At 69.9% G+C, this 56,498-nt stretch carries 50 protein-coding genes and 2 pseudogenes (2 of these 52 only partly in view); 25 read left to right on the forward strand and 27 right to left on the reverse strand.

Features of this window, described 5'->3' with window-relative positions; genetic code table 11:
* Both O5O46_RS19990 and O5O46_RS19995 read left to right on the forward strand, forming a co-directional pair.
* Nucleotides 1–509 carry the 3' portion of a PE-PGRS family protein gene (locus O5O46_RS19990; RefSeq protein WP_269856867.1) on the forward strand. It extends 283 nt beyond the left edge of the window, so 509 of the gene's 792 nt are visible here — the last part of the coding sequence; the start codon falls outside the window, past its left edge; it ends in the stop codon at nucleotides 507–509.
* Nucleotides 510–725: 216 nt separating this feature from the next.
* Nucleotides 726–1,334 carry a sigma-70 family RNA polymerase sigma factor gene (locus O5O46_RS19995; protein ID WP_269856868.1) on the forward strand — a complete coding sequence of 203 codons (609 nt, stop codon included), beginning with the start codon at nucleotides 726–728 and terminating at the stop codon, nucleotides 1,332–1,334.
* 36 nt (nucleotides 1,335–1,370) lie between these two features.
* Here the strand turns inward: O5O46_RS19995 and O5O46_RS20000 are convergent, their stop codons facing one another.
* Nucleotides 1,371–1,913, reverse strand: coding sequence for an RNA 2'-phosphotransferase (locus O5O46_RS20000; protein ID WP_269856869.1), 543 nt, complete (start codon nucleotides 1,911–1,913; stop codon nucleotides 1,371–1,373).
* 38 nt (nucleotides 1,914–1,951) lie between these two features.
* Entirely contained in the window at nucleotides 1,952–2,833 is an 882-nt protein-coding gene (locus O5O46_RS20005) for a hypothetical protein (protein WP_269856870.1), read from the reverse strand.
* A 189-nt stretch (nucleotides 2,834–3,022) separates the two neighbouring features.
* On the opposite strand from O5O46_RS20005, the gene O5O46_RS20010 reads away from it, so the two are divergent.
* Nucleotides 3,023–3,316, forward strand: coding sequence for a dsRBD fold-containing protein (locus O5O46_RS20010; protein ID WP_269856871.1), 294 nt, complete (start codon nucleotides 3,023–3,025; stop codon nucleotides 3,314–3,316).
* A 19-nt stretch (nucleotides 3,317–3,335) separates the two neighbouring features.
* On the opposite strand, the gene lpdA is transcribed toward O5O46_RS20010, so the two are convergent.
* A complete protein-coding gene (lpdA, locus tag O5O46_RS20015) occupies nucleotides 3,336–4,736 on the reverse strand; it encodes a dihydrolipoyl dehydrogenase (protein WP_269856872.1) in 1,401 nt (466 codons plus the stop codon).
* 173 nt (nucleotides 4,737–4,909) lie between these two features.
* Between lpdA and O5O46_RS20020 the strand changes: the two genes are divergently transcribed.
* Nucleotides 4,910–5,332, forward strand: a complete 423-nt coding sequence (locus tag O5O46_RS20020; protein WP_269856873.1) for a hypothetical protein — start codon at nucleotides 4,910–4,912, stop codon at nucleotides 5,330–5,332.
* A 75-nt stretch (nucleotides 5,333–5,407) separates the two neighbouring features.
* Here the strand turns inward: O5O46_RS20020 and O5O46_RS20025 are convergent, their stop codons facing one another.
* From O5O46_RS20025 to accD, 3 genes are all read right to left on the reverse strand, one after another.
* Nucleotides 5,408–6,787 carry an acetyl-CoA carboxylase biotin carboxylase subunit gene (locus O5O46_RS20025; RefSeq protein WP_269856874.1) on the reverse strand — a complete coding sequence of 460 codons (1,380 nt, stop codon included), beginning with the start codon at nucleotides 6,785–6,787 and terminating at the stop codon, nucleotides 5,408–5,410.
* Nucleotides 6,788–6,868: 81 nt separating this feature from the next.
* Complete coding sequence (accB, locus tag O5O46_RS20030; protein WP_269856875.1) at nucleotides 6,869–7,435, reverse strand: acetyl-CoA carboxylase biotin carboxyl carrier protein; 567 nt, start codon at nucleotides 7,433–7,435, stop codon at nucleotides 6,869–6,871.
* 19 nt (nucleotides 7,436–7,454) lie between these two features.
* Nucleotides 7,455–9,155 (reverse strand): acetyl-CoA carboxylase, carboxyltransferase subunit beta, encoded by a 1,701-nt coding sequence (gene accD, locus O5O46_RS20035; RefSeq protein WP_269856876.1) that lies wholly within the window; start codon nucleotides 9,153–9,155, stop codon nucleotides 7,455–7,457.
* 466 nt (nucleotides 9,156–9,621) lie between these two features.
* Here accD and O5O46_RS20040 point away from each other — a divergent pair, with 466 nt between their 5' ends.
* The 3 genes from O5O46_RS20040 (at nucleotide 9,622) to O5O46_RS20050 (ending at nucleotide 12,186) form a co-directional block, all read left to right on the forward strand.
* Entirely contained in the window at nucleotides 9,622–10,833 is a 1,212-nt protein-coding gene (locus O5O46_RS20040; RefSeq protein ID WP_269856877.1) for a cytochrome P450, read from the forward strand.
* Between the two features lie 41 nt (nucleotides 10,834–10,874).
* Complete coding sequence (locus O5O46_RS20045; RefSeq protein ID WP_269856878.1) at nucleotides 10,875–11,417, forward strand: cupin domain-containing protein; 543 nt, start codon at nucleotides 10,875–10,877, stop codon at nucleotides 11,415–11,417.
* 103 nt (nucleotides 11,418–11,520) lie between these two features.
* Nucleotides 11,521–12,186: a nucleotidyltransferase domain-containing protein gene (locus O5O46_RS20050; protein WP_269856879.1), complete on the forward strand. Its 666-nt coding sequence runs from the start codon at nucleotides 11,521–11,523 to the stop codon at nucleotides 12,184–12,186.
* On the opposite strand, the gene O5O46_RS20055 is transcribed toward O5O46_RS20050, so the two are convergent.
* Nucleotides 12,183–12,599: an SRPBCC family protein gene (locus O5O46_RS20055; protein ID WP_269856880.1), complete on the reverse strand. Its 417-nt coding sequence runs from the start codon at nucleotides 12,597–12,599 to the stop codon at nucleotides 12,183–12,185. The genes O5O46_RS20050 and O5O46_RS20055 overlap by 4 nt on opposite strands.
* Nucleotides 12,596–12,907, reverse strand: a complete 312-nt coding sequence (locus tag O5O46_RS20060) for an ArsR/SmtB family transcription factor (RefSeq protein ID WP_269856881.1) — start codon at nucleotides 12,905–12,907, stop codon at nucleotides 12,596–12,598. The genes O5O46_RS20055 and O5O46_RS20060 overlap by 4 nt, the downstream gene beginning before the upstream one ends.
* A gap of 86 nt (nucleotides 12,908–12,993) precedes the next feature.
* Between O5O46_RS20060 and O5O46_RS20065 the strand changes: the two genes are divergently transcribed.
* Nucleotides 12,994–13,359 (forward strand): arsenate reductase family protein, encoded by a 366-nt coding sequence (locus O5O46_RS20065; protein ID WP_269856882.1) that lies wholly within the window; start codon nucleotides 12,994–12,996, stop codon nucleotides 13,357–13,359.
* A 1-nt stretch (nucleotide 13,360) separates the two neighbouring features.
* Here the strand turns inward: O5O46_RS20065 and O5O46_RS20070 are convergent, their stop codons facing one another.
* Nucleotides 13,361–13,576 carry a hypothetical protein gene (locus O5O46_RS20070; protein ID WP_269856883.1) on the reverse strand — a complete coding sequence of 72 codons (216 nt, stop codon included), beginning with the start codon at nucleotides 13,574–13,576 and terminating at the stop codon, nucleotides 13,361–13,363.
* A gap of 363 nt (nucleotides 13,577–13,939) precedes the next feature.
* Nucleotides 13,940–15,154: an alpha-hydroxy acid oxidase gene (locus tag O5O46_RS20075; protein WP_269856884.1), complete on the reverse strand. Its 1,215-nt coding sequence runs from the start codon at nucleotides 15,152–15,154 to the stop codon at nucleotides 13,940–13,942.
* A gap of 166 nt (nucleotides 15,155–15,320) precedes the next feature.
* Between O5O46_RS20075 and O5O46_RS20080 the strand changes: the two genes are divergently transcribed.
* Entirely contained in the window at nucleotides 15,321–16,373 is a 1,053-nt protein-coding gene (locus O5O46_RS20080) for an alpha/beta hydrolase (RefSeq protein ID WP_269856885.1), read from the forward strand.
* Nucleotides 16,374–17,117: 744 nt separating this feature from the next.
* Here O5O46_RS20080 and O5O46_RS20085 read toward each other — a convergent pair.
* Nucleotides 17,118–17,456, reverse strand: coding sequence for a histone-like nucleoid-structuring protein Lsr2 (locus O5O46_RS20085; protein WP_269856886.1), 339 nt, complete (start codon nucleotides 17,454–17,456; stop codon nucleotides 17,118–17,120).
* 133 nt (nucleotides 17,457–17,589) lie between these two features.
* Complete coding sequence (locus O5O46_RS20090) at nucleotides 17,590–17,892, reverse strand: hypothetical protein (RefSeq protein ID WP_269856887.1); 303 nt, start codon at nucleotides 17,890–17,892, stop codon at nucleotides 17,590–17,592.
* A gap of 136 nt (nucleotides 17,893–18,028) precedes the next feature.
* Between O5O46_RS20090 and O5O46_RS20095 the strand changes: the two genes are divergently transcribed.
* The 4 genes from O5O46_RS20095 (at nucleotide 18,029) to amaB (ending at nucleotide 23,258) form a co-directional block, all read left to right on the forward strand.
* Nucleotides 18,029–18,361, forward strand: coding sequence for an aldehyde dehydrogenase family protein (locus tag O5O46_RS20095; protein WP_269856888.1), 333 nt, complete (start codon nucleotides 18,029–18,031; stop codon nucleotides 18,359–18,361).
* Nucleotides 18,362–18,539: 178 nt separating this feature from the next.
* Nucleotides 18,540–20,423, forward strand: coding sequence for a transketolase (locus O5O46_RS20100; RefSeq protein WP_269856889.1), 1,884 nt, complete (start codon nucleotides 18,540–18,542; stop codon nucleotides 20,421–20,423).
* 69 nt (nucleotides 20,424–20,492) lie between these two features.
* Nucleotides 20,493–21,674, forward strand: a complete 1,182-nt coding sequence (locus tag O5O46_RS20105; RefSeq protein WP_269856890.1) for an NAD(P)/FAD-dependent oxidoreductase — start codon at nucleotides 20,493–20,495, stop codon at nucleotides 21,672–21,674.
* 39 nt (nucleotides 21,675–21,713) lie between these two features.
* Nucleotides 21,714–23,258, forward strand: a complete 1,545-nt coding sequence (gene amaB, locus O5O46_RS20110) for an L-piperidine-6-carboxylate dehydrogenase (RefSeq protein WP_443072574.1) — start codon at nucleotides 21,714–21,716, stop codon at nucleotides 23,256–23,258.
* Between the two features lie 34 nt (nucleotides 23,259–23,292).
* Here the strand turns inward: amaB and O5O46_RS20115 are convergent, their stop codons facing one another.
* Entirely contained in the window at nucleotides 23,293–23,688 is a 396-nt protein-coding gene (locus O5O46_RS20115; RefSeq protein WP_269856891.1) for a hypothetical protein, read from the reverse strand.
* Nucleotides 23,689–24,185: 497 nt separating this feature from the next.
* Between O5O46_RS20115 and O5O46_RS20120 the strand changes: the two genes are divergently transcribed.
* Nucleotides 24,186–25,289 (forward strand): sugar ABC transporter substrate-binding protein, encoded by a 1,104-nt coding sequence (locus tag O5O46_RS20120; protein ID WP_269856892.1) that lies wholly within the window; start codon nucleotides 24,186–24,188, stop codon nucleotides 25,287–25,289.
* 477 nt (nucleotides 25,290–25,766) lie between these two features.
* Here the strand turns inward: O5O46_RS20120 and O5O46_RS20125 are convergent, their stop codons facing one another.
* The 3 genes from O5O46_RS20125 to O5O46_RS20135 all read right to left on the reverse strand — a co-directional run bounded on the left by O5O46_RS20125 (nucleotide 25,767) and on the right by O5O46_RS20135 (nucleotide 27,636).
* Nucleotides 25,767–26,138: an SH3 domain-containing protein gene (locus O5O46_RS20125; protein ID WP_269856893.1), complete on the reverse strand. Its 372-nt coding sequence runs from the start codon at nucleotides 26,136–26,138 to the stop codon at nucleotides 25,767–25,769.
* 171 nt (nucleotides 26,139–26,309) lie between these two features.
* Nucleotides 26,310–27,083 (reverse strand): SDR family NAD(P)-dependent oxidoreductase, encoded by a 774-nt coding sequence (locus O5O46_RS20130; protein WP_269856894.1) that lies wholly within the window; start codon nucleotides 27,081–27,083, stop codon nucleotides 26,310–26,312.
* Nucleotides 27,076–27,636, reverse strand: coding sequence for a cupin domain-containing protein (locus O5O46_RS20135; protein WP_269856895.1), 561 nt, complete (start codon nucleotides 27,634–27,636; stop codon nucleotides 27,076–27,078). Before O5O46_RS20135 ends, O5O46_RS20130 begins: the two co-directional genes overlap by 8 nt.
* 381 nt (nucleotides 27,637–28,017) lie before the next feature.
* On the opposite strand from O5O46_RS20135, the gene O5O46_RS20140 reads away from it, so the two are divergent.
* The 7 genes from O5O46_RS20140 (at nucleotide 28,018) to O5O46_RS20170 (ending at nucleotide 39,734) form a co-directional block, all read left to right on the forward strand.
* A complete protein-coding gene (locus tag O5O46_RS20140) occupies nucleotides 28,018–28,344 on the forward strand; it encodes a plasmid stabilization protein (protein WP_269856896.1) in 327 nt (108 codons plus the stop codon).
* A 484-nt stretch (nucleotides 28,345–28,828) separates the two neighbouring features.
* On the forward strand, nucleotides 28,829–31,945 hold the full coding sequence (locus O5O46_RS20145) for an FAD-binding and (Fe-S)-binding domain-containing protein (protein WP_269856897.1): 3,117 nt from the start codon (nucleotides 28,829–28,831) through the stop codon (nucleotides 31,943–31,945).
* Nucleotides 31,946–32,070: 125 nt separating this feature from the next.
* A complete protein-coding gene (locus tag O5O46_RS20150; protein WP_269856937.1) occupies nucleotides 32,071–33,888 on the forward strand; it encodes a thiamine pyrophosphate-requiring protein in 1,818 nt (605 codons plus the stop codon).
* Nucleotides 33,885–35,009, forward strand: coding sequence for an enolase C-terminal domain-like protein (locus O5O46_RS20155; protein WP_269856898.1), 1,125 nt, complete (start codon nucleotides 33,885–33,887; stop codon nucleotides 35,007–35,009). The genes O5O46_RS20150 and O5O46_RS20155 overlap by 4 nt, the downstream gene beginning before the upstream one ends.
* 12 nt (nucleotides 35,010–35,021) lie before the next feature.
* Nucleotides 35,022–36,800, forward strand: coding sequence for a glycoside hydrolase family 15 protein (locus O5O46_RS20160; protein WP_269856899.1), 1,779 nt, complete (start codon nucleotides 35,022–35,024; stop codon nucleotides 36,798–36,800).
* Nucleotides 36,801–36,846: 46 nt separating this feature from the next.
* The gene (locus O5O46_RS20165) at nucleotides 36,847–37,860 is read left to right on the forward strand and encodes an SDR family oxidoreductase (RefSeq protein WP_269856900.1); all 1,014 of its coding nucleotides are present in this window, start codon (nucleotides 36,847–36,849) and stop codon (nucleotides 37,858–37,860) included.
* 509 nt (nucleotides 37,861–38,369) lie between these two features.
* Nucleotides 38,370–39,734 carry a multicopper oxidase family protein gene (locus O5O46_RS20170; RefSeq protein ID WP_269856901.1) on the forward strand — a complete coding sequence of 455 codons (1,365 nt, stop codon included), beginning with the start codon at nucleotides 38,370–38,372 and terminating at the stop codon, nucleotides 39,732–39,734.
* A 190-nt stretch (nucleotides 39,735–39,924) separates the two neighbouring features.
* On the opposite strand, the gene nrfD is transcribed toward O5O46_RS20170, so the two are convergent.
* From nrfD to O5O46_RS20190, 4 genes and pseudogenes are all read right to left on the reverse strand, one after another.
* Nucleotides 39,925–40,857: an NrfD/PsrC family molybdoenzyme membrane anchor subunit gene (gene nrfD / locus O5O46_RS20175; protein WP_269856902.1), complete on the reverse strand. Its 933-nt coding sequence runs from the start codon at nucleotides 40,855–40,857 to the stop codon at nucleotides 39,925–39,927.
* 149 nt (nucleotides 40,858–41,006) lie between these two features.
* Nucleotides 41,007–41,912 (reverse strand): 4Fe-4S dicluster domain-containing protein, encoded by a 906-nt coding sequence (locus O5O46_RS20180; protein WP_269856903.1) that lies wholly within the window; start codon nucleotides 41,910–41,912, stop codon nucleotides 41,007–41,009.
* Nucleotides 41,909–45,212, reverse strand: a pseudogene (gene fdh / locus O5O46_RS20185) (formate dehydrogenase). Before fdh ends, O5O46_RS20180 begins: the two are co-directional and overlap by 4 nt.
* Before the next feature lie 208 nt (nucleotides 45,213–45,420).
* Nucleotides 45,421–46,886 (reverse strand): annotated as a pseudogene (locus O5O46_RS20190) (aminotransferase class I/II-fold pyridoxal phosphate-dependent enzyme).
* Nucleotides 46,887–47,213: 327 nt separating this feature from the next.
* On the opposite strand from O5O46_RS20190, the gene O5O46_RS20195 reads away from it, so the two are divergent.
* Nucleotides 47,214–47,645: a hypothetical protein gene (locus O5O46_RS20195; protein ID WP_269856904.1), complete on the forward strand. Its 432-nt coding sequence runs from the start codon at nucleotides 47,214–47,216 to the stop codon at nucleotides 47,643–47,645.
* Nucleotides 47,646–47,775: 130 nt separating this feature from the next.
* Here the strand turns inward: O5O46_RS20195 and O5O46_RS20200 are convergent, their stop codons facing one another.
* Nucleotides 47,776–48,183, reverse strand: a complete 408-nt coding sequence (locus tag O5O46_RS20200) for a nuclear transport factor 2 family protein (RefSeq protein ID WP_269856905.1) — start codon at nucleotides 48,181–48,183, stop codon at nucleotides 47,776–47,778.
* Between the two features lie 550 nt (nucleotides 48,184–48,733).
* Here O5O46_RS20200 and O5O46_RS20205 point away from each other — a divergent pair.
* Nucleotides 48,734–49,516 (forward strand): alpha/beta fold hydrolase, encoded by a 783-nt coding sequence (locus O5O46_RS20205; RefSeq protein ID WP_269856906.1) that lies wholly within the window; start codon nucleotides 48,734–48,736, stop codon nucleotides 49,514–49,516.
* A 359-nt stretch (nucleotides 49,517–49,875) separates the two neighbouring features.
* Here O5O46_RS20205 and O5O46_RS20210 read toward each other — a convergent pair whose 3' ends face one another.
* From O5O46_RS20210 to O5O46_RS20235, 6 genes are all read right to left on the reverse strand, one after another.
* Nucleotides 49,876–50,220 carry an STAS domain-containing protein gene (locus O5O46_RS20210; protein ID WP_269856938.1) on the reverse strand — a complete coding sequence of 115 codons (345 nt, stop codon included), beginning with the start codon at nucleotides 50,218–50,220 and terminating at the stop codon, nucleotides 49,876–49,878.
* Nucleotides 50,221–50,446: 226 nt separating this feature from the next.
* On the reverse strand, nucleotides 50,447–50,881 hold the full coding sequence (locus O5O46_RS20215) for a CBS domain-containing protein (RefSeq protein ID WP_269856907.1): 435 nt from the start codon (nucleotides 50,879–50,881) through the stop codon (nucleotides 50,447–50,449).
* Nucleotides 50,882–51,196: 315 nt separating this feature from the next.
* Nucleotides 51,197–52,519 carry a UDP-glucose dehydrogenase family protein gene (locus O5O46_RS20220; protein ID WP_269856908.1) on the reverse strand — a complete coding sequence of 441 codons (1,323 nt, stop codon included), beginning with the start codon at nucleotides 52,517–52,519 and terminating at the stop codon, nucleotides 51,197–51,199.
* Between the two features lie 205 nt (nucleotides 52,520–52,724).
* Nucleotides 52,725–53,099 (reverse strand): DUF3147 family protein, encoded by a 375-nt coding sequence (locus O5O46_RS20225; RefSeq protein WP_269856909.1) that lies wholly within the window; start codon nucleotides 53,097–53,099, stop codon nucleotides 52,725–52,727.
* Between the two features lie 80 nt (nucleotides 53,100–53,179).
* Nucleotides 53,180–53,524, reverse strand: a complete 345-nt coding sequence (locus O5O46_RS20230) for a DUF3147 family protein (protein ID WP_269856910.1) — start codon at nucleotides 53,522–53,524, stop codon at nucleotides 53,180–53,182.
* A 207-nt stretch (nucleotides 53,525–53,731) separates the two neighbouring features.
* A complete protein-coding gene (locus O5O46_RS20235; protein ID WP_269856911.1) occupies nucleotides 53,732–53,887 on the reverse strand; it encodes a DUF6131 family protein in 156 nt (51 codons plus the stop codon).
* Nucleotides 53,888–54,219: 332 nt separating this feature from the next.
* Here O5O46_RS20235 and O5O46_RS20240 point away from each other — a divergent pair, with 332 nt between their 5' ends.
* Together O5O46_RS20240 and O5O46_RS20245 are read left to right on the forward strand one after the other, a co-directional pair.
* The gene (locus O5O46_RS20240) at nucleotides 54,220–55,179 is read left to right on the forward strand and encodes an NAD-dependent epimerase/dehydratase family protein (RefSeq protein WP_269856912.1); all 960 of its coding nucleotides are present in this window, start codon (nucleotides 54,220–54,222) and stop codon (nucleotides 55,177–55,179) included.
* 63 nt (nucleotides 55,180–55,242) lie between these two features.
* Nucleotides 55,243–56,498, forward strand: the 5' portion of a protein-coding gene (locus O5O46_RS20245) for a carbamoyltransferase family protein (protein ID WP_269856913.1). 418 nt of this gene lie beyond the right edge of the window; only the first 1,256 of its 1,674 coding nucleotides appear in the window; it begins with the start codon at nucleotides 55,243–55,245; its stop codon lies beyond the right edge, outside the window.

Below are 56,498 nucleotides of genomic sequence, written 5' to 3' on the forward strand. Positions count from 1 at the left end.
AGTGGGCGGCCCGCCTGTTGTGCGACGCGACGGGAACGTCGCGCGCCCAACTGTCGCAGACGGCGGCCGTGGAGCTACTGCGGCGGGCCGGGCTCAGCTCGGCCGTCGCCCACCAGCCGCCGCCCGCCGCCATGCGGTCCATGCCCGGAATGGACATGTCGGGCATGGACATGGGGCACATGCGCGCCGCCTCCGGTGCCATGGGTCAGATGCCGATGGCGCACTCCGGCCATGGGGCGCTGGCTATGTTCCTGGCCCACCTGTTGGCCGCGGTGGTGTGCGGTCTGTGGTTGTGGCGCGGTGAGACCGCCGCGTTCCGGATCGGCCGCGGTCTCGCGGCGGTCCTGTTCACCCCGCTGCTGCTGGTTCTGACCACGCTGGGTTGGAACGGCGGCCCTCGGCCCGCGCGCGGCGCGACGGCCATGGCACCCGAGCGGTGTCCGAGCGGGGTGCTGTTGCGGTACGCCGTCTCCCGGCGGGGTCCGCCGGGGCTTCAGCTCCGCGGCTGAACCGCTCGTCCCGGTACCGCCTCGGCGCGGTGATCGGTGACGGGCGGAGTACCGGCGTGCCCACGCGCCCTGACGGCGACGTGGTGTGTGCGTCGGCTCTTGCCCCCGCGGTCCTCGTGCGCGCCCCTCGGTAACGGCGTGCCAGGAGTGCCGTGTTCCAACGGGGACGCGCCATTGCCCTGGTCCGGCCCCGTCGTCACCGAAGGACACTTTGCGATGATTCCTGCCCAGATCGAACCGGCCCGCCGAGCGCGGACCGCCACGGACGACGAACAGGTGACCGGTTGGGCGCTGGCCGCGCGGGGTGGCGACCTCGAAGCGGTGGAACGCTTCGTACGGGCCACCCATCGGGACGTCTGGCGGTTCGTCGCCCACCTCAGCGGCGATGTGCACGGTGCGGACGATCTGACCCAGGAGACCTATCTACGGGCGTTGACCAGCCTGCCGAGGTTCGCCGGGCGGTCGTGTGCCCGCACCTGGCTGCTGTCGATCGCCCGGCGGGTGGTCATCGACCGCTACCGTTCGGCCGCCGCCCGCCCCCGTACCGTCGACGCCGCGGACTGGCAGGCCGCGGCGGAACGGGCGCAGCCGTGTTGCCTGCCGGGATTCGATGAGGGGGTCGCGCTGCACGAACTGCTGGAGGGGCTCGACGCGGTCCGTCGGGAGGCGTTCGTGCTCACCCAGCTGGTCGGCCTGCCGTACGCGGACGCGGCGGCGGTGGTCGGCTGCCCGGTGGGCACGGTGCGGTCGCGGGTGGCCCGTGCCCGCCAGGATCTGGCCGCCTGGCTCACGGCCGCCGAGCACGGCGCGGTCACCGCGGCCTAGCGCGGGGCGTGCCCGCCGTCGCGGCGGGGGCACGCCCTACCCCGGGATGCGGAGGAACTCCGCCGGGACGTGGTCGACCAGCCACACCCCGTTGGCGCTGCGCCGGAACTCGAATCCGGCGCGGTGCATCGCGCCCGCGTCGACCGACAGCACCACCGGCTTGCCGCGCCGGGCGCCGACCCGGGTCGCCGTCTCACGGTCCGCCGACAGGTGCACCGCGTGGCGGCCCATCGGCAGCAGCCCCTCGGCTCGGATCGCGGCGACGTACCGACCGACCGTGCCGTGGTAGAGGTACGCGGGCGGCTGCACGACCGGCAGTGCGAGGTCGACCTCGACGGTGTGGCCCTGGTTGGCCCGGATCCGGTCGCCGTCGATGGCGTAGCGCCGCTTGTCGTTGGACGCGACGACGTGCTCCAACTCCTGGCGAGTGAACGGGAATCCATGGGCGGTGGCCGCGGTGATCAGCGTGTCGATGCCCACCCAGCCGTTCGGGTCGAGCGTGATCCCGATCCGTTCCGGTTGGTGCCGTAGGTGCTTCGCCAGGTACTTCGAGATGCGTACGGTTCGTCTGTCGTCCATCGTGTTCCGACGATATCCCCGGGCCCCGCCACCGTGCGTCACTCCAGGCCGAGGGGATCGACCGAGGCGGGCGTCAGCAGGCCGCGGAGGGTCTGGTAGTAGGCGTAGGCGGACCAGGCGAACGGCACGTAGCCGAGGTAGCCGGGCATCGGCATCCGGAACAGGTGGACGTGGGACAGGAACGCCGGGAGCCGGTAGACCCAGTGCGCCCCCACCGTCCAGTAGTTCCACATCTCCCAGAAGAACCCGCACATCAGGCCGCCGAGGGCCAGCGCCAGCAGCGGCTGCCAGCGGCCTCGGGCGAGTTGGCCCCACAGGCTGGGAAAGCCCAGCCGGGTGTTGACCGGGTCCAGGACGAGCAGCGGGCACAGCCAGATCAGGAAGAACAACTGCCGGGGGAAGACCAGCACCGCGGTGAGCAGCAGCACGCCGAACACGCTGACACCGTAGAGCAGTGCGGGAGTGCGCCTCAGCGGCCGCCAGCGGCCGGGGCGGTCCACCAACCGTGTGGAGCGCAGCAGTTCGGCGGACTCGAACAGGGCGGGCAGCGCGGTGCTGAAGCAGAGCGAGTACAGCAGGACGCGCACCGGCTCGCTGTGCGGGATGGGCTCGACGTAGTACCAGTTGTGCAGGGCGGTGTTGAACCACTCGTGCATCCACCAGAACGGCACCGAGTAGCCGAACAGCAAGCAGAACTGTGCGGCGCTCCGGGTCAGGATCGAGGTACCGGTGCGCAGTCTGACCACGCCGTCGACGGTGAGGGCGTAGCCCAGCCACAGGCCGAAGAAGAAGATCTCGGTCCAGGCGTTGACCACCGTCCAGAACAGCGCCCAGCACCCGGCCACCAGCACCAGACCGACGACCAGCTGGACCGGCAACCCCACGTCGACCCGGCCCGGAGTGCCTCCTTCGGTCCTCATCACCGCGCCTCTCGTTCCCGGGCGATACCCGACCACTGCCCACAGTGACGACTGTCGCACCTAATGCGAGCATCGCGCAGTCCACCCGTATCGTCCACTTCCGCGCGGGCACGCCGAGGGGAATGATCGGTATCGAAGGGATTTCTCTGACACCAGCGACACCACGAGGGGGGCCAGGAGGCCGGAGCCATGACACGCCACGAGACGGAGTGGAGCACCCACGTGTACGTCGTCGAAGAGGGCGACACCACCAGGGCCAGGGCGACCCTGGACACCACGACCGCCCAGTTCACCGGCGACGGTGAGGCCCGCAAGAACCCACGGGACCCGCAGGTGCACGAGATCGGCGACGAACTGGCGGCGGGGCGGGCACTCGCCGACCTGTCCCGCAAGCTGCTGCGCGAGGCGGCGCAGGAGATAGACGAGAACGAGGACATGGAGCCCCGGGAGACCGAACCCGCCCCGGCCAGGCTGTGGCAGTGATCCGGCTCCCGGGCGCCCGCTACATGTTGATCATGTGACCGGCCAGCCCGTGCACCGCCTCCTTCACGGCCTCGCCCAGGGTCGGGTGGGCGTGCACATTGCGGGCCACCTCGTGGACGGTCAGATCCCACTGCTGGGCCAGGGTCAACTCGGGGAGCAGCTCGGTGACTTCGGGGCCGATCAGATGGGCGCCGAGCAGTTCGCCGTGGCGTGCGTCGCTGAGGATCTTGACGAATCCGGCCGGGTCGCCCAGGCCGTGGGCCTTGCCGTTCGCGGTGAAGGGGAACTTCTGCACCTGGACGTCGAAGCCGCGCTCCCGGGCCTGCGCCTCGGTCCAGCCGAAGCTGGCGATCTGCGGCTGGCAGTAGGTGGCGCGCGGAATCATCACGTAGTCGAGTTCCATCGTCTCCGCGTCCGCGATGGTCTCCGCGGCGACGATGCCCATCGCCTCGGCGGCGTGCGCCAGCATCAGGTTGGCGGTGACATCGCCGATGGCGAAGATGTGCGGCACGCTGGTGCGGCAGCGGCCGTCCACGTCGATGGCGCCGCGCTCGGTCAGCCGCACACCGGTGTTCTCCAGGCCGTAGCCGGTGACCCGCGGCTGGAACCCGATCGCCTGCAGCACCTTGTCGGTCTCCAGCACCTGGCGCTGGCCGCCGGTGGAGACGTGCACCAGCACCCGCTCCCCCGAGTCGTCGATCGACTCGACCCGGGTCGAGGTGAGCACGTTCACACCCAACTTGCGGTAGCGGCGGGCGAGTTCGGCCGAGACCTCCTCGTCCTCCAGCGGCACGACCCGGTCCAGGAACTCCACCAGCGTCACCTGCACCCCGTAGTTGTGCAGTACGTACGCGAACTCCACGCCGATGGCACCGGCGCCCGCGATGACGATGCTGCGCGGCAGTTCGGCGCTGAGGATCTGCTCCTCGTACGTCACCACGCGCTCGCTGAGCGAGGTGCCGGGCAGCAGCTTGGTGGTCGCGCCTGAGGCGATGATGCAGTGGTCGAAACCGACGGTGTGGGTGGCGCCGTCCGCGGTCCTGACGCTCAGTGTGTTGGCGTCGGTGAACGTACCGGTGCCGGTGTACTCGGTGATGTCGTTCTTCTTCATCAGGTAGTGGACGCCCTTGACCCGTCCGTCCGCCACCCGTCGGCTACGGGCGTACGCCTCGCCGTAGTCGAAGCTGACCTTGCCGTCCACCCGGATGCCGAAGGTCTTGGCCTCCTGGGTGAAGAGGTGGGCCAACTCGGCGTTGCGCAGCAGCGCCTTCGAGGGGATGCACCCCACGTTGAGGCAGACCCCGCCCCAGTAGCGCTCCTCCACCACTGCCACGGTGAGCCCGAGCTGGGCGCAGCGAACCGCCGCGGTGTATCCGCCGGGACCGGCACCCAGTACGACGACGTCGAAGTGTCCACTCATGACGCCACGATAGGCCGCGCGCCGCCCGCGCAGACACCGCCACACGACGTTGTGCGGACGATCACGCGCCGTCGGGCGTCGGTCTGTTGGCGTAGTCCAGCGCGACGCACGGCCGCCGGGTGGTGATGCTGAACGGGTATCGAGTACACAGCACGTGTTGGGAGGATCACGTGATGCGTCAACGTGCCGCCGTCGCCTGCCGTTGGACCAGCCGCTCACTGCTCGCCAGCAGCTTCCTCGTGGGCGGGATCAGCGCGCTGCGCAACCCCGGGCACCTACCGCAGGCCGTGGAACGTCTGGGGGTGCCACGTGGGCGGATGGCCACCAACGCGACCGCGTCGGCGATGCTCGCGGGGGCGGTGGCGTTGGCCACCGGGGCGGCCCCGGTGGCGGCCACCGTCGTCCTCGGTATCTGCCTGACCGGTGCCACGGCGGCCGTCCACCCGTTCTGGACCGAGGACGACGAGGGCCGGCGCGCCGCCCACCGCAACGCGTTCTTGACCAACGTCAGTCTGTTGGGCGCGCTCGGCGTCACCGCCGTGGACGCCCTCCAGCACCGCAGACGCCCAGGGTCCAGCTCCCGGAGTTCTCCCTAGCCGTACTCAGAGCGCTGCGCCCCTCGCTCGGCGGTCGGCCTTCCGGGGGCCGCCGCCGGGAGGAGGGAAAGGCTCCTAGCCGCACTCCAGAGCGGAGCGGCCTCGCTCGGCGGCAGCCATCTGGGACACGATCGAGGTCGTGTGGCTGCCCTCCCGGAAGCTGCTGTCCGCCAGCACCTTGCGCAGGAACTCGGAGGTGGTGCACACCCCCGGGCCGTCGACCACCATCTCGCCGAGCGCCCGGTCCATCCGCACCAGCGCCCGCTCCCGGTCGGGGGCCCAGACGACGACCTTCGCCAGCAGCGAGTCGTAGTCGGCGGGCACCCGCCAGCCGGTGAAGGCATGCGAGTCCACCCTGGTGAACGGACCACCTGGCGGGCGGTAGTCGGTCAACGTACCGGCGGTGGGCGCGAAGTCGCGCTCGGGATCCTCGGTGTTGACCCGGCACTCGATGGCGGCGCCGTTGCGGCTCACGTCCTGCTGGGTGAGCGAGAGCGGAAGCCCCGCGGCCACCTTGATCTGCTCCTGCACCAGATCGATGCCGGTGACCTGCTCGGTGACCGGATGCTCCACCTGTATACGGCAGTTGATCTCCATGAAGGTGAAGCGGCCGTCGTCGTCCACCAGGAACTCGAAGGTCCCGGCGCCGGTGTAGCCGAGTGCGCGTACACCCTGCACCGCCATCTCGTTCATGCGCTCGGTGAGTTCGGCGGGCAGGTTGGGTGCCGGGGTCTCCTCCAGCAGCTTCTGGTGGCGCCGTTGCACCGAGCAGTCGCGCTCGCCCAGATGGATCGCGTTGCTCCGGCCGTCGGCGATGACCTGCACCTCGACATGGCGTGCGGTCGCTATGTACCGCTCCAGATAGACCCGTCCGTCGCCGAACAGCGCCACCGCGTCAGCATGCGTCTTGCGGTACGCGGGGACCAGGTCGTCGGGGTCATGGACGACGGTCATGCCCCGGCCGCCGCCCCCGGCCACCGCCTTGATGATCAGCGGGAACCCGATGTCCTCCGCGACCCGTTGGGCGGTGGCCTCGTCCAGCACCGCGCCGTCGCTGCCGGGCAGGGTCGGCAGTCCGGCGCGCGCCATCATGCGGCGCGCCTCCGCCTTGTCCCCCAACTGCCGCATCAGCCCGGCCGGCGGCCCGATGAAGGTCACCCCGTACGCCGTGCAGATCTCCGCGAAGTCCGGGTCCTCGGAGAGGAACCCGTACCCGGGGTGGATCGCGTCGGCGCCCACCCGCAGGGCGGCGGACATCACCGCCGCCGGGTTGAGGTAGCTTCGGCGCGCCGGGGCCGGGCCGATCTGTACGGCGTCGTCGGCCAGCCGCAGCGCCTCGGACTCGCGGTCCGCGGTGGAGTGCACCACCACGCTGCGGATGCCCAACTCCCGGCAGGCACGCACCACCCGCACGGCTATCTCACCACGGTTGGCGATCAATACGGTCCTGAACATGGTGCTCCCTCCGCAGGCGGCGGGCCGCCTTGTCGTGCCGTGTGCTTGGTAGCCGCGTCCGTCACGTCGGTGCGGCGGGCGTCACTCGGACTCGTCGACCGGTTCCAGCGCGATCAGGGGCTGGCCGTACTCCACCGGTTGGCCGTCGTCTACCAGCACGGCGACCACCCGGCCGGAGCGTTCGGCCTGGACGGGGTTCATCAGCTTCATGGCCTCCACGATGCCGATGTCCTGCCCCTGTTCCACCAGGTCACCGACGCTGACGAAGGGCGGTGCACCGGGTTCCGGGGCGTGGTAGAAGTTGCCGACCATCGGCGCGGTGACGTGGTGGTGCTGATCGCCGCCGGTTTCGCCGGGCGCGGCCGGTTCCTCCGCCGCGGCCGTTGGGCGGGCGGGCGCCGCGAGGGCCTCGCTGGGCGCGGGGCGGTCCTGCGGCCACTCCAGCTCCACCAGCGCCTCGCCGTACTGGATACGGACCCGCCTCAAAGGGGCTTGCACCATCGTGGCCAGCCGGGACGCGGTCTCCGCCAGCCGCTCGACCGAATGGGCGGGGCCGTTCCTGGCCAGCCCCTCCGGGCCGTAGCCAGCCTTGCCCAACCCGTCGTGGCCGCTGTGGCGTGCTTCGAGCCGTGGCACGGAATCTGTCATGACCATCCTTCCTCAGAGATCATCCGGCTGGGGCTCCGATGCCCCGGAACCGCTGCCTGCGGTCCCGGATGAGTTGTTCGCCGCCCTTGCCCGACAGTTCGTCCAGGCAGTGTGAGACGGCCCGCCGCAGTAGGTCGGCGGCCTGTGCGTGGTCGGTGTGGGCGCCACCTTCCGGCTCCGGTACCACTCCGTCCACGAGCTGGTGTTCCATCAGTGACCGGGCGTCGAGGCGCAGCGCCTCCGCGGCGGCCGGGGCGGCTCCGCGGTCGTGCCACAGGATCGCCGCGCAGCCTTCCGGGCTGATCACCGAGTAGAGGGCGTTCTCGCAGATCAGCACCCGGTCGGCGACCGAGAGGGCGAGCGCTCCGCCGCTGCCGCCCTCGCCGGTGACCACCGCGACCAGCGGCACCGGCAGCGAGGCCATCAGCCGCAGGTTCTCGGCGATCGCCACCGCCTGGCCGTTCTCCTCGGCCTCGATGCCGGGATGGGCGCCCGGGGTGTCGATCAACGCCAGCACCGGAAGCCCGAGTTTGGCGGCGAGCCGCATCACCCGGGCGGCCTTGCGGTAGCCGTCCGGTGTGGCCATGCCGAAGGAGTGGTCGGCCAACTCCTTCGTGCTGTGGCCCTTCTGGTTGCCGACGATGGCGACGGGTCGGCCGTCGAGGGTTCCGAGGCCGCAGATGATCGCCCGGGAGTCGCCGCTCAGCCGGTCGCCGTGCAGTTCGAAGAAGCCGTCGCCGTCCAGGATGTGGCTGAGGTAGTCCCGGGTGGTGGGCCGATCGATGTTCCGGGCCATCTGAACGACGTCCCATGCCTCGCGCCGGGTCAGTCGCGCGGGATCGGTGACGATCAGCGGCTCGCCATCCACCGCCGGGATCTCGCCGCCACGACCACTGTACGAACGCAGCAGGGTTGCCAGCACCTCGCGCTGCCGTGAGCGGGGCACCACGGCGTCGACAAGGCCGTGGGCGAGCAGGAACTCCGCGGTCTGAAAGCCGTCCGGCAGCTTCTGGCGGATGGTCTGCTCGATCACCCGTGGCCCGGCGAAGCCGAGCCTGGCGCCCGGTTCGGCGATCACGATGTCGGTGAGCGTGGCGAAGGATGCCGCGACACCGCCGTAGGTGGGGTCGGTGATCAGGCTGACGGTCAGGATCCCGGCCTCGTCCAGGGCGGCGAGTGCCTGCGCGGTCTTGGCCATCTGGAGCAGGGAGTACACGCCCTCCTGCATCCGCGCCCCGCCGGAGGCAGTGACCAGAACCAGCGGAATCCGGTGTTCCAGTGCGTGTTCGGCCGCCGCGGTGATCGCCTCGCCCTCGGCGCTGCCCATGCTGCCGCCCATGAACCGGAAGTCCATCGCCGCCACCACTACCGGGCAGCCGTCGATCCGGCCCTGCCCGACGAGTACGGCCGAGGGGATGCCGATCTGTTCCCTGGCCTGTTCCAGGCGCTGCGCGTAGGGCTTTGAGTCGGTGAAGCCCAGCGGGTCGTCCGTGGTACGCCCCGGCCGTACGCAGCGAGCGTCTTCCCGGCCCAGCAGCCACTCCAGGCGCTCGGCGGCGGTCAGCGGCGCGTGCCAGCCGCAGTCCGGGCAGGTGTTGGCCGAACGGGCGAAGCGGCGGCCGTACAGGATGGTTCGGCACTGGCCGCAGCTCGTCCAGTCAACTCCCGTGGGGGCCGGGGGTTGTTGGGTGGTGGTGGCTTTCGGTTCGGTAGGGAGCATCGCGATCTCCGGGGTTGCGGCCCGCGGTCGATCCGCGGGCCGGCGGACGCGATCGGCGACCTGGGACGTCGCCGATCGGCTTGGCGAGCGAGCGTGCGCCGTGCCACTCCCGGTACGGGGGGCTCGGCCCACCACGACCGCTGTCCTGGATATCGTTGTCATCGATCATGATGCGTCGGGCCCCGGTGTGCGGCAACCGGAGTACCCCGGGCGTGTCCCACCGGAGCACGTCGCACGGTTGTGCGCATGCGGCACCCGGCAACCTGCCGTAGTGTGACGGGAGATATGGCGCCTGAAACGGTGCCAGGGGCGGCGTTTCCCCTGGCCCGGCCGGGGCCGCACCGTGTCGACGTATCCACCCCCCTTCCTGACACGCCCTTCGGGTGTCCATCGCGGACGCCGCGAAGCACCCCCGCGACCAGGCGGACCAGCACACCAGTCCGCGCCGCCAGCCCGGAGGCATCCCATGAGCAGCCAGCCGACGGACCCGCCCGCAGCACGCTTCTGGAACGTGGAGGATGTGCCGGGCCTCGACTTCGACCCGTTCATGGAGCAGGCGCTGGCGCAGGACACGCTGGGCCGGGTCCGGCTGCCGCACGGCGAGGGAGAGGCCTGGCTGGCGGCGAAGTACGAGGACGTCAAGTTCGCCACCTGCGATCCCCGGCTGAGCAGGCAGGCCCTGGTCGGACGGGACGTCACCCGGTTGGCCCCGCACTTCATCCCACTGGACGACGCGGTGGGGTTCGCCGATCCACCGGAGCACACCAGGCTGCGCAAGACGGTGTCGAAGGTGTTCACCACCCGGCGCATCGCCCAACTGCGCCCGCGCGCCGAGGAGATCGCGAACCGGCTGCTGGACGGGATGGAGCGCTCCGGGCCGCCCGCCGATCTGATGGAGCACCTGAACACGCCCTTCTCGCTCGCCGGAATGAGCGAGCTGATGGGCGTGCCCGAGGAGGACTGGCCGAAGATGGCCGACTGGACCCGCGAGGTGATCTCCGCGGGCATCGGGCGGGACATCAGTGAACGGGCCAAGAAGGAGATCGGCGAGTACTTCGACGCCCTGGCCACCAAGCGGCGTGAGTCCCCCAGGGACGACCTGCTCAGCCATATGGCGAAGGCCGAGCGCGAGGGCGAGCTGAGCCGCGGGGAACTGGTCGCCTTCGCCGTGCTGATGCAGATCAGCGGGATGAACTCGGTGCGGTTCAACAGCGCCAACATGGTCTACCTGCTGCTCACCCATCCGGAGCAGCACGCCCGGCTGCGCGGTGAGCCGGAGTTGCTGCCGCAGGCCATCGAGGAACTGCTGCGCTTCATCCCGCACCGCAACGCGGTGGGCATGGCCCGGGTGGCGACCGAGGACATCCAACACGGCAGGGTGACGATCCGCCGCGGTGAGCCGGTGTACGCCTCGTACCTGGCGGCCAACCGGGACCCGGAGCGGTTCGCCGACCCGCACACGCTCGACTTCGACCGCGACTTCAATCCGCACCTGGCGTTCGGCAACGGCCCGCACTACTGCGTGGGGGCGTCGCTGGCCCGGATGGAGTCCGAGGTGATGCTCCGCGCGCTGCTGGACCGCTTGCCCGGTCTGCGGCTCGCGGTCCCCCCGGAAGAGATCCGGTGGCGGCGCGGTGAGCTGATCCGCGGCCCACAGGCGCTTCCGGTGACCTGGTGAGGTTTCCGTCCCGCGACCCGCTGAAGTGAAGTGAGGACACGATGAGCACGCTCACACTGAACGCGTTGGAGGGGTTGGTGGTGCCGCCGGGCGAGGGCCGGACGCTGGTGACGACCGCGCAGGAGGTCACCTTCAAGGTCACCGGTGAACGCAGCATGGCTGGCTCGCTGTTCGAGGTCGTCATTCCCCCGGGGTTCGACGTGGGTGCCCATGTGCACGCCAAGAGCGAGGAGTTGTTCTACGTGGTCGAAGGCGAGCTTGATCTGCTGGCCTTCGAGCCCAAGGTGCGCACCCGGGACAGCTGGCGGACCTGGGAGTCCGCATCCGGCATGCGGCCGGTGCGGGCCACCCCGGGAACGGTGGCCCATGTGCCGCCGGGGTGCCCGCACGCGTTCGCCAATCCGACGGACAAGGAGGCCCGGATGCTGTTCCAGGCCTCGCCGCCGCCCGCGCACGAACGCTACTTCGAGGAACTGCTGGAGATCCTGTCGTGCGACGGTCCACCGGACATGGCGGCCATCGCGGAACTGCGCGCCACCTACGACATCCACCAGCTGACGCCGCTGCGGACCCGGCACGGTTGAGCTTCGGAGAGGGTGGGGCAGGAAGTGCGGCCCGCGGCGCAACCGTTCAGGCGCCCGGGCCGTCTTACTCCTCCTGCCCGTCATCGACCCTCAACGGAGCACCATGCACGTCCTGTTGTCCGGCACCGTCGGTTCCACCGCGTACGGCCTTGCCCACGAGGGCTCCGACATCGACCGGCTCGGTGTCTTCGCCGCGCCCACCGAGGCGTTCCACGGTCTGCGCCGCCCGGTGGAGTCCCATGTCACCACCGAGCCCGACCGGACGTTGCACGAGGCGGCGAAGTACTGCCGCCTCGCTCTGAGCGGCAATCCGACGGTGACCGAGTTGGTCTGGCTGCCGGACGAACTGTACGAGGTGCGGACCTCGCTCGGAGACGAACTCGTCGGTCTGCGCAAGGCGTTCCTGTCGGCGAAGGCGGTGCGCGACTCCTATCTCGGTTACGCCGCCCAGCAGTTCAGAAAGCTGCGGGCCCGGAAGGACGCGGACAACCGCCGGCGCTCGGAGAAGCACGCCCGCCACCTCGTGCGGCTGCTGGAACAGGGCGCGCAGCTGCACAGCACGGGAGAGCTGACCATCAGGCTCGCCGATCCCGGCCGGGTCCGGGCCCTGGGTGAGCGCATCGCCGCCGAACCGGAGCACGCCGTGCCGCTGCTGTCCCGCGCCGAGGACCACTTCGCCCGCCCCGGCGCGCTGCCCGCCGCCCCGGACGAACCCGCCGCCGAAGCGTGGCTGCACAAGGTCCGCGCCGCGCTCTACCCACGGCGTTAGGCGCCGGTCAGGCCGTCCAGCGCCGGGCCGATGCCGCGCAGCACGCCGGGCCAGCCGTGGCCCATTCCGTTGAACGCCTGCTTGCCCATCGGGGAGTTGAGGTCGAACCCGGCGTGTTCGAGGAAGAGGCGGGTGCCGTCGCCCTCGGGTTGCAGCCGCCAGGTGATCGTGGTGTCCAGCGAGCCCTCGGCGAAGCTGTAGCGGAGCAGCCGCTCGGGCTCGACCGCGATTACCTCGCACGGCTGCACCCCCCAGTTGCCCATGTCCAGGGTGAAGCGGTGGCCGACGACGGGCTTGACGTCGCCCGCCGCCCACCAGCGGGCGTGCCATTGCGGATCGGTCAGGGCCCGCCACACGACCGCGGGCGGATGGGCCAGGAACTGGTCGCAGTGGATGACAGCGGGGTCCCTCATGGGTTCTCCTCGTCGAGTAGGTCGCGCAGCGAGCGCATGCGTTCGCGCCAGTAGTGCTCAAAGGGGTGCAGCCAGTCGTGCACCTCCGCGAGGGGCTCGGCCACGAGGTGGTAGTACCGCTGGCGGCCCCTCGGTTCCTCCCGTACGAGGTGGGCATGGCGCAGCACCTGGAGGTGCTCGGACACCGCGGGTCGGCTCAGCGCGAACTGGCCGGCCAGGTCGTTGACCGCGCGCGGTCCCTCGCGCAGTGATTCGAGCAGCTTGCGGCGCACCGGATTGGACAGTGCGCTGAAGACGTCTGTTGGCACGGCCGCAACCATATGTCGGAGAATCCCGACGCGTCAAAGATTTCCGACGCGTCGGGCCGCCGGGGCCAGGCGTCTAGGGTGTGCGCATGGAAATCTGGATCAACCCCGCCTGCTCCAAGTGCCGCTCCGCGGTGAAGCTGCTGGACGAGGAGGGGGCCGACTACACCGTGCGCCGCTATCTGGAGGAGCCGCCGACCGCCCAGGAGCTGCGGGAGGTACTGGGCAGGCTGGGCCTGGAGCCCTGGGACATCACCCGCGCCCAGGAGCCGGACGCCAAGGAGCTGGGCCTGAAGGACTGGCCACGCCAGCCCGCTGAGCGGGACCGCTGGATCGAGGCGCTGGCCGCCCATCCCCGGCTCATCCAGCGCCCCATCATCACGGCGGACGACGGCACCGCGTCGGTGGCGCGCAGCGACGAGGCGGTACGCGACGCGCTGGCGCGCCGCGGGTAGGTCAGCCCGTGCGGTGCGGCCCCGCGGCGGCGGCCCAGCCGAAGTCGTCGCCGTTGCGGCGGGCCGGAGCCAGCCAGGACAGGTAGGGGTCGGCCAGCGCCAGCACCTCGTCCTCGGCGATGCCCTCGCCGAGGACGGTGTACAGCGGGGAACGGCCACGGCACTGGGTACGGACGAAGTGCCCGAACAGCTCGCGCGGGTACGGCAGTTCGGCCATGAGGTCCCCCACCTTCCCAGCGCCGACGATCAACCGTGCCGTACCTACGCCTCGGACTCGCGCGCCCCCAGCAGTCGCTCGTGCGCCTCGCGTTCGCCGATCGAGAACCGCACCCCGAAGCCGGGGTGGGCGCGGACCCTGGCCCCCGGCCGCCGCGGTTTCGGCTAAGCGCTCCGCCGCGTCGCCGAGTGGCAGCCGGACGAAGTTGCCCCGGGACGGCAGCCGGGGGCAGCGGGGGCAGCGGAGGCATTCCCAACCCGCCCAGCACGCCGCTCAGTTCCTCACGCGGGTGTGGCGGCGAGTTCGATCTCGATCTGCGTGCTGCGCTCGATCGACGCCGCGTGTACGTGCCGATGTGTGAGGTCAGTTTCGCAGGGTGACGTGTCCGGGCTCCAACCGGTCGACGGCGGTGACGCCCAGTAGCTGCAGGGTTCTGGTCAGCTCGCCGCGCAGGATCTCCACGGCCCGGTCCACTCCGCGTTCACCGCCTGCCATCAGCCCGTACAGGAACGCCCGGCCGATCAGGCAGGCGGTGGCGCCGCGGGCCAGCGCGGCCGCGATGTCGCCGCCGCTGAGGATGCCGGAGTCCAGGAGGACCTCGGCGCGGTCCCCCACCGCGGCCACGACCTCCGGCAGCAGCTCCAACGGAACGGGCGCGCGGTCGAGTTGGCGTCCGCCGTGGTTGGACACCACGATCGCGTCGGCGCCGAGATCGACCACCCGCCGGGCGTCCGCCACGCTCTGGATCCCCTTGACCACCAGATTGCCGGACCAGGACTCGCGCAGTCGGCGCACGTCGTCGAAGGTGACGGACGGATCGAAGATCCGGTTCACCAGGTCGGCGATGGTGCCCCCCGAGGAGGTCAGCGACGCGAAGGTGAGCGGCTCGGTGGTCAGCAGGTTGAACCACCAGTGCGGATGGGTGGCGGCGTCCAGCACGGTGCGCGCGCTCAGCGCGGGCGGCACGCTCAGCCCGTTGCGCGCGTCACGCAGCCGGGCGCCCGCGACCGGGGTGTCGACGGTGAGCACCAGCGTGTCGTAGCCGCACTCCTGGGCCCGCCTTACCAGCTCGTCGCCCGCGGCCCGGTCCTTCCACACATACAGCTGGAACCACCTGCGCGCGGCCGGTCCGGCCGCCGCGACCTCCTCGATGGAGGTGGTGCCCATGGTGGACAGCGTGAAAGGCACCCCGGAACGCTGTGCGACGCGCACCACGGCCCGCTCGCCCTCGTGGTGCATCATCCGCGTGAAACCGGTCGGCGCGAACACGATCGGCAGGTCGGCGCGCCGCCCCAGTATCCGGCGGGACAGGTCCACGGTGGACACATCGCGCAGCACCCCGGGATGGAACTCCACCCGAGCGAAGGACCGCTTGGTGCGCCGCAAGCTGATCTCCCGCTCGGCCGCGCCGTCAGCGAAGTCGAAGACCGCCCGGGGCGTACGGCGGCGGGCCACGGCGCGCAGGTCGGCGATGGTGTGCGCCCGGGACAGACGGCGCTCGGTGGGATCCAGCGCAAGGGGCCGCGGTCGCAGCAGCGGACGCAGCTCGGACCAGGTCGGCAGTCGGCGGCTGGGCAACGCGCACCTCCGGTGAGTTGATCGCAGGTGGGCATTGTGACCACTGCGGCGCGGCCAGTGGCAGTGGCGGAATCGCCAACCACCAGGAAACTCGTCACCCCGCGGAGGAACCCGAAAGGCCCGAATTCCTATCCTCTCTTCGGAAGGTTTCATTCAAGAGAGAGCGATGACCGTGGGACTCACGTCCAGCTTGTTCCTCACAGTGCTGGTGATCACCGCCGTGGCGGTGGTCGCGCTGGCGCTGTGGCTGTGGCCGCGCGCCGCGAAGAAGGGCCCGCTGCAGTGGCTCGGCCGCCTCGGGCTGATCGCGGCGACGCAGATCGTGATACTGGGCGTGATCTTGGTCGGTGTGAACAAGAGCATGGGCTTCTACTCGTCCTGGACCGACCTGTTCGGCGCGTCCACCGGCAAGCAGGTGCTCACCGCCGGGACCGCCAGCGCCCGCCCGGTCGCCCTCACCGTCAAGGGCACGGTCAACGCGGGTCTGCCGGGCGGCAAGGCGCAGGCCGGTGAGGTGCAGAAGGTCACCTTCCACGGCCCGTCCTCCGGGGTGACCTCCGACGGCTTCGTCTACCTGCCGCCGCAGTACTTCCAGAAGGCCCACCAGAACGACCGCTTCCCGGTGGTCGTCGCCCTCAGCTCACAGCCCAGCGGTGCGCTGCCGCGCACCGTCGCCGCCGACATAGTCGGCAGCAAGATCAAGCCGACCATCTACGTGATGGTGCGGCCCACCGCGCTGCCCGGCCGCGGCGTGGACTGCACCAACGTGCCCAGCGGCCCGCAGGGGCTGGCCTTCTTCAACCAGGACCTGCCGCTGGCGGTCGCCGACCAGTACCGCACCAGCGGCTCCCCCGGCTCCTGGGGCACCCTCGGCGACGCCACCGGCGGCTACTGCGCGCTGAAGCTCCCGCTGACCAACCCCACCCGCTACGGCGCGGGCGCCAGCCTGTCCGCCGACTACACCCCGCAGACCGGCAAGTCCGGCAACCTGTACGCGGGCAACACCGAGGTCAGGAACGAGAACGACCTGATGTGGCGGCTGGGGCACATGCCCGCCCCGCCGGTCTCCCTGCTGGTGCCGGGCGACGGGACCAGCACCCAGTTCCAGCAGAGCGCCAAGGCGCCGACTCACGTCGACGCCCAGAGCGGCAGCGGTTACGCGGCCGCGATTCGCTGGCTGGACCAGAAGCTGTCGCTCACTGGCGAGCAGCAGGGCTGAGGTTGTTCCGTTCCGGGGGCACCCCGGATCCCCTGCTGAACCGGGGGCGCCCCGGTTCAGCAGGGTCGCCGTCAGGCACCCAGGTCGGTGTGCGCGCGTTTTCCAGGCCATGGGTCTCCCCTGGGCGACATTCGCGATGCTGCTCCGGTCAACAGTGCGCGCAGGAGGCCGAAGCAGGGCGTGGGCTGCCCGGTGCAGTGGATCCCATGATGCTCGCGGGACGTGCACGCGCTCTCGTCGGCAACCGGAATCCCCATTTCCGGTGGGCGGCAGCGGAGGAACGCGGGCCACGCCCGCCCTCGACGGGGCGCGGTCCGCGGGTCCCTGGCAACTGTGTGCCACCGTTCGACGGAAGTAGTGAGAAGTCTCCAGCGGTGGTGGGAATTTCACATTCAGTGCGCGGCGCGAGGCCGCCGATCCCGCCTCAGATGACATGCGGCGGCGCACTCGGCGCGGAGTGGAACGCGCTTTCGCCAGAGGGTCAGTTGGCGGTCATCATGAGCCATCGGCCACCCGAAATCCAGGGAACCCACAGACACTTCACGGGAAAATCAGATGAGCATCACTCACACTGTGTCGTGAGGAAGTGAGGCACTGTGCGCCTGGGAGCGAGAACGGGCACGGCCGCCGCGATGGTCAGCGGCGCCGCGCCCGACACTCGTAGCCGTACCGGACCGGCCGACGAAGCGGTGGCCTGTTCACGACTCCGCCGGTCCGGGAGCCCGGGAAACCCCGGAACTCCGGTTATGCGCCCGCGGCCGCCTCGTAGGCCGCGCGGATATCGGCCGGTACCCGGCCGCGCTCGTTGACGTTGTAGCCGTTCTCCTTGGCCCATGCACGAATCTTGGCGGTGTCCTGGCTGCCACCCACCATCGTGCGCGCCTTCCCGCGTCCGGAAGCGCCTCGCCCACCGGTCCTGCGACCCGACTGCACAAACTCGGCAAGGGAGTTGCGGAGTTTCTCGGCGTTGGCCGCCGTGAGGTCGATCTCGTAGGACTTCCCGTCCAGCGCGAACGTCACCGTCTCGTCCGCCTCGCCGCCGTCGAGGTCGTCGACGAGAAGGACCTGAACCTTTTGTGCCACGAGTTTTCTCCAGCTCGGTACGACTGATGGATGACGGATGCTACAGGAGACGCGTTCAGCTGCTCCCAGGCTTCTGCAAACCTCCCGACATCATTCATAGGATGCCCGTAACTCCTGGGCGCTACGCATGAATTCACCAGCGCGGTTGGACTCCGTCGCCGGACCGCTCGCCGGGCGCCGGGAATTCCTGTAGGCGGTGGCTGGCCCCCAGCACGCCCAGAAAGCGCTCGGCGGCCGAGGGGTCTCCGACGATCGGGTCCTTGTGGAATCCGGTGTCACCGGCCAGCGCCCAACCCGGGCCGCACGACGGGCGGTAGAAGTCCCGCATGTTCGCCGCCACCAGGATCCGGCTCCCCCGTCGCCCCGCGCGCAGCCTTTCCGCGATCTGCGGCACCCGTCGTCCGCGCCGCCACCAGCCGGGCTCGCTTCTCTCCAACGCGGCGACACATTCGCACGCGGGCTGCGGCGCCTGGGGGCGGATCCGGCGATCTAGTACTCCCGGCCTTGTCGAACCGCCCTGATTTCGTGGTCGGTTAATTCGCCACCGCCCGCCTTAGGGCAGCAGTGGAGGCGTGGATCAGGGGCTCAAACCACGTGAACTCCTGGCTCCGCGCACCGAATTCGCGCCCGCCGTGGTGGTCACCACCACCGCGCTGACCGAACTGTTCGAACCAGAGTGCACCGTGCAGCACTTCCGCAGCGAGGAAGAGGCGATGCGCGCCGCCAACGCGGTGGTGCTGGGCCTGGCCTCAGCGATGTGGACCGCCGACCACGCGCGTGCCGTGCGGCTCACCCACCGACTGGACCCAGGCCGCGTCCGGGTCAACACTCACTTCGCGTTCCCCTCCGATATGCCGCACGGTGGTTTCAAGCGCTCCGGCTACGGCAAGGTGCTGTCAAGCTGAGGATTGGAGGGGTACACCCGGATAAACGCGTCATGCGCCAGACCGGGACGGCGGGGTGAGACTGCGGCGGCCACGCCCCCTTACGGAGCAATGTGCGGCTGCCGTCGGTACGCACGATGAGATCGTGCACGGCCTCACACCGATCCCGTGCACAGCTCCACGACCCCGAGGAACGTCCATGAATGCCGCTTCCCCCAACGGATCCAACGGGACGGTCGGACCCAACTCCGACCTGAAGGATGTCTTCGAACTCGCCCAGCAACTGCGGGTCGACTCGGTGCGCGCCAGCACCTCCGCCGGTTCCGGGCATCCGACTTCCAGCATGTCGGCCGCCGACCTGATGGCGGTGCTGCTCGCCCGCCACCTGCACTACGACTGGCAACGGCCGGACGACCCCGGCAACGACCATCTGATCTTCTCCAAGGGGCACGCCTCGCCGCTGCTGTACGCGATGTTCACGGCGGCGGGCGCGGTCAGCGAGGAGGAGCTGCTGACCCGCTACCGCAGGGCGGGATCGCGCCTTGAGGGGCATCCGACCCCGGTCCTGCCCTGGGTCGACGTCGCCACCGGCTCGCTCGGCCAGGGGCTGCCCTACGGCGTCGGCGTGGCCCTGTCGGGCCGCAAGCTGGAGCACGCGCCGTTCAGGGTGTGGGCGCTGTGCGGAGACAGCGAGATGACCGAGGGGTCGATCTGGGAGGCGCTGGACAAGGCGGGCCGCTACGGCCTCGACAACCTCACCGCCATCGTGGACATCAACCGGCTCGGCCAGCGCGGCCCCACCGAACTCGGCTGGGACCTGGAGGCGTACGCCAACCGGGTGGAGGCATTCGGCTGCACCGCGCTGACCGTCGAGGGCCACGATGTGGCGGCGATCGACAAGGCGTTCGAGTACGCGACCCACACGGAGCGCCCCACCGTCATTCTGGCCAGGACCATCAAGGGCCAGGGCTTCAGTGAGGTGGCGGACGCCGAGGGGTGGCACGGCAAGCCGCTGCCCCCTGAGATGGCCGAGCGGGCGATCGCCGAACTCGGCGGCGTACGCCATCTGAAGGTACGCGGTCCCGGGCCGCGGCCGTACCAGCCGCCGCCGCGCCCGACGCCCCAGGAGGTGCGGCTGCCGGAGTTCGAGCCGGGCGACAAGGTGGCCACCAGGTCCGCGTACGGCAAGGCGCTGACCGCGCTGGGCGCGCGTCCGGATGTGGTCGCGCTGGACGCGGAGGTCGGCAACTCCACGCACTCCGAGGACTTCGCCGCTGTCTACCCGGGCCGCTACTTCCAGTCCTACATCGCCGAGCAGCAGATGGTGGCCACCGCGGTCGGTCTCTCGGTGCGCGGTTGGCGGCCGTACGCGGCCACGTTCGCCGCGTTCCTGACCCGCGCGCATGACTTCATCCGGATGGCGGCGGTCTCCCGGGCCCGGCTGGCACTGTGCGGTTCGCACTGCGGGGTGGAGATCGGCGCCGACGGCCCCTCGCAGATGGGCCTTGAGGACCTGGGGATGATGCGGGCCGTGCACGGCTCGACGGTGCTCTACCCCAGCGACGCCACCGCCGCCACCGCCCTGACAGCCGCCATGGCCGACCTGGAGGGGATCTCGTACCTGCGCAGCACCCGCGGCGCCTACCCGGTGCTGTACCCGGCGACCGAGCGGTTCCCCGTTGGCGGGTCCAAGACACTGCGGTCCACCGCCGAGGACCAGATCACGCTGGTCGGCGCGGGTGTGACCCTGCACGAGTGCCTGGCCGCCGCGGACACGCTCGCGTCGGACGGCGTCCACGCCCGGGTGATCGACGTGTACTCGGTCAAGCCCATCGACGCCGACACGCTGGTCAGTGCCGCCGAGGAGACCGGAGCCCTGGTGATCGCCGAGGACCACCGTCCGGAAGGCGGCCTCGGAGAGGCCGTACTGAGTGCGCTCGCCGAGCGCTCCGCCGTACCCCGCTTCGCGCACCTGGCGGTACGCGACCTGCCCGCCTCGGGTACGTCAGCGGAGTTGCTCGACGCGGCCGGCATCTCCCGTACCCACATCACCGCCGCCGCCAGGAGGCTGCTCAGCCGCTGAGCCGTGCCCGGCGGATCTCGCACCGCACGTCCGCTGCCGCGTCGCCTCGGCGCGGAGACTGGAGGGGCCATGACGAACGGTACGGAATCCGCCGCCGGTTCACTGCCGCCCGACGCCCCGGTGGTGGTCATCGGGGCCGGGGTGATCGGGGCGAGCGTCGCCTTCCACCTGGCCGAGGCGGGGGTGCGCGAGGTGCTGGTGCTCGACCGCGACCGGCCCGCCGGCGGCTCATCGGGCAAGCCGATCGGGGGAGTTCGGGCGCAGTTCTCCGATCCGCTCAACATCCGGCTGGGCCAGCGCAGTCTCGCGGCGTTCCGTGACTTCCCCCAACGCCCCGGGGTGGACGTGGGGTTGGACGAGGTGGGCTATCTCTTCCTGCTGGGCGACGGCGACGAGGTGGCCGCCTTCGAGGACAGCGTCGCCACCCAGAACGCCCTGGGCGTGCCGAGCCGGATCGTCACCCCGCGCGAGGCCCATGGGCTGTGCCCGTACCTCGATCCGAAGGGGCTGGTTGCCGCCGCCTACTCGCCCGCCGACGGGTACGCGCTGCCGCGGGCGGCGGTGGCCGGATACCTGGACGCGGCGGTCCGGCTCGGCGCCACCGTGCGGGCCAACTGCGCGGTGACCGCGATCGATTCGGCGAACGGCGCCATACGGGCGGTGCGCACCACCGGTGGCACGGTGCGCACCCCGGCGGTGGTCTGCGCGGCCGGGGCCTGGTCCGCCCAGGTGGGGAACATGGCGGGGGTACGGCTGCCGGTGACACCACTGCGGCGGCAGATCGCCTTCACGGGGCCGCTGCGGCAGGCTCCGCCACGCATTCCGTTCACCCTTGACCTCGGATCCACGCTGTACTTCCACAACGACGGTGCCGGGGGCCTGCTGTTGGGCATGTCGGACCCTCGGCAACCACCGGGCTTCGACCGGTCCTTCACCCTCGACTGGCTGCCGCTGTTCCGCGCGGCGGCGGCGCTGCGGGCGCCGGAGCTGGCCGGACTGGACGTCACCGACGGCTGGGCGGGGCTGTACGAGATGACGCCGGACCGCAACGCACTGATCGGCGAGGCCGCGGCACCGGGACGGTTCCTCTACGCCACCGGTTTCTCCGGCCACGGCTTCCTCCAGGCGCCCGCCGTCGGTGAGATCATCCGTGACCTCTTCCTGCGCCGGACACCGGTCATCGATGTGGCGCCGCTGGCCGCGGGCCGGTTCACCTCCCGCGCCAACCGTCCGGAGAAAGCCGTCATTTGACGCCGCGCCCGCAGGATGACTCCACCGAGGAGGCGTACCGTGACCGACCCGCACCCGACGCTCCCCGACACCGACTCCCTGCGCGTGCTGGCCGCACAGCGGTTGAACCGCTGCGGCGCGCAGCCGCCCATCGGAGGCGACAGCGGTGATCTGGTCTGCCGTACCCCGATCACCGGCGGCACGATGTTCTTCCTGCCGTGTGCCGGTGCCGAGCAGGTCGAGGCGGCGGTCAGCGCCGCGCACGCCACGTTCACCGGCTGGCGCACCACTCCGGCGCCGCAGCGCGGGCGGCTGGTCAAACGGCTCGGTGAGCTACTGACCGAGTACAAGGAGGACCTGGCCGATCTGGTCACCCTGGAGGCGGGGAAGATCCGCTCCGAAGCGCTGGGCGAGGTACAGGAGATGATCGACATCTGCGACCTCGCGGTCGGCCTGTCGTGTCAGCTCTACGGACGCACCATGCCGTCGGAGCGGCCGGGTCACCGGCTCGCCGAGTGCTGGCATCCGCTGGGGGTGGTCGCGGTGGTGTCCGCGTTCAACTTCCCGGCGGCGGTGTGGGCGTGGAACACCGCGGTGGCCCTGGTGTGCGGCGACACCGTGGTGTGGAAGCCGTCCGAGCTGACCCCACTGACCGCGGTGGCCTGCGACGCGCTGCTGGCCCGCGCGGCGGCGGATACCGGTGCGCCGTCCGGTGTGCACCAGCTCGTCCTGGGCGACCGGGCCACGGGGGAACAACTGGTGGACGACGCGAGGGTGGCGTTGGTCAGCGCTACGGGCTCGGTGCGCATGGGGCGTGAGGTCGCGCCGCGGGTCGCCGCGCGGTTCGGGCGGTGCCTACTCGAACTCGGCGGCAACAACGGGGCGGTGGTGGCGCCCTCGGCCGATCTCGACCTGGCCGTGCGCGGCATCGTGTTCTCCGCCGCGGGGACGGCGGGCCAGCGGTGCACCACACTGCGTCGGCTCATCGTGCACGAGGACATCGCCGACCGGCTGGTGGACCGGATCGTGCGCGCCTATCACCGGCTGCCGGTCGGCGACCCGTTCGCCGCCGCGACCCTGGTGGGCCCGCTGATCAACGCACGCGCCCACGAGGCGATGGCCAAAGCGCTCGACCGCGCCCAGGCCGACGGCGGAAAACTGCTGACCGGCGGCGAACCGCTGCTACGGGACCAGGCTCCACAGGCCCGATATGTCGCACCGGCCGTGGTCCGCATGCCCGCCCAGACCGCGATCGTACGGACGGAGACGTTCGCGCCGATCCTGTACGTGCTCACCTACCGAACCTTCGAGGAGGCCATCGCCTTGCACAACGACGTTCCGCAGGGCCTGTCCTCCAGCATCTTCACCAGCGACCAGCGGGAGGCTGAGCGCTTCCTGGCCGCCGACGGCTCCGACTGCGGTATCGCCAACGTCAACATCGGCACCTCCGGCGCCGAGATCGGCGGGGCGTTCGGCGGGGAGAAGGCCACCGGTGGCGGCCGGGAATCCGGATCCGACGCCTGGCGAGCGTATATGCGGCGGGCCACGCACACCGTCAACTACTCGGCCGAACTGCCTTTGGCGCAAGGTGTCGACTTCCTCTGACGGCCTGCGGCGGCGTCAATTGGGGCGGCGCATTTCAGAGTTGCATTCCGCTGGCCCGCACAATGGCCTCGACCTCGCGCCGGTCCCGGTCGCGTTCGGCCAGCGCCAGCAGCCCGCTCGGCGGCCCCTCGAAGCCGCCAGCAGGGCTGGCACCAGCCGAATCGGCCACGTCGACGACCATGCGCATGCCGTGTGACCCCAGCAGGTCCATCAAGGTTTCCAATTCCCGGCCCAACTCGTTGGTGAACAGCTTCCGATCGCTCGGCCCGAAGGGAATATCGACACTCCGTGAATGATGCACCAAAGCTTGATTCACGCCATGCAGGATGCGTAGCAGCAGTGCGAACGACTCTTTGTCCAAACGAAGCCCGAGTTCGGCGAGATGGCGTGCGAACCGCTCGGTGCGCGCCAAGAAGTCCTGATCGCTCATGGCATCATCCTCCCGGATCACACCGGGCAGATGTGCCCGATTCCCTAAATTAGGATCAATCGGCGGCCTCCTGGGCTGTGCGCGGGCGCGCCTGACGGACGACAACGTTGTTCATCTGTGCGCGCCACGCGGTCTCCGGACCCCGGTCGCTCCCTCCAGGTTGGCGTGGTACCGTCCCCCGTCTCGTGAGCGGCCAAGGAGGGGCGGCATGCGCCGGTATCGCTATTCCGGGCGGAATCCAGCGGACGCCCATACCCCGCAGGATTTCCCCGAGTTGACCGTTTCCATGCCGCGCCCGACCGGCTGCGGGTTGCCCGCGGACCATGCCAGCGGCAACTGCCAGACAAACCAGCCGAAGGCACTTGCGTTCGGCTAGATAACAAATCACTACGTTGCCGTCTCGTAAGAATCAAGTTCTTGACGGGACCCAATTTCCGGAGTTCTACTCACCTCCACCTCGGCCGTACCCTCGCGGCCCTGTCAGGGAGGTACCCCTCGTGAACACCACTCTGCGTCGCGCCGTCGTGGCGACCGCGGCAGTGTCCATAACGCTCAGCATGGCGGCGTGCGGCAAGAAGTCGGTCGACACCGGCAAATCCACCGCAGCTGACGTGAACCAGGGCTTTCGGATTGGTCTGGCCCTCCCGGAGAACCAGACCACCCGCTACGAGGCGGTCGACCGCCCGCAGATTCAGACGAGGCTCAAGGCACTCTGCCCGAAGTGCCAACTCGACTACGAGAACGCCGGGCAGAACGCCAACACCCAGGAAGCGCAGCTCAATACGTTGATCAGCGACGGCGACAAGGTCATCATCGTCGACCCGGTCGACTACCAGGCGATTCAGCCCTCGATCGAAAAGGCACACGCGGCGGGCATCAAGATCGTCTCCTATGACCGCCTGGCGCAGGGAGCGGTGGACGGGTACGTGTCGTTCGACAACACCCAGGTCGGCAAGGAGCAGGCACAGGGCCTGCTGGACGCCCTCGGTGGCCGGGTCGCCCCGAGCACTCCGGTCGTCATGATCAACGGTGACAGCGCCGATCCGAACGCGGCGCAGTACAAGGCCGGCGCGCTCAGCGTGCTGCGCGGCAAGGTCAGGATCGCGGCCGAGTACAACACCCCGGGCTGGCAGGCCGACGAGGCGAGCAAGGAGATCGACAACGCGATCAACCGCCTGGGCAAGAGCAACATCGCCGCCGTCTACTCGGCCAACGACGGCATGGCCACCGGGATCGTCAACACCCTGCTGGCCGACCATCTCAGCACGCTGCCTCCGATCAGCGGCCAGGACGCCCAACTGGACGCCACGCAGAGGATCGTGGCAGGACTGCAGTCGTTCACCATCTACAAGCCGTACGCGGTGGAGGCCGACACGGCGGCGCAGATGGCGATCGAACTGGCCACCGGCCAGCCGCTTGAAGTCGCGGACAGCACGGTCAGCAGTGCCACGAACAAGGGTATTCCGGCGAAACTGGTGGCCACCACGATCATGGACAGCAAGAACATAAGACAGACGGTCATCGCCGATGGCCTCTACACCGTGGACCAGATCTGCACCACGCAATACGCGGCGGACTGCGCCAGGATCGGTCTGAAGTAGCCTCTGCCGTCCAGCGCGCCGGGCCTCCGGGAACGACCCGGAGGCCCCGTCGTGCGGCATCTTCTCAACCCAAGGGACAGCCGGTCTCAACGCGGCCTTGCCGAAATCCACCTGGGCTTCCATCCGCGAGTGGAAGGACTTTCGCGGACCGATGCGTAGCGTCCTTCGCGGGTCACCGCAGGGAGCCGTGCACTCCCCAGCCGGGCCCCGCGAAGGCCGCGGACCCGGGCAGCGCCACGGCGGTCTCGCGTCGCGTCGAGACGAGGAGTGTGCGCGCACCTCGGACCCAGACCGTGCTGACGGCCGTGTGGGGTGCTGGCAGCCTGGTCCGTTCGTCACGCCCGCCGCATGCGGCGCCGCCGCACCACGTAGCGGATCGGGCGCACGTGCCTCCCGCGACGGGTGGTCGGCCCACCGCGGGAGGCCCCGACAACACGAACTCGTCCCCAGACGTGTCGTGTTGTCGAGAGTGGAGCGTTACTTGCAGTAGGGCACCACGGCCAGGTTCTTGACGTAACGCGCGCTCACATAGCCGCGCTTGCCGTCACCCAGCATGTACCACAGGTGGTTGCCGTCGACGTTCTGGCCGTCCTTCTTGCAGTGCAGCGCGATCACCGTTCCCGGGCGGACGGAGCCGAGGGACTTCGAACTGGTGGTGGGCTGTTCGCGGATCGACAGGTTGATCCTGGAGACCACCTTTCCCGTGGGTTCCGCGGCCTTGGCGGCGGCCGGTGCCGGTGCCGGATGCGCGACCGCGGTCGGCGCCGCGGCCACGGCCGCTGAGGCGCCGCACAGCGCCACCGCGCCCGCCAGCGCGGCGCTCGTCCCCACCAGGGCAACACGGCGCATGCCAAATGTGTACATGTTTCTCCCCCTACTTCGCTGAATGAGAAGTCTTCCCGGATCAGGCCGTAACGACCTTTGGCGTCCTGTATGACACGCGACTCGGCAGGATGGTTGCGCACCGTCAGGCAGGGCAGTCGTTTTCAGCCACAACCAGAGCAGAGCAGGGCCCAGCGGTTACCACGTGGGAGCGCAGGACATCCCGCCGTCCACCACCAGGTCGTGGCCGGTAATCCACTTGGCCATCGGGGACGCCAGGAAGACACAGGCGTTTCCGACGTCTTCGGCCTGGCCCCGGCACCGCAGGGGTGCGGCCCGGTCCCAGCGGCGCGCTCCGTCCGGCCAGTCGGCCTCCAGCCCCGGCCGGTCGATCAGGCCGGGCGAGACGGTGTTGACCCGGATGCCCAGATGTCCGTGTTCAAGAGCGGCACCGCGCGCGTGCATGATGAGGGCCGCCTTGGACGCGCAGTAGTGCGCGTGCCCCCGAGCGGGCCGGCTGCCCTCGATGGAGGCGATATGGGTGATCGATCCGCCGCCCGTCGTACGCATCGCCTCCACCGCGGCCTGCGTACAGGCGAAGGCGCTCACCACGTTGGGGTCGACCACCTGCCGCCAGTCCGCGACGCTCATGTCCTCCAGGGGCCGTACGGGCTGGACTCCCGCGTTGTTCACCAGTGCGGTCAGCCGTCCGGTCCACGAGGCCGATTCCCGCACGAGGCGCCTGCACTCCGTCTCGTCGGTGAGGTCGGCGCGCAGGGCCAACGCCCTTGCTCCACAGCCCCGGAACCGCTCGACGAGTTCCTCCGCGCGATCGGGCCGGGAACGGTAGTGGACGACGACGGCGGCACCGGCGAGGGCGAACTGCCAGGCGATTCCGCCGCCCACGGTGCCACTGGCGCCGGTGACCAACACGGTGTGCCCCGTCAGGTCGGGCAGGGTCGGGTCACCCACGTTCACTCGTTCCAGGTTCCGGATCCGGGCCGACGGCGTCCTCGTAGCGGGTCGGGACGCCGGGGCGGCACAGGCCTGTGATCCGCTCGGCCGCCTGCGGGTAGCGCGCGCGGAGCTGGTCGGCGTCCGCGCCCTCGTAGTCGGCGGGCACGAATCCCGGAGCCATGGTGCAACCGAGCAGCGCCCAACGGCCGCCCTCGGCCACCTTGCCGCCCATCCACGTGCCGCCGGGCACGGTGAACTGCACCTGCTGTCCGCCGAGCACATCGTGCCCGAGCACCATCGTCAGGGCGGACCCGTTCGGTTCGAGAAGCAGCAGTTCGACCGGGTCGCCAAGGTAGAAGTGCCAGACCTCGTCAGCGGGCAGTCGGTGCAGCGCGGAGAACTGGTCGTCCTCGGCGGAGAGCAGCACGACGATGGCCGATCCCGCCGCACGACCGCCGGGCACCTGCGGCCCGACCCAGGTACGCCGGAACAGCCCGCCCTCCAGGGGCAGGGGCTCAAGCCCGTAGTGCGAGGCCAGTTCCCGCGCCGTGATGTCCTCAGGTCGCATCCGCCCACCCCTCATGCGTGTTCCTACGGTCGATCGCGCGAAAGCCGGCAGCGTTGCCCAGACCATAGCGGTTCGCTGCGCGGGTGGTCCCGCGACACCGTCGTCGACCGGCCGTCCAGCGCCCCACCTCATGCCGCCACCCAGCCGAGCGCCCCGATCACACCAAGCAGTGGCTGCCGCCGCTGCCCATCCTGGAGATCCTCGGCCACAAGGTCCGCGGCGCGAAGAAGACCGCCCCGTCCACTGCGTCCGGGTCGCGCGCGCTGGCCGGAGGGGGTGAAGTGGATGGAGGGACTCGGTGACCCTGTCGAGGTCAGCCGGGTCGCGGGTACGCGCTGAGTTGGTGCGGACAGCATTGAGCGTGCGACGAGGAGGAACACGATGCCAGCAGGATCCAGCCGCAAACGGGAGCGGCAGTACGAGCACATCAAGGAGAGCGCCGAGAAGCGCGGCACCTCGGAAGGCCGTGCGAAAGAGATCGCCGCGCGCACCGTCAACAAGGAGCGGGCGCGCTCAGGAGAGGCGAAGTCGGCCAGCAGGACATCCACCCGGGACCCGAAATCGGCCTACCAGCGCGGTGGCGAGCGTTCCCACACCGGAGCGCAGGGGCCGACGAAGGACCAGCTCTACGAAGAGGCGAAGAAGAAGCACATCGAGGGCCGCTCGACGATGACCAAGCAGGAGCTGCGCCAAGCCCTCGGTCGCTGAGGTGCCGCCGCAGGGCTGCCTGCCGTTGCCCCGCGCCCCTGGTGACCCACGATCCGCGGGTCCTCAGGACGCCTGTGCGGCGGCCTCGGGCTGGACTTCCCCCCCCCCACCCCCGGCGGCCTCGACGCGGAGTCCCGTGGGCGCGAAGCCGCTGTGGCGATCGGGCCCATCATCCTCCGCGTTGGACGCGCGGCTCGGCCGCGCACCGTCACGGCCGGTTGCTTCGTTTCCGGGCGGCCGGGCACTGTCCCGGGGCAAGCCGGTGCTCCGGAGCTTCGGACACGGACACGTTCGAGGCCGCCGCGGGCCCCCGGCAGTCCGCCCCCGTGGCATGTTCACTTCCGCGTCCGCGACGGCGGGGCGACGGCGGCCACGCTGACTGCGGGAAGGCAGGTCACCCCGGTGAGTGCGAGGCGATGAACCGGGTACGCGCGCTGACGGTGGAGCGCGACGCCGGGATCCTCAGTGGGAAGGGAGGGTGTTCATGGTCAGGGCCCATGACGACGCATCCGATGGTGGCCGGCGCGCGGCCGATGGCAAGCCTTCGGCGTCGGATCCGGCGGTTCTCGACGTGGCCGCCCTTGAGCGGGCGCTGCGCCGTCGCGTCGACGGTGAGGTGCGTTTCGACGCGGGTAGCCGCGGCGCGTACGCCACCGACGGGTCCAACTACCGGCAGGTTCCGATCGGGGTTGTGGTCCCTCGTACTGTCGAGGCGGGAGCGGAAGCGGTCGCGGTGTGCGCGCGGTTCGGCGCCCCGGTGCTTTCCCGGGGAGGCGGCACCAGCCTGGGGGGCCAGTGCACCAACACAGCTGTGGTCATCGACTGGACGAAGTACTGCAACCGCCTGGTCTCGGTCGACGCCGAGCGGCGCACATGTGTGGTCGAGCCGGGCATCGTGCTCGACGAGCTCAACCGCCAACTGGCCGAGCACGCCCTGCAGTTCGGCCCCAAGCCATCGACCCACAGTCACTGTTCGCTGGGCGGAATGATCGGCAACAACTCCTGTGGGGCGTCCGCCCAGGCGTACGGGAAGACCGTGGACAATGTGCGGCGGCTGGAGGTCCTCACGTATGACGGGGCCAGGTTCTGGGTGGGGGCGACCCCGGATGCCGAGTTCGAGCGGATCCTCGCCGCCGGCGGGCGCCGGGCGGAGGTGTACCGAGGACTGCGGGGCATCGTCGACCGCTATCTGGGGGACATCCGGAGGGGCTTTCCGAACATCCCGCGGCGGGTCTCCGGGTACAACCTCGACTCACTGCTTCCGGAGAAGGGCTTCAACGTCGCCCAGGCCCTCGTGGGCAGCGAGGGCACCCTGGTCACCGTCTTGCGGGCGGAACTGGAGCTGGTCCCCGTCCCCTCGTTTGATGCCATCTTGGTGCTGGGCTACCCCGACATCTGCGCCGCCGCGGACGACGTGCCCCACCTGCTCGAACACTGCCAGCCCACCCAGTTGGAGGCCCTGGACGGGCGGATGGCGCAGCTGATGCGCGAGGAGCACGCCTTCCTCGACTCACTCGACGGCTTCCCCGAAGGGGACAGCTGGCTGCTGCTCCAGTTCACTGGTGACAGCCAGGAGTCCGTCGACGAAGCCGGGCGGGATCTGCTGCGGGCCCTGGGGCGCAGTGAGGACGACAAAACGGTTGCGTTCTCCGACGACCCGCAGCGCGAACAGCGCATGCTCAAGGCCCGCGAGGCCGGACTCGGCGTCACGGCGCGGCCACCAGACGATCGCGAGACGTGGGAGGGCTGGGAGGACTCCGCCGTCCCTCCCAGCCGGCTCGGGGACTACCTGCGGAGCCTGAAGGGGTTGTTCACGGAATTCGACTACGACCACCCCTCTCTCTACGGTCACTTCGGTCAGGGCTGTGTCCACACGCGCATCCCCTTCGGTCTGAAAAGCGCCGAGGGCGTGGCGAGGTTCCGGGAGTTTGTGCTGCGGGCCGCGGATCTGGTGGTTTCCTACGGCGGGTCGCTCTCCGGCGAGCATGGTGACGGGCAGGCGCGCGGTGAACTGCTCACGCGGATGTTCGGTGACCGTCTGGTTGCCGCGTTCGGCGAGATGAAGGCCCTGTTCGACCCGGACAACCGGATGAACCCCGGCAAGGTCGTGGCACCCTACCGCGTCGACGAAAACCTCCGGCTCGGTCCTCGGTGGCGGCCGGACAGCCACGCGACGCACTTCGGCTACCCCGACGACCAAGGCTCCTTCACCCGAGCCGTGATGCGCTGCGTCGGCATCGGCAACTGCCGCACCCACACCGGTGGCGTGATGTGCCCCTCCTACCGCGCCACCGGTGAGGAGGAGCACTCCACCCGTGGCCGGGCGCGGCTGCTGTTCGAGATGCTCGGCGGACACGCCGACTCGGCCGTCACCGACGGCTGGCGTTCGAAGGAAGTCCGTGACGCCCTCGACCTGTGCCTGGCGTGCAAGGGCTGCAAGTCCGACTGCCCGACCGGGGTCGACATGGCCACCTACAAGGCCGAGTTCCTCTCACACCACTACGCCGGACGGCTTCGACCCGCCGCGCACTACTCGATGGGCTGGCTGCCGCTGTGGGCGCGGCTGTCACGGGTGTCACCGCGCCTGGTCAACGCCGCCCTGCACGCTCCCGGGTTCGCCCGGCTCGGAAAGGGCTTGGCCGGGGTGGCGGTGCAACGCCAGGCCCCGGTGTTCGCGCAGGAGTCGTTCATCCAGTGGTGGCGCTCACGTGATGTCCCGGACCCCGACCCCGCGGATCCGCGGGCGGTCCTGCTGTGGCCGGACACGTTCAGCACCTACTTCCATCCCGGTGTCGCGAAGGCGGCGGTGCGTGTCCTTGAGGACGCCGGATTCCGCGTGGCGGTGCCCGCGCGGTCCGTCTGCTGTGGGTTGACGTGGATCTCCACCGGGCAACTGGCCACCGCCGAACGGGTGTTGCGGCGCACCCTCGACGTGCTGCGGCCGTGGATCGAGGCGGGTACGCCCTTGGTCGGTCTTGAGCCGTCGTGCACTGCGGTCTTCCGCGCCGACGCCCCGGAGCTGATGCCGGAGAACCAGGACGTCCAGCGGCTGGCGGCGCAGTTCCGTACCTTCTCCGAGCTGCTCCTCAACGACACACCCGACAACTGGCGGGTGCCGAGCCTGTCCCGGTCGGCCACGGTGCAGACGCACTGCCATCAGCACGCGGTGACGGGGTTCGACGCCGATCGGGAACTGATGCGCCGGGCCGCCATCGATGCCGATGTCCTGGACGCCGGATGCTGCGGGCTGGCCGGGAACTTCGGGTTCGAACGGGGCCATCACGAGCTGTCGATGGCCGTGGGCGAACAAGGTGTCCTGCCTGCCGTGCGCCAGAGCCCGCCGAGCGCCCTCATCGTCGCGGACGGGTTCAGTTGCCGTACCCAGATCGAGCAGGGTGGCACCGGTCGGCATGCGATGCATCTGGCCGAGGTCCTGGCTCTGGGCCTTCAGGAGAACGCGCCCGCCGACCATCCGGAGAAGCTCGCCGACCGGCCCACGCACTCGCTGCGCGACGCCCGCCTGCTCACCGCGGGGGCGCTCGCGGCGGCCGGCGCGTGCGTTGCCGCAGTCGTCGCCCTGTGCAAACGGCGGCGCAGATGAACCGGACGGGCGACCCGGCCCCGCGCCGGACAACCGCCCCGGTTCCACCCGGTTACCGTCGCGGTGGTATCCCGGGCGACATTCGTTGACGTGCCGTCAGATTAGAGGAAGGAAGCATCGTGTCGATCAAGGTCTCCGACTACGTCCTACAGCGACTGCGCGAATGGGACGTCGAACACGTCTTCGCCTACGCGGGTGACGGCATCAACGGCCTGCTCGCCGCCTGGGGCCGTGCCAACAACAATCCGCAGTTCGTGCAGGCACGGCACGAGGAGATGGCCGCGTTCGAGGCCGTCGGATACGCCAAGTTCTCCGGCAAGGTCGGCGTGTGCGCGGCCACCTCGGGGCCCGGCGCGATCCATCTGCTCAACGGCCTGTACGACGCGAAGCTTGACCACGTTCCCGTCGTGGCGATCGTCGGGCAGACCAACCGCAGCGCCATGGGCGGCTCCTACCAGCAGGAAGTCGACCTGCTGAGCCTGTACAAGGACGTCGCGTCCGCGTTCTGCGAGATGGTGACCGTCCCCGAACAGCTCCCCAACGTGATCGACCGGGCGATGCGAACCGCCCTCGCCCAGCGCACCGTGACCGCCGTCATCCTCCCCGCCGACGTGCAGGAGCTCGACTACTCGCCGCCCACCCACGCCTTCAAGATGGTTCCCTCCAGTCTCGGTATCGCCGAGTACGCGCCGGTCCCGACGGACACCGAGATCGCCAGGGCGGCCGAGGTGCTCAACTCCGGGGAGAAGGTCGCCATCCTGATCGGGCAGGGCGCGCGGGGAGCACGGCCCGAGGTCGAGGAGGTGGCCGACCTTCTGGGCGCCGGAGTGGCCAAGGCACTGCTGGGCAAGGACGCGCTACCCGATGACCTTCCCTATGTGACCGGGGCCATCGGGTTGCTCGGCACGCGCCCCTCCTACGAGCTGATGCGGGACTGCGACACGTTGCTCGTCGTGGGCTCCAACTTCCCGTACACCCAGTTCCTGCCGGAACTCGACCAGGCGCGCGCGGTACAGATCGACATCGACCCGCACATGGTCGGGCTGCGCTACCCGTTCGAAGTCAACCTGGTCGGGGACGCCCGCGAGACCCTTCGCCGCCTGTTGCCGCAGCTGAAGCGGAAGAAGCACGGGGCATGGCGTAAGAAGATCGAGAAGGACACCGCCCGCTGGTGGGAGGTCATGCAGCGGCGTGCCGCGGTCGACGCCGATCCCATCAACCCCGAATACGTCGTGCACGCCGTCGACGCACTGCTTCCGGAGAACGTCATCCTGGCCGCCGACTCCGGCTCCGCGGCCAACTGGTACGCCCGACACCTGCGCATGCGCGGCACGATGCGCGGCTCGCTGTCCGGAACCCTGGCCACGATGGGTCCCGGGGTGCCCTATGTCATCGGCGCCAAGTTCGCCCATCCCGACCGGCCCACGCTGGCGATCGTCGGCGACGGCGCCATGCAGATGAACGGAATGGCCGAACTCGTCACCGCCGCGAAGTACTGGCGGGACTGGCAGGACCCGCGACTGATCGTCGCGGTGCTCAACAACCAGGACCTCAACCAGGTCACCTGGGAGATGCGCGCCATGTCGGGGGCGCCGCAGTTCGAGCCGTCGCAGCACATCCCGGACGTGCCCTACGCGGACTTCGCCCGCTCCATCGGGCTCGGCGGCGTGCGCGTGGAGAAGCCCGGCGAGGTGGAGGCAGCCTGGCACAAGGCGCTGGGGGCCGACCGGCCCTTCGTCATCGACTTCCGCACCGATCCGGCAGTCCCGCCGATCCCGCCGCACGCCTCCCTCGACCAGATCGAGGCCGCCGCGGCCTCGATCCTCAAGGGCGACAGCGACCGCGTCGACATGGTCAAGCAGGGTCTGAAGGCCAAGGTCCAGGAAATGCTGCCCGGCCACCGGCACCGCGGGGACCGGCCGGGCGCACAGGAAGACCGATGACGACAACCGCCGGCCGCGCGGAGCCTCTGGTCGACGCCGTCGAGACGGCCGTCTACACCGTCCCCACCGACGCCCCGGAAGCTGACGGAACACTCAGTTGGGACGCGACGACCCTGGTGCTCGTCCACGTCCGCAGCGGGCAGACCACAGGCTTGGGCTACACCTACGGCGCGCCGGCGACCGGGCAGGTCGTCACCGGCCAACTGGCGGCCGCCGTGACGGGTCGGTGCGCCTGGGACGTCCCGGCAGCCAACGAGGCGATGAGCCAGGCGGTGCGTAACACCGGACGTCCAGGGCTGGCCGCCGGGGCCATATCGGCCGTCGACATCGCCCTGTGGGATCTCAAAGCCCGGCTGCTCGGCCTGCCTCTCGTGCGGTTGCTCGGCGCGCACCGCCCGCAGGTGCCCATCTACGGCAGCGGCGGCTTCACCACCTACGACGCGAAGACGCAGGACCGCCAGCTGCGGTCGTGGGTGCAGGAGCAGGGCATCGAACGGGTCAAGATCAAGATTGGCGAGTCCTGGGGCACGGCGGAGGACCGTGACCGGCAGCGCGTCGCGCAGGCACGCGCCAGCATCGGCGACACGGCGGAACTCTACGTTGACGCCAACGGCGCCTACTCCGCGAAGCAGTCGATCAGGCTCGCCCAGTACCTGGACGACCAAGGCGTCACCTGGTTCGAGGAACCGGTCTCCTCCGACGACCTGGCAGGGCTCGCACAGGTCCGGGCCGCGGTCCGTGCGGACGTGACCGCCGGCGAGTACGGCTACGCCCTGCCGTACTTCGGGCACATGCTCGGCGCCGGTGCCGTGGACTGCCTGCAGGCCGACGTCACCCGCTGCGGGGGTATCACCGTCTGGCTGCGGGTGGCGGCTCTGGCCGAAGCCGCCGGACTGCACATCTCCGGCCACTGCGCACCCGCCGTCCACGCCCACGCCGCGGCCGCCGTGCCCAATCTGCGCCATCTGGAATGGTTCCACGACCACGTCCGCATCGAGAACCTTCTCTTCGGCGGAACCCTCGACCCCCACGGCGGGCACATCCGCCCCGGAGCCGACGGCACACCCGGCCACGGGCTGACGCTCCTGGCGGACCAGGCCGAGCCCTACCGCACCGGTTGAGTACGGAGAACCATGAGCCTGCTCCAGCCGACCACCGGACACAGCGTCTTCCCGCCCCAACAGTTGCGTGACTACGCCATGCTCGCGGACGGCGAACGCGGCGCGCTTGTCGGCCCGCGCGGAGAGATCTGCTGGCTGTGCGCGCCCCACTGGGACGGCGACGCCGTCTTCGCCACGCTCATCGGGGGAGACGGCGTCTACGCGGTGACGCCTCGCGGGCCGTTCGTCTCCGGCGGCTACTACGAGGAAGGTTCGCTGATCTGGCGCAGCCGCTGGATCACACACGACAGCATCATCGAGTGCCGCGAAGCCCTCGCCTTTCCCGGCGAGGACGACCGCCTCGTGCTCTTGCGCCGTGTCATGGCGCGCCAGGGGACGGCCTCAGTGCGAGTGGTCCTGTGCCCGTGCGCCGACTACGGTCGACAGCCGCTGAGCGACCCCCACAACACCGAAGGGGTGTGGACCGCGCGGACGGGCGACCACTACATGCGGTGGTCCGGTGGGGCGGACGCGCGACTCGTGGACAGCGCCGGACCCGGCCGTCAACTCGTCCTGGACCTGGCCCTGGAGACCGGGGAACAACACGATCTCGTACTGGAGATAAGCACCACTCCCCCACGAGGCCGCCCCGTCGATGCCACCCGCGCGTGGACCGCCACCGAACAGTCCTGGGCGCACACCATCCCCCCGCTCAACCCCACCATCGCGCCGCACGACGCCAGCCACGCCTACGCCGTCCTCCGCGGCATGACCAGCGCCACCGGCGGCATGGTCGCGGCAGCCACCACCAGCCTCCCGGAGCGCGCGGAGCAGGGACGCAACTACGACTACCGTTACGTATGGATCCGCGACCAGTGCTACGCGGGCCAGGCCGCCGCGGCCGCCGGTGCCCACCCCTTGCTGGATGCCGCCGTCCGCTTCGTCACCGCCCAACTCCACACCCACGGGCCCCAGCTGAAACCCGCCTACACCACACACGGCGGCCCCGTTCCGGACCAGCGCTCACTCGACCTCCCCGGCTACCCCGGCGGCTTCGACCGCATCGGAAACCACATCAACCGCCAGTTCCAACTCGACGCGTTCGGCGAGGCCCTCCTGCTGCTCGCCGCCGCGGCCCGCGCCGGCAGACTCGACGACGACGGCTGGAAAGGCGCGGAACTCGCCGCGGCCACCATCGAGACCCGCTGGCGCGAACCCGACGCGGGCATCTGGGAACTGGACGACCAGGCATGGACCCACAGCCGCCTGATCTGCGTCGCCGGACTGCGCGGCATGGCCGCCGTCGCCCCACGCTCCCGTCAGGCCCGGCGCTGGAGTGCTCTGGCGGAGACCATCTTCGCCGCCACCGCCGCCGCCTCACTACATCCGAACGGCTACTGGCAACGCTCCCCCAACGATTCCAGGCTCGACGCAGCCCTACTACTGCCCCCACTGCGCGGCGCCCTGCCTGCCGACGACCCCCGCACCCGAACCACACTGCACGCTTATAGGCAGCAACTGACCGACAGACACCACGCCTACCGCTTCCGACACGACGATCGCCCGCTGGAGGAAGCCGAGGGCGCGTTCCTCCTGTGCGGCTTCGTCATGGCACTGGCAGAGCACCGCCAAGGCAACGAGATCGCCGCCCGCACCTGGTTCGAACGCAACCGCGCCGCGCACGGACCGGCGCAGCTGTACTCCGAGGAATACGACGTCGCCCAGCACCAGCTACGCGGCAACCTGCCACAAGCCTTCGTCCACGCCTTCATGCTCGAAAGCGCGGCCCGACTGGCAGCGCAGCCGCCGTGACACCACGCCCGCCGCAACGAACCCACACCCTCCCGAAAGGCACACCATGAGCGAGCCCGTCATCGTCATCACTGGTGCGAGCGCCGGAATCGGCCGGGCAACGGCGCGGATGTTCGCCCGCCGTGGAGCGAAGCTGGCGCTGCTCGCCCGCGGGCGGGCCGGGCTGGAGGCAGCCGCCGACGAAGTGCGCGCCAGCGGTGGACGAGCGCTGGTGGTACCGACCGACGTGGCCGACCACCGGCAGGTCGAGGAAGCCGCACGCACCGTCGAGGAGTCGCTCGGCCCCATCGATGTGTGGATCAACGTGGCATTCACCTCCGTCTTCGCCCCGTTCGTCGAAATCGAACCGGACGAGTACCAGCGCGTCACCGACGTGACCTACCTCGGATGCGTGAACGGCACCCGGGCCGCCCTGCGGCGGATGCTGCCCAGGGACGCCGGCGTGATCGTGCAGGTCGGATCAGCGCTCGGCGCACGGTCCATTCCCCTGCAGTCGGCCTACTGCGGCGCCAAACACGCCGTCAACGGCTTCACCTCCTCTGTGCGCACCGAACTGCTCCACAACGGGAGCAACGTCCACATCACGGTCGTACAGATGCCCGCCGTCAACACCCCGCAGTTCTCGTGGGTCCTGTCCCGGCTACCGAACCACCCGCAACCGGTCCCGCCGATCTACCAGCCCGAGGTGGCCGCCCGCGCCATCGTCCACGCCGCCCACCACCCACGCCGCAAGCAGTACTACGTAGGGGCGTCCACAGTCGCGACGACACTCGCCAACAACGTGGCACCCGCGCTCCTGGACCGCTACCTGGCCCGTACCGGATTCCGCTCCCAGCAGACCGACGACAAGACAACCGCTGAACGGCCGAACAACCTCTGGCACCCCGTCGACGACCACAAGGGCCGGGACTTCGGCGCACACGGCGTCTTCGACGACCGCTCCGCAGCCCGCTCACCTCAAGCCGCCATGGCCCGGCATCCCCTACTCGTGTCCACGGCGGTGGCGGCGGGAGCCGCCGCGGTCGGCCTGGTGAGGCGACGCATGGCTCGGAACCGGTAAGAGCCCCGGCCGCCCAACCAAGGCCTCGAACCTGGCAGTTGGAGCTGGCGTCGCCGGTGCGCCAACCCAAGGCCACCGCAGCCTCCACCGTCCCGAGGTGTACACCCGACGCCTATGAGGAACGCGGAGGCGGGGGCTTGAGTTCATCGGTGGGACAGAAGACTTGGACCGCCGCCGCAGCCCCGGTCGATGTCAGTCAGGCCGCCCCGCGGTCACAGTGATACGCGCGAGGCGGCACAGCACCGGAATGGACGTCCATCAGGTGCGCGGTCGGCGGGTGTGCGGTGTGATGTGAGCGTCGGCCGGGTTCGGCTGTGCTACTGCCAGCGGCAGAGCGTCGAGTCGTCACCGGCGGCACAGCGACCCATAGGGAGACCGGTGTGATACGTCGTCTATCAGGCAGCCTGTGTAGGCTTTTGACCGGACTGGCCCTTCCCGCCGCCTTGTTGGCCGGTGGCATCGCAGGAGTCTCGGCCACCGCCCCGCCATGGTCGGCCCTCCACAGCAAGGTGAACCCCTCCACCGCGACCCACACCGGACTACCGCTGGAGGACCCGCCAGAGCTGGTCAGCCGCCACGGCGTTCTGCGGGCACGGATCCTTGTGGAGCGGCGGAAGGTCCGGGTAGGCGCCCGTCTCCTGTTCGCCCTCACCTACAACGGCCGCTACATGCCCCCGACCCTCCGTCTGAGGCCTGGTGACCGGCTCGACCTGGCCATGACGAACCGGACGGGGGAAGGCACGAACCTGCACGTGCACGGCCTCCATGTGTCCCCCCGCAGCCCCGCGGACAACATCTTCATCACCATCAGGCCGGGCCAGACCTATCACTACTCGTACCTGCTCCCGCCGTCCGCCACGCCCGGCACATACTGGTACCACTCGCACGAGGACCCGCGGTCCGCCGCCCAGGTGGCCGGAGGCGAGTCGGGCGTCATCATCGTCGACGGGCTGCGCAAGTACCTGCCGGAGTCACTGCGCCACATTACCGAGCACGTCATCGCGCTCAAGGACGACCAGATCGCGGGCGACTCGATCAAGACCGAGGGGCTGACCATCGGAGCCGCGACCAACCGGACGGTCAACGGCCAGCAGAATCCGGTGATCAGCATTCATCCGGGGGAGACCCAGCTGTGGCGGCTGTCAAACATCGGCGCCAACATCTACTACAACCTGCACCTGCCGGGATCCAAGTTCTACGTGATCGCGCAGGACGGTTTTCCCGTCAAGCGGATCTACGCCGCGGACAGCCTCGTCATCCCGGCTGCCTCCCGCTTCGACGTGCTCGTGCAGGGCGGCCCGGCGGGCAGCGTCCCGCTGCGCACCCTCGCCTACAACTCCGGCCCGACCGGCAACCAGTTCCCTCAGGTGGACCTTGCCAAGGTGATCTCCCAAGGAGCGCCGAGAACCCCGGTCCCCATCCCCGCCGACTTCGCGCCGAACGACGACCTCAGCCACGCCAAAGTTGCCGCGCGGCACACCGTTGTCTACACCGAGAACACCGCGGGCACCCAATTCTTCATCAACGGCAAGCTGTTCGACCCGAACCGGGTGGACTTCACCTCGACTCTCAACACGGTCGAGGAGTGGACCGTACTCAACCAGACCAACGAAGACCACTCCTTCCACATGCACACCAACCACTTCCAGGTCATGAGCATCAACGGAGGTCCTCCGCCCAGCGGCCACGCCTGGTACGAGACGGTCAACGTCCCGTTCCGCGGCAGCCTGGTCGTCCGGGTCCACTTCACCGACTTCGTCGGGAAGACGGTGCTGCACTGCCATCTCCTCAACCACGAGGACAAAGGCATGATGGCCGTACTCAACATCGTTCCAGGCCGACGGGCTCCTGCGGCCACATCGCCGCGCTCGTGACGCCGGTTCGCTGTGCCGGGCCGCCGGTGGGTGAACCTGACACCCACCACTTGACGCCGGACGACGACGTACCGGCGTCAGCGGCCAGGTGGCCGGGAGAGCCAACCGCATTGCCGTGAAGGCAAGTTGGCAGGGAGGCCCGACCCGCTCGCGGGCGCGGGCGGCCTGGTCGGCGTAGCGGCACCTTGGGTCACCCGGTGTCGTCTCCCTTGCCGGTCGTACCGTACGAGGACCGCTCCCGGAGCCGTTCACGCTGCGGTACGACGGTGTACTTCGGATCGCGTGCGGATGCGTCGCCTGCGTGAAAGACCCCGAAGCGGGTGCAGGCGGAACCCGTGAGAAGCGCCAGTCCACCGACCACCGCCGCGGGGCGGCTGCGGCGGCCGAGTACCACGGCGGTGGCGGCGCCGCCCGCGGTCAGCCAGCGGGCGGCTCGCATGAGTCGGCCTGCCCGCCCTTCCTGGTAGGTCTGCGCGACGATGCCCAGACGTCGCTCCATCAGTTCGGTCACCGCCATATCCGCCACGGCGCCGAGCGCGGCAGCGTGGCGCGCCGGACCGTTCTCCTGTGCCGGGCCGAGCACCAACGCCATCCCCGCGGCTGCCGCGGTGGCGGAAGCGGTGAACAGGTACGGCAGTTCGCGGTGGGCGTCGTGCCAGGCCGGTACGGCCGTGTCGGCGGCGAGGACCGCGGTGTAGGAGGCGACGGCCGGCCCGAGTACCGCGGCACTGGCGGTCGCGGCGGCGCCTGTCCGCGGGAGTCTTCCGGTGATCGCGCTGAAGGCGGCGGCCCCGGCGGCGGGCCCGTAGCAGGCAAGCAGCCACGACCCCATGCTCATCGGGGAGGTGGGTTTGAAGACCCGCAGCATGTTGGCGAACCTGCTCGGCCTGCCCAGGTCGTGGACGAGGGCGGCGGCGGACAGCGAGACGGCGGCCAGGGAAGAGACCTTCATGGCCCGCGCGGTGGCGGCGGCTCCGGTGAGGTGCGCGCCTGCCGCGAGCACCGAGCCGGCACCGGCCAGACCGCCGAGGAAGAAGTAGCCGGCGATGTCGCGGGCGCTCCAGGACGGCGGTTTGATCACCGGTTTCCCGTAGTAGGAGGTGAACTCGGCCTGGGGCACCATGAGTTCCTCAGCGCGGCGCTTACGGCCCCGGCGCCGACGGTTGCCCGGATCGCCTGGGGCCGCGGGCGACGCCTCTCTGCCGGGCCGCGCCCCTTCAACGCCACGCCGACTCACCCCGTGACTGTCGTCGCCGAACGCGCCGGTGCCGGTCATCGTGTCACCTTTCGCCCCGCGGAACGGGAGGTGGCGAACGCCAGGGCCACTGCGCCCACCAGGGCGACGGCCGCGGCTCCCGCGTGCTTCCACATGGCGGGCAGGTCGCGGGTGGTCACCACCGGGTCGGGCGGCAGGCCGTAGACCTCCGGCTCGTCCAGCAGCAGGAAGAACGCGCCGTCGCCACCGACGCCGGGGTCGTCACCGTACAGCCGGGCCTGCGGCACCCCGGCCTCGCGCAGCTGGTCGACACGCAGCGCGGCACGCTCGCGCAGTTCGTCCAGCGGGCCGAACTGGATGGAGTCGGTGGGGCACGCCTTGGCGCAGGCGGGCTCCTGGCCCGCACCCAGCCGGTCGTAGCACATGGTGCACTTGAAGGCCCGGCCGTCGCTCTCGCGCTTCTCGATGACGCCGTACGGGCAGGCCGGCACGCAGTAGCCGCAGCCGTTGCAGATGTCCTCCTGGACGACGACCGTGCCGAACTCCGTGCGGAACAGGGAGCCGGTGGGACACACGTCCAGGCAGGCGGCGTGGGTGCAGTGCTTGCACACGTCGGAGGACATCAGCCAGCGCAGCTCGGTGCGCCCGTCGGGGCTGGGCGGCTTGTCCGCGGTGGCCGGCGGTTCGGGCACCGCCTTGGGCGCCGACTGCTCGATGAAGGCGACATGCCGCCAGGTGGAGGCGCCCAGCCCCTGGGTGTTGTCGTAGGACATGCCCGTCAGGGACAGCCCGTCCTCCGGGATGGCGTTCCACTCCTTGCAGGCGACCTCGCATGCCTTGCAACCGATGCACACCGAGGTGTCGGTGAAGAAACCGACGCGGGGCGGGTGTTCCCCGTGGCCGGCGTCCCCGGCCGGGTCGGGCTCGGGGCCGGAAAGCTGTCGGTCGAGGGAGTCGGTCATGGCCGTACCTCCGTGCCGGTCCGGTCGGTGATGCCCGCCCGCGCGCGGTACTCGGCGACGAGGCGGGGCAGGTCGGGGCCGGTGGGGCGCCGGCCCGGGCGGATGTCGGCGCTGAACGCCTTGTCCTCCTGGATGTGGGCGTTCGGGTCGAGCGCGATGGCCACCAGTTCGTTGGCGGCGTCGCCGGTGCTGCAACCGTTCGGTCCCCAGTGGAAGAGCAGCCCGATCTGGTGCACGGTGCGGCCGTGTACCGTCAGGCGGTTTGATGCGAGAGGTGACCAGCACCCGGGCCTCGATGGCGTTGCGTGCGGTGATGATGGTCGCCCAGCCGGTGTGCTCCAGGCCCCGCTCGGCGGCCAGTTGCGGGGAGACCTCGCAGAACATCTCCGGCTGCAGCTCGGACAGGTACGGCGACCAGCGACTCATCCCGCCCGCCGTGAAGTGCTCGGTGAGCCGGTGAGTGGTGACCACGAACGGGTAGACCTCGGTGCCCGGTTCGTCCCCGCTTGGATGGTAGCGGTTGCCCTCGTGCGGATGGGTCTCGCGGACCGGCGAGCGGTGCTGGTGCGCGTACAACTCGTTGGGGAACGGCGAGTCCTGCGGCTCGTAGTGGGTGGGCAGCGGTCCGTCCACCAGTCCGGCGGGGGCGTACAGCCAGCCCTTGCCATCCGCCTGCATGATGAACGGGTCGTCACCGCGGAGCGCGTCCGGCCCGACGGCGCCCTCGGGCGGTACGTGGTCCGGGGCGCGGTCGGGGATGAAGTCGGGCACGTCGTGACCGGTCCACCCGCCCTGCTCGGGGTCCCACCAGATGTACGCCTTGCGTTCGCTCCACGGGGTGCCGTCGGGCGCGGCGGAGGCGCGGTTGTACAGGACCCGGCGGTTGGCCGGCCACGCCCAGGCCCATTCGGCGGCGACCCAGTCCTGTGCGGTGTGCGGCGTGCGGCGTGCCGCCTGGTTGACGCCGTTGGCGTACACCCCGCAGTAGATCCAGCAGCCGCAGGCGGTTGAGCCGTCGTCAGCCAGCTCGGTGTAGGCGCTCAGCGGGCTGCCGTCGGCGTGGTGGCCGTTGATCTCGGCGAGTACGGAGGCGGCGATCGGCTCCTTCAGCGGCCCCTCGACCGGGTAGTCCCAGGTGAGGTCCAGGATGGCGCGGTCCATCGGGTCGCTGGAGCCGGCGAGCTTCCCCTTGATCCGGCGGCCGAGGTGGTACATGAACCACAGGTCGCTTCGGGCGTCGCCGGCCGGCTCGACGGCGGCGTGGTGCCACTGCAGCCAGCGGTTGGTGTTGGTGAACGAGCCGGACTTCTCGGTGTGGGCGGCGGCGGGCAGGAAGAAGACCTCCGTGCGGATGTCCTCGGTGCGCAGTTCGCCGGTGTCGATCTCCGGGCCGTCCTTCCACCAGGTGGCCGACTCGATCAGCGAGAAGTCCCGGACCACGAGCCAGTCGAGGTTGGCCATGCCCAGGCGCTGCAGCCGGGTGTTGGCCGAGCCGACCGCGGGGTTCTCCCCCATCAGGAAGTAGCCCTTGCAGGTGCCTTCCAGCTGGGCCATGACGCTGTCGTACGTGCTGTGCGAGCCGGTCAGCCGGGGCAGGTGGTCGAAGCAGTAGTCGTTGTCCGCGGTGGCCGCGTCGCCGTAGTAGGACTTCAGCAGGCTCACCATGTAAGCCCGCATGTTGCCCCAGAAACCCTTCTCGGTGCGGTTGGCCTCGATGAAGGCGTCCAGGTCCTCGTGGGCATGGCCGTGCGGCATGGGCAGGTAGCCGGGCAGCAGGTTGAACAGCGTGGGGATGTCGCTGGAGCCCTGGATGCTGGCGTGGCCGCGCAGCGCCTGGATCCCGCCGCCGGGGCGGCCGATGTTGCCCAGCAGCAGTTGCAGCACGCTGGCCGCGCGGATGTACTGCGAGCCGACCGAGTGCTGCGTCCAGCCCACGGCGTAGACGAACGCGGAGGTACGGTCGCGACCGGAGTTGGCGGTGAGGGCGTCACAGACCTCCATGAAGGTCTCGCGCGGCACACCGCAGGTCCTCTCGACCATCTCCGGGGTGTAGCGCGCGTAGTGCCGTTTGAGGACCTGGTAGACGCAGCGCGGGTGCCGTAGCGTCTCGTCGCGTTCCGGGGTGGGCCGCGTTCGGGCGCCGCCGGAGCCGTGACTCTCGGAGCCGCCGGCGGCCATGATCCTGGCTCGCCGCTCGCCACCCTTACCGCCGGGCTGGTCCTGGTCGTCGCGTCCGGTACGCGCCCCGTACTGCTGGTCGCGTTCGCCGGATGCCGCCTGGACCCGCGAGCCCTCGTACTGCCAGCTGGTGGGGTCGTAGTGGCGGTGTTCCCGGTCCAGGCCGGAGAAGACGCCGTCGAGGTCCTCGGTGTCGCGGAAGTCCTCGCTGACGAGGGTGGCGGCGTTGGTGTAGGCGAGCACGTAGTCGCGGAAGTCCTTCTCCTCGGTCAGGACGTGGTTGATGATTCCGCCGAGGAAGGCGATGTCGGTGCCCGCCCTGATGGGGACGTGCACGTCGGCAAGAGCGCTGGTCCGGGTGAACCGCGGGTCGATGTGGATGATTCTGGCCCCGCGTGCCTTGGCCTCCATCACCCACTGGAAGCCGACGGGGTGGGCCTCGGCGAAGTTGGAACCCTCGATGACGATGCAGTCGGAGTTCTGCAGATCCTGCATGAAGGTGGTGGCGCCGCCGCGTCCGAAGGAGGTGCCAAGGCCCGCGACCGTGGCGCTGTGGCAGACCCTGGCCTGGTTCTCCACCTGGACCACGCCGAGCCCTGTCAGCAGCTTCTTGATGAGGTAGTTCTCCTCGTTGTCCAACGTCGCGCCGCCGAGGCTGGCGATGCCCATGGTGCGGGCGACGCGCAGTCCGTCCTGCTCCCACTGCCAGGTCTCGCGACGGGTGGCGATCACCCGGTCCGCGATCATCTCCATGGCCGTGTCCAGATCCAGCCGCTGCCAGTCCTTCGCGTGTGGCGGCCGGTAGAGCACCTCGTGCAGCCGGGCCGGCCCGGTGGTCAGCTGCAGGGTGGCCGAGCCCTTGGGGCACAACCTGCCCCGACTGATCGGCGAGTCCGGATCACCCTCGATCTGCACGACCTGATCGTCCTGGACATAGAGCAGCTGCCCGCAGCCGACCGCGCAGTACGGGCAGACCGAACCGACCACGCGATCCGCCTCGGCGGTTCTCGGTGTCAGCCGCTCCGTGGTCCTCGACCGCGCCGCGGCGCCCCGGCCGAGCGGGTCGGAGCCGGTGAGCTGTCGATAAACCGGCCAGTCCTCGAGCAACTTGCGGACACCCATACGGTCCTCCTGCACGTCACGCATCACCGCAGGCCCGCGTACCCCCGTAACTCCTGCCTACCCCTGCCCCTCCCAACGTCGCAGTCGGGGCCATCCGCCGTGATCCACACCGCAGGGCCCTTCGCCCCTGCTGGGTCCCGGCATGAGTCATGAGACGTACCAGCTGCGGACGAGGTCACCGGCGACGCAGGCTTGACGGGCCGTACGCCTACTGCTCGATGGCCACGCGGACGCTGTTGAGCCGGTTGTCGGCTGCGTCGGGGATGACCATGCCTGCCTCCACACCGGAGCGCAGGTAGCGCAGCACATCGCTGTTCAGGCGCTCTCCGGGCAGTGCGGCGGGGATCCCGGGCGGGTAGGGCGTGAGCATCTCCGCGGTGATCCGGCCCACGGCCTTCTCCCACGGCACCTGCTCGGCGGGCCCGAAAAAGGCGTCCCGCGGCAGCACCACCTGTTCCAGTCGAAGGTCACGGGGAGAGGGCACCTCCACGGTTGGCGCGGGGCGCAGGTCCGCGGCGTGCTCGGCCACGTCCTGGAACGCGGCGACCAGGGCGCCGGTGGTCTCCTCGTCGTCCGCGTGGGTCAACTGGGCGCTGATACGGCGGTGGTCGGCCAGGTGCAGGTTGATCCGGTGGTGCTCCCTGATCCAGTCCGCCATCCGGTATCCGGTGGTTCCCAGGCCGGCGATGTCGACGATGACCTGGAGCGGATCCATGTCCGCGGCGCATCCGGGACCGCAGAAGTCCTCACGGCCGTGGACACGCATTCCCTCGATCCGGTCGATCCGGTCCCTGACCCGGGTGGCCAGGGCAAGCGCGTCGTCGTAGAGGGCGCGGCCGTGCTCGATCATCTGACGCCGCCATCCGTCCAGAGCGGCGTACAGCAGCACCGACGGGCTGGTCGTGCCGAGCAGGTCCTCCCGTGCCTTGAGCACCTCCGGCGCGATGAGACCGCCCTGGAGGTGGAAGACCGAGCCCTGTTCCAGGCCCGAGCCCATTTTGTGCACGGAGGTGACGCAGACGTCGGCGCCCGCGTCCATGGCCCAGGTGGGCAGGTCGGGGTGGAACGGCAGATGGGCGCCCCATGCCTCGTCCACGATCAGTGGCTTGTTCCGCGCGTGGCAGACCTCGGCCAAGGCGGCCAGATCCGTACATGTCCCGTAAGGAGTGGGGCTGGTGACCAGGGCGCCCTTGGCGTCGGGGTGGTCATGGAAGGCGGCTTCGAACGCCTCGGGGGCCGGCGGGTGCGCCAGATGGAGATCCGGATCCCACTGCGGATCCACCCAGATCGGCCGCACTCCGGACAGGATCAGCCCGGAGACCACCGACTTGTGGGCATCCCGGCCCACCAGCAGCTTCTCGTGCGGCCCGGCGACCGAGAGCATGGCCGACTTGACCGACAGCGAACTCCCGGACGTGGAGAAGAACGTGCGTTCGGCGCCGACCGCGTCCGCCATCAACTCCTGTGCCCGCTCCAGAACGGCGTGCGAGGAGGTGCGGTCGTCCAGCCCGCTGACCGCCAGGACATCGGAACGGAACACGGCGTCGCCCAGAACCGCACGTACCCGCGGATCGGCTCCTCGGCCCTGCTTGTGGCCGGGCGGGTGAACGGAAGCTGACCGCTCTCATGGTAGGCCGCCAGAGCGTCGAGTACCGGAGCTTGCGAATGGTCCATGAGGTGCCGGATGCCCTTTCCTCAAGAGGGAAAACTGATGCCGCACCACCACCCTGCAAGCATGGACGCCGACATTGCCGCGGCTCGCCTGTGGGCCACCGCATCGGCAACCTCTTACGCCCGTCCGTACCATCGCTCGAACTGTCCCGCCGCGGCCTGATCGGCCCTCGGGTCAGACAGCCGTCAGCGGCGCCAACATGCGTGACTTCGACTTCGTCCGAACGGTCTGAGCACATGCGGGCCGTGCCGGGCGGCACTAGCGTTGACCACGCGTTGGAAATGGACCCGGCGCGCCGGCACCCGGCCGGGACCCTAGTGGAGGTTGCCATGGACGTGCGGGCGCTGTGCCGCCAACTGCCGCTGAGAGCCCCGGTTGGCGCGTTCTTCCTGAACTCCGGGCTGTCCAAGCGCAACGCCGACGAGGAGACCGCGCAGAGCCTGCACGGCTTCGCCTCCGGAGCCCTTCCCGTGGTGGGCGGCCTACCTCCACAGCGCTTCGTGCGGCTGCTCTCCGCCGCGGAACTGGCGATCGGCGCCGCGCTGCTGACCCCGGTGGTGCCGGCGGAACTGGCCGGCGCGGCCCTGACCGCCTTCTCCCTGGGCACCGTGACCCTGTACCTGCGCACCCCGGGCATGCGCGAGCCGGGCTCGCTGCGCCCGACCCAGCAGGGGCTGCCGCTGGCGAAGGACTCCTGGGTGCTCGGCATCGGCCTGTCCCTGGTCATCGACGGTCTGGCCCAGCGCTGCCGCCGCCCCTGACCACCCGACAAGTCCGCCTTCGACAAGGCGAGTTCAACCGGCTGGGACGCTCACCCGGTAGCGCGCCCCCGACCGCCGGTTGCGCACGGGCGACCTCGCCGGTGGCCGAGAGCCGCCGCGATGACCGGTCTCAACGCTGTTCATTGCGCAGGATCGTGTAGGCCACCATCATCGAGTCGAGATACGCCCGCACTTCCACGATGGTGTCGCCGTCGAAACGGCAGACCCAGCAGTAGGTGTTGGTGAACGACGCGCCCTCGTTGGTGGTCGACGTGGACAACAACTCGACGATCGTGGTGTCACCGTCGATGAACAGCCGCTGGACCGCCAACTTCACCCCACCAGCCAGCACACCGGCCAAACGGCCGAACGTCGCGTCGATGAACGCCTGCTTGTTGTGATAGCGGCCGGCCAGCGGGTGTGTGCCCTGGACCGTCCAGTCGACATCGTCGGACACCCGGGCCCAGAACCGGGTTTGGGTGTCGGGGCTCTCCAGATTCCTGAAAAGGGCCATGCGTTCTTCGCGGACGTCGTCCATACCGGGCACTCCTCTCCGGGTTTGTCCGTGGAGCGCGAACCACACCGGGAGCGCGTGGCGTGGGCCCGCGAGGCGCTGTGGCGAGCCACCATCCGTGAAGGGAACGGCCCCTGCTTCAGCGGCAGGATGTCACACGGTGACAGGTGCCGCCTGGTGGGCCGAGATAGACGACGGCGTCGTGACACGGAACGGTGGCTGTCTTCCACGGCGAAGGCCAATGGCGTGCCCCCGAGGCGAACGGCAGTTCGCGTCGCAGTGGGATGGTTTCTACGACGGAAAGCCAGTCGAGCCGGTGCTCCGCGCACGGCGGTGGGCGGTGAATCGGAACGCACACCCGTTGACTCCGGCATTCACTCCCATGGCTCCCCTTTGTGACCCGGTTGGAGTGCGTGGCCGCGCCCGGCGGGTGCGGACGGGTGAACACTCAGATGCCGTAGGTCTCACGGAAAGCGAGAACGACGTGGCAGCATTTCCGGTCCCCGCCTCATGGCGGCGAATACGTCGCTCACACCTCATCGCGGCCGGGTGTGCCGTGGCGCTGTGCACGAGCGTGGCAGCCCCTGCCACCGCGTACGGCGGCACGACCACGGCCACGACCGCGACCAAGCCCACCATCGTGCTGGTGCACGGGGCGTTCGCGGACGCCTCCAGTTGGAACGGGGTCATCGAACGGCTCCAACGCCGTGGCTACACCGTCATCGCCCCCGCCAACCCGCTACGCGGGCTGTACAGCGACTCCACCTACATCGCCTCCGTGCTGGACAGCATCAAGGGCCCGATCGTGCTGGTGGGACACTCGTACGGCGGCGCCGTGAACAGCTCGGCCGCAGCAGGCAACCCCCGGGTGAAGTCACTGGTGTACGTATCGGCACTGATGCCCGACGTGGGTGAGAGCGGCATGTCCCTGGCCGCCAGGTTCCCCAGCGAACTCGGCACCGCCATGAAGTCCGTCCCCTACCGGGCCGGCGGCGGCGCCAGCGGGACCGACCTCTACCTCAAGCCCGACAAGCTCCATCAGGTCTTCGCCGCCGACCTGCCGGAGAGCACCACGAAACTCATGGCGGTGACCCAACGGCCCGCGGCAACGACGGCTTTCTCGCAGCCGGCCAAGGTAGCCGCCTGGAAGCACATCCCGTCGTGGTTCCTCGTCGCGAAGCAGGACAAGACCATCAACCCCAACCAGGAACGCTTCGAGGCTAAACGCGCGGGTTCACACACCGTGGAGATCAACTCCTCCCACGTGGCCATGATCGCCCACCCCGAAGCGGTCACCGACCTCATCCTCCAAGCCGCCACGGCAGCCGCTTCCACCCGGGCCTACGCTCGCCCGTAACGGGTCCACCCATGACGCCCGGGCCGAGACCGCACTCACCGGCATCACCGCCGCCTCGCTGACCGCGGGCGCGGACACCGCCTTCCTGGCCGCCGTCTGGGGCGCCCCGCTCCTCTGATCTGCGCTCAACAGCGGACCGTCAACGACGGTAGTCAGAACGCCACTTGGGGTCCATGACCGAGTTCCCGCACCAACGCAGCGTCGGACGGGCTGGCTGGCCGCCCGTCCAACGCTGCGTGGAGCCGGGTCAGATCTGGTGGATGAACGACCAGGCCTCGGTAGGGGCAGTTGGAGTTGGCGTCGCCGATATGCCGAACCGACGTCACCGCCGCGTCCACCCGTCCCGAGACGAACGGCTTCTACGAGGAACGCGGAGACGGAATCCCTTGCGAGTGAAAGGACTCGATGGCGAAATCATCGCAGGAGCCGAACAGCCACAGGAGCCGCACCAGGCAATGCGGTACCCCGCGCAGCCGCAGGTCAGCCCCCTGGTCCTCGGCCGCTCGGGCGGCCGTTATCAAGGCGTTCAGCCCACCGCAGTCGCAAAAACTCAGACGGGCCAAGTCGAGAACGGTGTCGTGATGGGTGGCCACGGCCGCGTTCAGCGCGGACTGCACCGCGGAGGCGCTGACGATGTCGAGTTCACCGGCCACGGTAACCACACACGTGTCCGGACCGGTCTCATGGACCGAAACGTCGATCATGTCGGTCACAGCGCCCCCGGTGGTCGCAGGTTCTTCCAGTAAAGACCTGGATGGCGCGCGGGGCATCTCGTCTCGCCGCGATGCCATTGCGGTCATGACCGCAGGGGCTTGTCAGAGCGCGGGGCGCCTCTGTGACGCGATTGGGGCGCGAGGGCCACCCGGCGTGGGTGACCACGCGCCACCAGCACTGTCGGAGGCCCTGGCCTCGGATGCGGGCAGCTGGCCGTCAGTGCTCCGAGCTGCCGGACCTCGTGTAGACGGTCTCCACGAACTCCGCGATCTGGTCGTCGGTGAGGTGCTGGGCCAGGTCCGCCTCACTGATCATGCCGACCAGTCGCTTGTTCTCGACCACCGGCAGCCGTTTGATGCGGTGGCTCTCCATCTCGTGCAGCACTTCGCTGACGTCCGCGTTCGCATCGACCCAGCGCGGGGTCCCCTCGCACAGTTCAGAGCACTTCGTCCTGGCGGGGTCCCGGCCCTTGGCCACGCACTTCACCACGATGTCGCGGTCGGTGATGATGCCGCACAGCCGCTCGTTCTCGTCGCTGACCGGCAGCGCACCCACGTCCAGCTGCGCCATCAGTTGCGCCGCGCGCTCGACCGTCTCCTCGCTCTTTATCCACTGCGCACCGGGATGCATGATGTCTTTTGCAGTAGTCATGATCTCTCCTGGGTGAGTTCAGGCCGTTCCCAGCCTCACTTCGTCGTGTGACGGGCGCTCGACCTCTGGGAGCGCTCGGTGCCCCACGCTGCCCTCACCAGCACCGCAGTCGTCCGGTGTCTGCGGGCATGCTCCGATCCTGCGGGTCCGCCTACCCGGCGCCCTCCTCACTACGCATGACCACGCATGCGCGTTCCATGTCAGTTCGCACACCACAGGCGGGCGCCTACGGCCAGCACTGCCGTCAGGAGTTCGCCGCCGCACGCTCGCTGCCATGGTCCGGTCGAGCGTGTCAAGCTGGAAACGGCACGTCACTCATAGCGCCGGGGGCCGCCCGAGTTGCCGTACGGTCCATCCGGCACCACGCCACGTATCAGCCTTCAGCAGGTTTCGGAGATCGACCAGGACAGGGTCCGCGACCAGGGTGGCGAGGGCGACGGGGTCAGCGTGGCGGAAGTGGGGCCACTCGGTGGCCAGGACCACAAGTTCCGTTCCCTTGACGGACTGTTCCAGTCCTTCGGCGTAGTCCAGTTCGGGTTGCCGCGCGAGGGCGGTGGGGACGGCGTACGGGTCGTGGACGGTGACCTTGGCACCGCGCTGGTGCATGAGCGTCGCGATGGCGAGCGCGGGTGATTCACGTACGTCGTTGGTGCCCGCTTTGAAGGACGCTCCCCACACGGTGGCCTTCACGCCCTCCACGCGCCGCCCCAGTGTCTGTTCGATGAGGGTGAGCACGGCCGCCGGGCGCGACTCGTTGACTTCTTCAGCGGCGCGCAGGAGTGTGGCCGCCCCCGAGGCGCCGAGGGCGCGGGCGGTTGCGGTGAAGGCGCGAACGTCCTTGGGGAGACAGCCTCCGCCGTAGCCAGGCCCGGCGTTGAGGCCGCCCCGGCCGATGCGGGGGTCCACGCCGATGGCTTCGGTGAGCTGGATGACGTCTGCTCCGGCGGCGGCGCACATGTCGGCGACACCGTTGATGAAGGAGATCTTCATGCCGAGGTAGGCGTTGGCGGCGCCCTTGATCAGTTCCGCGGTGGCCGGGTCGGTGACGTACAGCGGGATCTGCTCGCGCAGCAGCGGCGCGTACACCTCGCGCACCACGTCTTCGGCGTGCTGGGAGCACAGCCCGGCGACGATCCGGTCGGGGCGGAGGCTGTCTTCGACGGCGTGCCCCTCCCGCAGGAACTCCGGGTTCCACACCACCTCCACGCTCTCCCCCGCCGGAGCGAGACGGGCGAGGAGGGCGGCGAGGTCGCGCGAGGTGCCCACGGTGACGGTGGACTTGCCGATGATCACGCACGGGCGGGCCAGATGCGGGGCCAGGGCGCCTGCCGCTCCGAAGACCTGGCTGGTGTCGTAGCTGCGTCCGTCCGCGTCGATCGGGGTCCCCACGGCGAGGAAGTGCACGTCGGCGAAGGCAGCGGCCTCGGTGAGGTCGGTGCTGAACCTCAGCCGCCCGGACGCCGTGTGGACGGCGAGCAGTTCGGGCAGGCCCTCTTCGTAGATGGGGCACTCGCCCGCGTTCAGCCGGTCGACCTTCGCCCGGTCCTGGTCGACGCCGATGACTTCGTGGCCGATCTCGGCCATCGCCGCAGCATGCGGGATGCCCAGATGGCCACAGCCGATAACGGATACGCGCATGGGGCCAACGCTCCCTTCTCTTCTCGCCCGCCCGGGACTCCCGGCCAGTCGAGGTATCTCGCCGTCGGTCGCCACGACCTGGCTCCACCAGAGTCCCTCGGTCAGAAGTCATGCGCACGGGCGTAACGCCGCGTCAGCCACCGTCCGCATCTCCCCCGCTGTCTGCCGGCAGCGGGTCGGCATGAGGACCGGCATACGCAGGCAGCTACCGCTTGGGCGGGGGTTCATCACCGCCGTGGCCCACCGCTCGGGCCACGCCGTAGGCAAGCAGTGAGACAACCGCCCAGGCCGCGGTGGCGGCGCCGAGGGCGAGCCAAGCGGAGTGACGAGGCAGCAGGATCGCGGCCGACACGGCGAACGCGAGCAACCCGAGGGTGCCCAGCGCGGCGCCACGGGCGTCATCACGTGCCATCCTCAGGCCCTCCTCCTTGGCCACAAGCGTGACGCTGGCCAGCAAGATGGCCGGGAAAGCCAGCAGGATGCCTCCCTCGAACGGCCCTACCCCGGCCGACACGACCGCGGCCACGGCGGAAACACCGACCCCGAACGCGAAGCGGATGAGGAGGTCCCTGCGCGGCATGCGCCAAGCGGCGCGAAGGTCGAACTCGATCCGGCCGGAAGAGTGCTCCTCACCACGAGGCCCACCGTTCGCCGATGGCGTCATCGCACGACGACCAGTGCGATGGCAGTGGCCACGGCGATCCAGGCGACGAGCGCTGTGGCGGAGCCCCGAAGGGCCCCCAGCCTGCCCAGTGCCGGGACGCTCACCAGGCAGTACGCCGTGAAGGCGACCGCTCCGATTCCCATGGCCCGTGCGGCGATTGCGGCATCGTGGTGCCCCTTGAAGGCAACGGTCACGATCAGACTTCCCAGCGCGACCGAGGGCGCCGCGGCGAAGATTCCCGCCAGGCGCTTGGGCTGGACGGCTTCTGCCACGAGAGCGAAGCAGACCACGAACAGGCCGCCGATCACGGCCTTCAGGCAGATCTCGAAGAGAGATTTCATGGCCTCGCAAGAGCGGCTCTGGACCGCCGGGTGTTCCGGGTGGAAACGCTACTGGTCCATGAGCGTAAGCCACCGGCGTGCCGGAAACGTTTGCCACGCTCGGCGTTCGGCGAGGTGGTGGCGTCGACCGGGCGCGCGGAAGACCTCCTTCTCTTCGCCGCACGCCGAGGGCGTTCGTGGTCCCGGCTACCAGTTTCGTGGTCCCGGCTACCAGTAGTGCCGTCGGCCGCCCACGGCGTGTCCAGCCGCTCCCAGGAGCCACAGGATCGCACCGATCACCAGGAGGATGATGCCGATCGTCCACAGAATGGCGATCTTGATCAGGAAGCCCACGATGAGGCAGATAATGCCCAAGATGATCACTGTAGCCTCCGAACTCTCGGACAGGCCCCTTGTTCCACGATGATCCCGCGCACCCCCGGCGGCAACCGGCGCCGCGCCACCGCCATCGGCCGCAGCTCAACCAGTGGCGTCATCGCCTTGCTTGACGGGCGTTTCCACCTCGGGGGGTTGCACGTTCGACTCCCGGCAACTCCCTGTCCGTGCATCTCCGGCTCGTGCGGTGCCAACGGGGAGAAGTCGCTCGGGTCGCGCAACGGTGACGACTCACGCAGGCTAAGTACTCGGACGCCGTAACGGCGGCGTGAATCGGCTTCGGCCTGAGCCGGGCCGCTCACCGACCAAGAGGAGAAGCCATGCGGGCTCCCAGGCGACGGTGGACGAGAGCGGTGGTGACCGGAGGAGCGGGTTTCGTCGGCTCCCACTTGTGCACGGCCCTCATCGACCGAGGTACGCAGGTGATCTGCGTGGATGACTTCTGCACGGGCTCGCCCGCCAACGTCGCCCATTTGGCCGAACGCGATGGCTTCACCCTGCTGCGAGCCGATGTCACCGAGCCGTTCACCGTGCCGGAGCCGGTGGACTTGGTGCTCCACTTCGCCTCGCCCGCGTCGCCGGCCGACTACCTGAGGCTTCCGCTCCACACTCTGGAGGCCGGCAGTCTCGGGACCGCCCACGCGCTGGCGCTCGCCAGGGAACACCAGGCGCGCTTTGTCTTCGCCTCGACCTCCGAGGTCTACGGCGATCCGCAACAGCATCCGCAGAGTGAACGCTACTGGGGCAACGTCAATCCGGTCGGCCCCCGGAGCGTGTACGACGAGGCGAAACGGTACGCGGAGGCGCTCACCACGGCAGAGGCCGGTGTGCATGGCGTGGACACCGCGATCGTGCGGCTGTTCAACGCCTATGGACCGCGTATGCGGGCCCGGGACGGCCGTGCGGTACCGACGTTCATCCGCCAGGCCCTGGCTGGTGAGCCGCTGACCGTCAGCGGCGACGGCAGTCAGACGCGGTCCATCACCTACGTCGACGACACTGTCGAAGGCGTGCTGGCCGTGGCGGCGTCGGAGTTGTCGGGTCCGATCAACATCGGCAACGCCGACGAGCTGAGCATGCTCGAACTGGCTCGGTTGGTCACCGAGTTGTGCGACTCGGCGTCGGAGATCCGGTTCGTCGAACGCCCAACTGACGACCCGTCAGTCCGTTGTCCGGACATCTCGCTGGCGTGCGACAAGCTCCAGTGGGAACCACGCACACCCGCCCGTGAGGGGCTGGCCCGCACCATCGCCTGGTTCCGGGACCATCCGGAGACCTGACCCGCGAACAACCAGCCACGCTCCGGCCCGTAGCAGTGGACCAGCGGAACGAAAGGCGCCGCCATGCGCATCCTGGGCGTCAACGCCCTTTTCCACGACCCCGCGGCCGCACTCGTTATCGACGGGCGGGTGGTCGACGCGGCGGAAGAGGAGCGGTTCTCCCGACGCAAGCACGGCAAGCGGCCGGTGCCCTTCTCGGCGTGGGAGCTGCCGGAGCGTGCCATCGCCTGGTGCCTGTCGGAGGCGAGCCTTCGGCCGCAGGACATCGATCTGGTCGGCTACTCCTACGATCCCCTACTGGCTCGCAGCGCCGAGGAGTTGGGGCTGGAGGACCCGTGGGACCACCTACGGCAGACCTACGCCCGCGAGGCACCCGCGTTCCTCGCCGAGGCACTTCCCGGTCTCGACCCCCAGCAGGTGTCCTTCGTGCCGCACCACGAAGCCCACGCCGCCTCGGCCGCATACGCCGCGGACGGTGACGCCGACCCCTGCTCGGTACTCGTGCTGGACGGTCGTGGAGAGTCGACCTCCCACCTGGCCGCGCGCCGTACCCGAGGGCACCTGGAACCGCTGGCCGGCCAGCGCCTGCCGCACTCCTTGGGGCTGGTCTACGAAGAACTCACCCAGCACCTCGGATTCCTGCGTTCCAGCGACGAGTACAAGGTGATGGCGCTCGCCTCCTACGGCACTCCACGCATGGCGGCAGAACTGCGCCGGCACGTATACGCCACCGGCGACGGCGGATTCCACGCCGCCGGGGTGCCCTGGGCACAGTTCGCCGACCCGCGCCGCGGTGACGAGGCATGGAACCAGCAGCACGCCGACCTCGCCGCCTCCGCCCAGAAGGTGCTGGAGGAAGTGCTCCTCGACCTCGTGCGCTGGCTGCACGGCCGCACTCACGACCGGCTGCTGGCGATGGCTGGGGGCGTGGCGCTCAACTGCGTCGCCAACTCCCGTATCGCGCGGGAAGGCCCGTTCGACAGGGTGTGGGTCCAGCCCGCGGCGGGGGATGCCGGGACCGCTCTTGGCTCGGCGCTGCGGATCGCGGCGCTCGGCGGCGACCGGCCGCGTCCCATGCCGGGGGCGGATCTCGGCCGGGGTTGGTCGGACGCCGAACTGGAGGCGTGGCTGAAGCGGGCCGGAGTCTGTTATGAGCGGCCCCCCGACATCGCCGCAGCGGTTGCCGACGCTTTGGCGGACAACGCCATCGTCGCCTGGTTCCAGGGCCGCGCCGAGTTCGGGCCGCGTGCCCTGGGGCACCGCTCACTGCTGGCCCATCCCGGGCATGCGGGGAACCTGGAGCGGCTCAACGACGTCAA

Source organism: Streptomyces sp. RPT161 (assembly GCF_027533845.1).
In the GTDB taxonomy this organism is placed as follows: domain Bacteria; phylum Actinomycetota; class Actinomycetes; order Streptomycetales; family Streptomycetaceae; genus Streptantibioticus_A; species Streptantibioticus_A silvisoli_A.

Bases quoted from the DNA above. Each gene is read 5' to 3' on its own strand.
- O5O46_RS20140 (WP_269856896.1), top strand. From the start codon at position 28,018: ATGCCAGCAGGATCCAGCCGCAAACGGGAGCGGCAGTACGAGCACATC.
- O5O46_RS20230 (WP_269856910.1), bottom strand. From the start codon at position 53,524: ATGAAATCTCTCTTCGAGATCTGCCTGAAGGCCGTGATCGGCGGCCTG.
- O5O46_RS20065 (WP_269856882.1), top strand. From the start codon at position 12,994: ATGGAAATCTGGATCAACCCCGCCTGCTCCAAGTGCCGCTCCGCGGTG.
- O5O46_RS20215 (WP_269856907.1), bottom strand. From the start codon at position 50,881: ATGACTACTGCAAAAGACATCATGCATCCCGGTGCGCAGTGGATAAAG.
- accD (WP_269856876.1), bottom strand. From the start codon at position 9,155: ATGCTCCCTACCGAACCGAAAGCCACCACCACCCAACAACCCCCGGCC.
- O5O46_RS20160 (WP_269856899.1), top strand. From the start codon at position 35,022: ATGAGCCTGCTCCAGCCGACCACCGGACACAGCGTCTTCCCGCCCCAA.
- O5O46_RS20135 (WP_269856895.1), bottom strand. From the start codon at position 27,636: ATGCGACCTGAGGACATCACGGCGCGGGAACTGGCCTCGCACTACGGG.
- O5O46_RS20080 (WP_269856885.1), top strand. From the start codon at position 15,321: ATGACCGTGGGACTCACGTCCAGCTTGTTCCTCACAGTGCTGGTGATC.
- O5O46_RS20195 (WP_269856904.1), top strand. From the start codon at position 47,214: ATGGACGTGCGGGCGCTGTGCCGCCAACTGCCGCTGAGAGCCCCGGTT.
- O5O46_RS20010 (WP_269856871.1), top strand. From the start codon at position 3,023: ATGACACGCCACGAGACGGAGTGGAGCACCCACGTGTACGTCGTCGAA.
- O5O46_RS20045 (WP_269856878.1), top strand. From the start codon at position 10,875: ATGAGCACGCTCACACTGAACGCGTTGGAGGGGTTGGTGGTGCCGCCG.
- nrfD (WP_269856902.1), bottom strand. From the start codon at position 40,857: ATGGTGCCCCAGGCCGAGTTCACCTCCTACTACGGGAAACCGGTGATC.
- O5O46_RS20020 (WP_269856873.1), top strand. From the start codon at position 4,910: ATGCGTCAACGTGCCGCCGTCGCCTGCCGTTGGACCAGCCGCTCACTG.
- O5O46_RS20050 (WP_269856879.1), top strand. From the start codon at position 11,521: ATGCACGTCCTGTTGTCCGGCACCGTCGGTTCCACCGCGTACGGCCTT.
- O5O46_RS20100 (WP_269856889.1), top strand. From the start codon at position 18,540: ATGAATGCCGCTTCCCCCAACGGATCCAACGGGACGGTCGGACCCAAC.
- O5O46_RS20005 (WP_269856870.1), bottom strand. From the start codon at position 2,833: ATGAGGACCGAAGGAGGCACTCCGGGCCGGGTCGACGTGGGGTTGCCG.
- O5O46_RS20240 (WP_269856912.1), top strand. From the start codon at position 54,220: ATGCGGGCTCCCAGGCGACGGTGGACGAGAGCGGTGGTGACCGGAGGA.
- O5O46_RS20000 (WP_269856869.1), bottom strand. From the start codon at position 1,913: ATGGACGACAGACGAACCGTACGCATCTCGAAGTACCTGGCGAAGCAC.
- lpdA (WP_269856872.1), bottom strand. From the start codon at position 4,736: ATGAGTGGACACTTCGACGTCGTCGTACTGGGTGCCGGTCCCGGCGGA.
- O5O46_RS19995 (WP_269856868.1), top strand. From the start codon at position 726: ATGATTCCTGCCCAGATCGAACCGGCCCGCCGAGCGCGGACCGCCACG.
- O5O46_RS20165 (WP_269856900.1), top strand. From the start codon at position 36,847: ATGAGCGAGCCCGTCATCGTCATCACTGGTGCGAGCGCCGGAATCGGC.
- O5O46_RS20125 (WP_269856893.1), bottom strand. From the start codon at position 26,138: ATGCGCCGTGTTGCCCTGGTGGGGACGAGCGCCGCGCTGGCGGGCGCG.
- O5O46_RS20145 (WP_269856897.1), top strand. From the start codon at position 28,829: ATGGTCAGGGCCCATGACGACGCATCCGATGGTGGCCGGCGCGCGGCC.
- O5O46_RS20040 (WP_269856877.1), top strand. From the start codon at position 9,622: ATGAGCAGCCAGCCGACGGACCCGCCCGCAGCACGCTTCTGGAACGTG.
- O5O46_RS20055 (WP_269856880.1), bottom strand. From the start codon at position 12,599: ATGAGGGACCCCGCTGTCATCCACTGCGACCAGTTCCTGGCCCATCCG.
- O5O46_RS20225 (WP_269856909.1), bottom strand. From the start codon at position 53,099: ATGCCGCGCAGGGACCTCCTCATCCGCTTCGCGTTCGGGGTCGGTGTT.
- O5O46_RS20155 (WP_269856898.1), top strand. From the start codon at position 33,885: ATGACGACAACCGCCGGCCGCGCGGAGCCTCTGGTCGACGCCGTCGAG.
- O5O46_RS20200 (WP_269856905.1), bottom strand. From the start codon at position 48,183: ATGGACGACGTCCGCGAAGAACGCATGGCCCTTTTCAGGAATCTGGAG.
- O5O46_RS20105 (WP_269856890.1), top strand. From the start codon at position 20,493: ATGACGAACGGTACGGAATCCGCCGCCGGTTCACTGCCGCCCGACGCC.
- O5O46_RS20115 (WP_269856891.1), bottom strand. From the start codon at position 23,688: ATGAGCGATCAGGACTTCTTGGCGCGCACCGAGCGGTTCGCACGCCAT.
- O5O46_RS20070 (WP_269856883.1), bottom strand. From the start codon at position 13,576: ATGGCCGAACTGCCGTACCCGCGCGAGCTGTTCGGGCACTTCGTCCGT.
- O5O46_RS20180 (WP_269856903.1), bottom strand. From the start codon at position 41,912: ATGACCGACTCCCTCGACCGACAGCTTTCCGGCCCCGAGCCCGACCCG.
- accB (WP_269856875.1), bottom strand. From the start codon at position 7,435: ATGACAGATTCCGTGCCACGGCTCGAAGCACGCCACAGCGGCCACGAC.
- O5O46_RS20025 (WP_269856874.1), bottom strand. From the start codon at position 6,787: ATGTTCAGGACCGTATTGATCGCCAACCGTGGTGAGATAGCCGTGCGG.
- O5O46_RS20210 (WP_269856938.1), bottom strand. From the start codon at position 50,220: ATGATCGACGTTTCGGTCCATGAGACCGGTCCGGACACGTGTGTGGTT.
- O5O46_RS20220 (WP_269856908.1), bottom strand. From the start codon at position 52,519: ATGCGCGTATCCGTTATCGGCTGTGGCCATCTGGGCATCCCGCATGCT.